General features: G+C 67.5%; 44 protein-coding genes and 2 pseudogenes (1 of these 46 cut by a window edge). 19 read left to right on the top strand and 27 right to left on the bottom strand.

The window, feature by feature from the left end; all coding sequences use genetic code 11:
- Positions 1-108 precede the first annotated feature (108 nt).
- From recD to XarjCFBP7645_RS22185, 5 genes and pseudogenes are all read right to left on the bottom strand, one after another.
- Entirely contained in the window at positions 109-2,268 is a 2,160-nt protein-coding gene (recD, locus tag XarjCFBP7645_RS06035; RefSeq protein WP_104536559.1) for an exodeoxyribonuclease V subunit alpha, read from the bottom strand.
- A gap of 353 nt (positions 2,269-2,621) precedes the next feature.
- On the bottom strand, positions 2,622-6,707 hold the full coding sequence (locus tag XarjCFBP7645_RS06045; RefSeq protein WP_104536561.1) for a UvrD-helicase domain-containing protein: 4,086 nt from the start codon (positions 6,705-6,707) through the stop codon (positions 2,622-2,624).
- Positions 6,704-10,108, bottom strand: coding sequence for an exodeoxyribonuclease V subunit gamma (gene recC / locus XarjCFBP7645_RS06050; RefSeq protein ID WP_104536766.1), 3,405 nt, complete (start codon positions 10,106-10,108; stop codon positions 6,704-6,706). The genes XarjCFBP7645_RS06045 and recC overlap by 4 nt, the downstream gene beginning before the upstream one ends.
- A 380-nt stretch (positions 10,109-10,488) precedes the next feature.
- Positions 10,489-13,296, bottom strand: coding sequence for a putative Ig domain-containing protein (locus tag XarjCFBP7645_RS22180; RefSeq protein WP_429001458.1), 2,808 nt, complete (start codon positions 13,294-13,296; stop codon positions 10,489-10,491).
- A gap of 21 nt (positions 13,297-13,317) precedes the next feature.
- A pseudogene (locus XarjCFBP7645_RS22185) lies at positions 13,318-15,733 on the bottom strand (beta strand repeat-containing protein); the annotation flags it as partial.
- Positions 15,734-16,069: 336 nt separating this feature from the next.
- Between XarjCFBP7645_RS22185 and XarjCFBP7645_RS06060 the strand changes: the two are divergent.
- From XarjCFBP7645_RS06060 to XarjCFBP7645_RS06075, 4 genes are all read left to right on the top strand, one after another.
- Positions 16,070-16,615, top strand: coding sequence for a phage tail protein (locus XarjCFBP7645_RS06060; RefSeq protein ID WP_104536562.1), 546 nt, complete (start codon positions 16,070-16,072; stop codon positions 16,613-16,615).
- Between the two features lie 65 nt (positions 16,616-16,680).
- Positions 16,681-17,208, top strand: a complete 528-nt coding sequence (locus XarjCFBP7645_RS06065; RefSeq protein WP_104536563.1) for a phage tail protein — start codon at positions 16,681-16,683, stop codon at positions 17,206-17,208.
- A gap of 60 nt (positions 17,209-17,268) precedes the next feature.
- Entirely contained in the window at positions 17,269-17,808 is a 540-nt protein-coding gene (locus XarjCFBP7645_RS06070; protein ID WP_104536564.1) for a phage tail protein, read from the top strand.
- 12 nt (positions 17,809-17,820) lie between these two features.
- Positions 17,821-18,399: a GNAT family N-acetyltransferase gene (locus tag XarjCFBP7645_RS06075; protein ID WP_104536565.1), complete on the top strand. Its 579-nt coding sequence runs from the start codon at positions 17,821-17,823 to the stop codon at positions 18,397-18,399.
- On the opposite strand, the gene XarjCFBP7645_RS06080 is transcribed toward XarjCFBP7645_RS06075, so the two are convergent.
- The gene (locus tag XarjCFBP7645_RS06080; protein ID WP_104536767.1) at positions 18,392-18,679 is read right to left on the bottom strand and encodes a DUF6916 family protein; all 288 of its coding nucleotides are present in this window, start codon (positions 18,677-18,679) and stop codon (positions 18,392-18,394) included. The two genes, XarjCFBP7645_RS06075 and XarjCFBP7645_RS06080, sit on opposite strands and share 8 nt — an antisense overlap.
- 235 nt (positions 18,680-18,914) lie before the next feature.
- Here XarjCFBP7645_RS06080 and XarjCFBP7645_RS06085 point away from each other — a divergent pair, with 235 nt between their 5' ends.
- The 6 genes from XarjCFBP7645_RS06085 to XarjCFBP7645_RS06110 are packed head-to-tail and all read left to right on the top strand — an operon-like array spanning position 18,915 to position 23,029.
- Positions 18,915-19,709 (top strand): ABC transporter ATP-binding protein, encoded by a 795-nt coding sequence (locus XarjCFBP7645_RS06085; RefSeq protein ID WP_104536566.1) that lies wholly within the window; start codon positions 18,915-18,917, stop codon positions 19,707-19,709.
- Positions 19,709-20,458: an MlaE family lipid ABC transporter permease subunit gene (locus XarjCFBP7645_RS06090; protein WP_104536567.1), complete on the top strand. Its 750-nt coding sequence runs from the start codon at positions 19,709-19,711 to the stop codon at positions 20,456-20,458. Before XarjCFBP7645_RS06085 ends, XarjCFBP7645_RS06090 begins: the two co-directional genes overlap by 1 nt.
- A gap of 11 nt (positions 20,459-20,469) precedes the next feature.
- Positions 20,470-21,015 (top strand): outer membrane lipid asymmetry maintenance protein MlaD, encoded by a 546-nt coding sequence (mlaD, locus tag XarjCFBP7645_RS06095; RefSeq protein WP_104536568.1) that lies wholly within the window; start codon positions 20,470-20,472, stop codon positions 21,013-21,015.
- Positions 21,012-21,674: an MlaC/ttg2D family ABC transporter substrate-binding protein gene (locus XarjCFBP7645_RS06100; RefSeq protein WP_104536569.1), complete on the top strand. Its 663-nt coding sequence runs from the start codon at positions 21,012-21,014 to the stop codon at positions 21,672-21,674. Before mlaD ends, XarjCFBP7645_RS06100 begins: the two co-directional genes overlap by 4 nt.
- Positions 21,664-21,963, top strand: coding sequence for an STAS domain-containing protein (locus XarjCFBP7645_RS06105; protein WP_181126190.1), 300 nt, complete (start codon positions 21,664-21,666; stop codon positions 21,961-21,963). The genes XarjCFBP7645_RS06100 and XarjCFBP7645_RS06105 overlap by 11 nt, the downstream gene beginning before the upstream one ends.
- Before the next feature lie 10 nt (positions 21,964-21,973).
- The gene (locus tag XarjCFBP7645_RS06110) at positions 21,974-23,029 is read left to right on the top strand and encodes an MlaA family lipoprotein (protein ID WP_104536571.1); all 1,056 of its coding nucleotides are present in this window, start codon (positions 21,974-21,976) and stop codon (positions 23,027-23,029) included.
- Positions 23,030-23,175: 146 nt separating this feature from the next.
- Here XarjCFBP7645_RS06110 and XarjCFBP7645_RS21895 read toward each other — a convergent pair whose 3' ends face one another.
- From XarjCFBP7645_RS21895 to rmuC, 5 genes are all read right to left on the bottom strand, one after another.
- The gene (locus XarjCFBP7645_RS21895; protein WP_258079505.1) at positions 23,176-23,388 is read right to left on the bottom strand and encodes a hypothetical protein; all 213 of its coding nucleotides are present in this window, start codon (positions 23,386-23,388) and stop codon (positions 23,176-23,178) included.
- A 21-nt stretch (positions 23,389-23,409) separates the two neighbouring features.
- Positions 23,410-23,547, bottom strand: a complete 138-nt coding sequence (locus tag XarjCFBP7645_RS21900; RefSeq protein ID WP_258079506.1) for a hypothetical protein — start codon at positions 23,545-23,547, stop codon at positions 23,410-23,412.
- A 30-nt stretch (positions 23,548-23,577) separates the two neighbouring features.
- Positions 23,578-24,123 carry a glutathione peroxidase gene (locus XarjCFBP7645_RS06120; protein ID WP_104536572.1) on the bottom strand — a complete coding sequence of 182 codons (546 nt, stop codon included), beginning with the start codon at positions 24,121-24,123 and terminating at the stop codon, positions 23,578-23,580.
- Positions 24,124-24,276: 153 nt separating this feature from the next.
- Complete coding sequence (locus tag XarjCFBP7645_RS06125; protein WP_104536573.1) at positions 24,277-24,657, bottom strand: hypothetical protein; 381 nt, start codon at positions 24,655-24,657, stop codon at positions 24,277-24,279.
- Positions 24,658-24,866: 209 nt separating this feature from the next.
- On the bottom strand, positions 24,867-26,450 hold the full coding sequence (gene rmuC / locus XarjCFBP7645_RS06130; protein WP_104536574.1) for a DNA recombination protein RmuC: 1,584 nt from the start codon (positions 26,448-26,450) through the stop codon (positions 24,867-24,869).
- Between the two features lie 245 nt (positions 26,451-26,695).
- Between rmuC and XarjCFBP7645_RS06135 the strand changes: the two genes are divergently transcribed.
- The 3 genes from XarjCFBP7645_RS06135 (at position 26,696) to XarjCFBP7645_RS06145 (ending at position 29,456) form a co-directional block, all read left to right on the top strand.
- The gene (locus XarjCFBP7645_RS06135) at positions 26,696-27,316 is read left to right on the top strand and encodes a glutathione S-transferase family protein (RefSeq protein ID WP_104536768.1); all 621 of its coding nucleotides are present in this window, start codon (positions 26,696-26,698) and stop codon (positions 27,314-27,316) included.
- 135 nt (positions 27,317-27,451) lie between these two features.
- Entirely contained in the window at positions 27,452-27,832 is a 381-nt protein-coding gene (locus XarjCFBP7645_RS06140) for a hypothetical protein (protein WP_047129789.1), read from the top strand.
- A gap of 208 nt (positions 27,833-28,040) precedes the next feature.
- Positions 28,041-29,456 carry an amino acid permease gene (locus tag XarjCFBP7645_RS06145; RefSeq protein WP_104536575.1) on the top strand — a complete coding sequence of 472 codons (1,416 nt, stop codon included), beginning with the start codon at positions 28,041-28,043 and terminating at the stop codon, positions 29,454-29,456.
- A gap of 397 nt (positions 29,457-29,853) precedes the next feature.
- Here the strand turns inward: XarjCFBP7645_RS06145 and XarjCFBP7645_RS06150 are convergent, their stop codons facing one another.
- From XarjCFBP7645_RS06150 to XarjCFBP7645_RS06210, 12 genes and pseudogenes are all read right to left on the bottom strand, one after another.
- The gene (locus XarjCFBP7645_RS06150; protein ID WP_104536576.1) at positions 29,854-32,331 is read right to left on the bottom strand and encodes a GH92 family glycosyl hydrolase; all 2,478 of its coding nucleotides are present in this window, start codon (positions 32,329-32,331) and stop codon (positions 29,854-29,856) included.
- 197 nt (positions 32,332-32,528) lie between these two features.
- Positions 32,529-32,930, bottom strand: a pseudogene (locus XarjCFBP7645_RS06155) (hypothetical protein); the annotation flags it as partial.
- A gap of 575 nt (positions 32,931-33,505) precedes the next feature.
- Positions 33,506-33,898, bottom strand: coding sequence for a DUF2628 domain-containing protein (locus XarjCFBP7645_RS06165; RefSeq protein WP_104536578.1), 393 nt, complete (start codon positions 33,896-33,898; stop codon positions 33,506-33,508).
- Positions 33,899-34,031: 133 nt separating this feature from the next.
- Positions 34,032-35,783: a sensor domain-containing diguanylate cyclase gene (locus XarjCFBP7645_RS06170; RefSeq protein WP_104536579.1), complete on the bottom strand. Its 1,752-nt coding sequence runs from the start codon at positions 35,781-35,783 to the stop codon at positions 34,032-34,034.
- A 201-nt stretch (positions 35,784-35,984) separates the two neighbouring features.
- Positions 35,985-37,154, bottom strand: coding sequence for a glycerate kinase (locus XarjCFBP7645_RS06175; protein ID WP_104536580.1), 1,170 nt, complete (start codon positions 37,152-37,154; stop codon positions 35,985-35,987).
- 25 nt (positions 37,155-37,179) lie between these two features.
- Complete coding sequence (locus XarjCFBP7645_RS06180; RefSeq protein WP_104536581.1) at positions 37,180-38,490, bottom strand: MFS transporter; 1,311 nt, start codon at positions 38,488-38,490, stop codon at positions 37,180-37,182.
- Between the two features lie 292 nt (positions 38,491-38,782).
- Positions 38,783-40,036, bottom strand: coding sequence for a dipeptidase (locus XarjCFBP7645_RS06185; protein WP_104536582.1), 1,254 nt, complete (start codon positions 40,034-40,036; stop codon positions 38,783-38,785).
- Between the two features lie 108 nt (positions 40,037-40,144).
- Positions 40,145-40,621 (bottom strand): hypothetical protein, encoded by a 477-nt coding sequence (locus tag XarjCFBP7645_RS06190; protein ID WP_104536583.1) that lies wholly within the window; start codon positions 40,619-40,621, stop codon positions 40,145-40,147.
- Positions 40,622-40,675: 54 nt separating this feature from the next.
- Positions 40,676-42,808 carry a penicillin acylase family protein gene (locus tag XarjCFBP7645_RS06195; RefSeq protein ID WP_258079507.1) on the bottom strand — a complete coding sequence of 711 codons (2,133 nt, stop codon included), beginning with the start codon at positions 42,806-42,808 and terminating at the stop codon, positions 40,676-40,678.
- 11 nt (positions 42,809-42,819) lie between these two features.
- The gene (locus tag XarjCFBP7645_RS06200) at positions 42,820-45,582 is read right to left on the bottom strand and encodes a TonB-dependent receptor (protein WP_181126192.1); all 2,763 of its coding nucleotides are present in this window, start codon (positions 45,580-45,582) and stop codon (positions 42,820-42,822) included.
- A 156-nt stretch (positions 45,583-45,738) separates the two neighbouring features.
- Entirely contained in the window at positions 45,739-46,707 is a 969-nt protein-coding gene (locus XarjCFBP7645_RS06205; RefSeq protein WP_104536586.1) for a FecR family protein, read from the bottom strand.
- A gap of 2 nt (positions 46,708-46,709) precedes the next feature.
- Positions 46,710-47,297 (bottom strand): RNA polymerase sigma factor, encoded by a 588-nt coding sequence (locus XarjCFBP7645_RS06210; RefSeq protein WP_039515484.1) that lies wholly within the window; start codon positions 47,295-47,297, stop codon positions 46,710-46,712.
- Positions 47,298-47,493: 196 nt separating this feature from the next.
- Between XarjCFBP7645_RS06210 and XarjCFBP7645_RS21635 the strand changes: the two genes are divergently transcribed.
- Both XarjCFBP7645_RS21635 and XarjCFBP7645_RS06215 read left to right on the top strand, forming a co-directional pair.
- Positions 47,494-47,760, top strand: coding sequence for a hypothetical protein (locus XarjCFBP7645_RS21635; protein WP_181126233.1), 267 nt, complete (start codon positions 47,494-47,496; stop codon positions 47,758-47,760).
- Positions 47,761-47,762: 2 nt separating this feature from the next.
- Positions 47,763-48,017: a hypothetical protein gene (locus XarjCFBP7645_RS06215; RefSeq protein ID WP_258079508.1), complete on the top strand. Its 255-nt coding sequence runs from the start codon at positions 47,763-47,765 to the stop codon at positions 48,015-48,017.
- A 225-nt stretch (positions 48,018-48,242) separates the two neighbouring features.
- Here the strand turns inward: XarjCFBP7645_RS06215 and XarjCFBP7645_RS06220 are convergent, their stop codons facing one another.
- Together XarjCFBP7645_RS06220 and XarjCFBP7645_RS06225 are read right to left on the bottom strand one after the other, a co-directional pair.
- Positions 48,243-48,560, bottom strand: a complete 318-nt coding sequence (locus XarjCFBP7645_RS06220; protein WP_104536588.1) for a hypothetical protein — start codon at positions 48,558-48,560, stop codon at positions 48,243-48,245.
- A 31-nt stretch (positions 48,561-48,591) separates the two neighbouring features.
- Positions 48,592-49,758, bottom strand: a complete 1,167-nt coding sequence (locus XarjCFBP7645_RS06225) for a class I SAM-dependent rRNA methyltransferase (RefSeq protein ID WP_104536589.1) — start codon at positions 49,756-49,758, stop codon at positions 48,592-48,594.
- 260 nt (positions 49,759-50,018) lie between these two features.
- On the opposite strand from XarjCFBP7645_RS06225, the gene XarjCFBP7645_RS06235 reads away from it, so the two are divergent.
- Entirely contained in the window at positions 50,019-50,975 is a 957-nt protein-coding gene (locus XarjCFBP7645_RS06235; RefSeq protein WP_104535370.1) for a TerC family protein, read from the top strand.
- Positions 50,976-51,320: 345 nt separating this feature from the next.
- The gene (locus XarjCFBP7645_RS06240) at positions 51,321-52,109 is read left to right on the top strand and encodes a rhomboid family intramembrane serine protease (protein WP_104536590.1); all 789 of its coding nucleotides are present in this window, start codon (positions 51,321-51,323) and stop codon (positions 52,107-52,109) included.
- 145 nt (positions 52,110-52,254) lie between these two features.
- Here XarjCFBP7645_RS06240 and XarjCFBP7645_RS06245 read toward each other — a convergent pair whose 3' ends face one another.
- Together XarjCFBP7645_RS06245 and XarjCFBP7645_RS06250 are read right to left on the bottom strand one after the other, a co-directional pair.
- Positions 52,255-53,349 (bottom strand): glycerophosphodiester phosphodiesterase, encoded by a 1,095-nt coding sequence (locus tag XarjCFBP7645_RS06245; protein WP_104536769.1) that lies wholly within the window; start codon positions 53,347-53,349, stop codon positions 52,255-52,257.
- A 216-nt stretch (positions 53,350-53,565) separates the two neighbouring features.
- Positions 53,566-55,866 carry a TonB-dependent receptor gene (locus tag XarjCFBP7645_RS06250; RefSeq protein ID WP_104536591.1) on the bottom strand — a complete coding sequence of 767 codons (2,301 nt, stop codon included), beginning with the start codon at positions 55,864-55,866 and terminating at the stop codon, positions 53,566-53,568.
- Positions 55,867-56,060: 194 nt separating this feature from the next.
- Here XarjCFBP7645_RS06250 and XarjCFBP7645_RS06255 point away from each other — a divergent pair, with 194 nt between their 5' ends.
- Positions 56,061-56,921, top strand: coding sequence for an acid phosphatase (locus XarjCFBP7645_RS06255; RefSeq protein ID WP_104536592.1), 861 nt, complete (start codon positions 56,061-56,063; stop codon positions 56,919-56,921).
- A 685-nt stretch (positions 56,922-57,606) separates the two neighbouring features.
- Positions 57,607-57,671, top strand: partial view of a TonB-dependent receptor gene (locus XarjCFBP7645_RS06260; RefSeq protein WP_104536593.1) — the 5' end (the start) only. The gene runs 2,980 nt beyond the window's last position; the window shows 65 of its 3,045 coding nt (coding positions 1-65); it begins with the start codon at positions 57,607-57,609; its stop codon lies off the right edge, out of view.

Genomic DNA, 57,671 nt, shown 5'->3' on the forward strand with positions numbered 1-57,671 from the left:
GCAAGCCGTCATGGCTGAGTGGTCAGTCAGGTTCCGTAGGCAGCAGTCATCCGAAGATTTCGGATAACTGACGCTTGCTGTCACTCCACTTTCGTTGAACACCCTTAATCAGAACAACGACCCCTGCACGGGCAACGCAGTGGATGGTTCTGTTGCTGGCTTGGCGGGTGCCGCCTGCTGCTGCGCCCCCAACCGCCACGCGAGACCCGAGATACGCGCGGCGTGCCGGGCGAGTGCGCTGCGGATGACCGCTTCGCTGCCGGCCAGGTGCAGGGCGCGGCGGGCGCGGGTGATGCCGGTGTAGAGCAGTTCGCGGCTGAGCACGCGGGCGTCGCGGGTGGGCAGTTGCAGCCAGACGGTGTCGAATTCGCTGCCCTGGGCCTTGTGCACGGTCATGGCGAAGGCGCTTTCGTGCGCGGGCAGTGCGGCGGGGTGGAAGCCGCGCACCTGGCCGTCGCCGTCGCCTTCGAACCAGGCGACCAACGGGCCTTGGGCCCAGCTGTCGGTGCCTGGGTCGCGGCGGCTGGCGGTGCCAACGGGCTGGCCTGGCCCTGAAGAGGCGCCTTCGTCGCTGCGCCCCGGAGAGGGGCTCGCGTCGCTTCGCAGGCAGATGCCGACGTCGCCGTTGAACAGGCCGTGGCGGTAGCTGTTTTCGGTGATCAGCAGCAGGCGGCCCTGGAACCAGGGCGAGGCGGCGCCGAGGCGGCGCGCGCCGGAGCCGGTTTCGGCCAGCAGTTGTTCAATACGGGCGTTGAGGCCGCGTGCGCCCTGCGGGCCGGCGCGCACGGCGGTGAGCAGGCGCAGGCGCGCGGCATCGCGCAGGGCGGCGGCCGGGTCTTGCGCGTCGGCCAGCGCGCGCCAGTGCGCGAGCAGTGCGTCGCGGCCCAGGGTGAGCGGGTCTTCGCCATCTTCGTGGAAGTGCACGCCGGCCAGCTCGCCGCTGCGCAGCAGGGCCAGGGCGGTGTCGGCGTCGCCGGCGCGCACGGCGTCGGCCAATGGGGCCAGTGCGAAGTCGTCCGCCTGCCGGTAGCCGCGCAGCAGGTGCACGCGGTGGCCGGCCAGGCCGCCGCCGTGGCTGGCGCCGGGCGTGGTGTCGCCGGGCGCGTTGCCGAGCAGCGCTTGCAGCGCCTGTGCGTCCTGCGGCTGCAGGGCGTCGCCGGGGCCGGCAGCCTGCAGGATGGCGGCGAGCACGTCGCCGGCTTCCACCGAGGGCAGCTGGTCGGCGTCGCCGAGCAGGATCAGCTGGGTGCCATCGGCCACGGCTTCGACCAGCTTGCACATCAGCGGCAGGTCGACCATGGAGGCTTCGTCGACGACGATCAGGTCCAACGGCAGCGGGTTGTCGGCGTTGTGGCGGAAGTGCGGGGAATCCGGGATGACGCCGAGCAGGCGATGCAGGGTGCTGGCGCCGCTGGGCAGGGCATCGGCCAGGGCCGGGTCGATGCCGTTGGCGATGGCGCGCGCGACTGCTAAGCGCAGGCTTTCGGCCATGCGCTCGGCGGCGCGGCCGGTGGGCGCGGCCAGGGCGATGCGCGGGGCCGGGGTGTTGGATGCGTGTGCCTGGGCGATGCGCAGCAGCAGCAGGCGGGCGATGGTGGTGGTCTTGCCGGTGCCGGGGCCGCCGGTGACCAGCAGCAGGGTGCGGCGCAGCGCCAGGGCGGCGGCCTGGGCCTGGCGGTCTGGGTGGTGGGATAGGGCCGGTGGGGCCGTACCTTCCTGGTCGACGGATGGCTCGGGCAGGCCCGTCCCCTCACCCGCCCTTCGGGCACCCTCTCCCGGGGGGAGAGGGGATGAGGCGGCTGCGTTCGGGAATAACTGCACGAACAGCGGTGCCAGCGTGGCGGCGTCGAAGGGCGGCGGCGACTGGGCGGCAATGCGTTGCAGGCCCAGCGCCAGGCGGCGTTCGTACTCGCGGTAGCGGCGCAGGTAGAGCAGACCGTGTTCCAGGACCAGCGGGCAGTCGGCGGCGGCGGGATCTTGCGGATTCGGTTGGTCGACCCAGCGCGAGGCGGCCAGGGTGCGTTGCCAATCGCCCGGGTCCGGGAGTGCGGGCGCTGGGCCCTCGCGCGCGTCCAGCAGCATGCCGGCGCGGCTGGGGTCCAGCCCTGCGTGGCCGCTGGTGACGGCCAGCGAGGCGAGTGCGGCGCCGGCCAACACCTGGGGGTCAGTGTCCGGGGCCAGGCGTTGCAGGCTCTGGGCGAAGGCCAGATCCAGCGGGCGCAGGGCGTCGGCCTTGATCAGGGCGTTGAAGAGGGTTGGGTGGTTCATGGGGTGGACGCCTCCTGAGCGCAGGCGCCCTCACCCCAACCTCCGCTGCGCGCCCCGGCCCGCGCGGCGTGGCGCAGACACTGCCAGGCACGCGCGCCAGTGTGCGCAAGCGGGGTCTGCCCGCCCCGAGAGGAGCGGGGCGTGTGCACAGCGCTGATCGGGCGTGCGGTCTGTTGGGTCATGGCTTGGATGCTTCGGCGGCGGACGTACCCTCACCCCAACCCCCGCTCCGCGCCCCAGCCCGCGCCAGCGGCGCGGGCGCTCCAAGGCACGCGCGCCAGTGGCGCGCAACCAGTGCCTTATCGCCCCGGGGGGAGCGGGGCTTTGGTGCGTCAGCGGTAAGGGGTTGTGCGCTAGCGGGCATCGGGCGTGCCTGGGTTGCTGGATGTCGGCTCCGGGGCGCTGCCGGCGAACAGGGCGTCCAGGGCTTGGACCAGCGCCGGGTCGAAGCGCCAGGCGTGGATGCCGGGTGCGGGCGTGGCGCGGTTGACGGCGTCGACGCCGGCGTCGGAGTCGAAACCCGAATCGGAGATGGAGCTGGCTCCATTGACGAGGTCGGAACCGGAGGCGGCGCTGGCGCTGGCGCCGTTGACGGAGTCGGAGTCGGAGTCGGAGTCGGAGTCGGAGTTGGAGTTGGAGTTGGAGTCGTAACCGGAGTCAAAACCGGAACCGAGGATGGAGCTGGAGTCGGCTGCGGGGTTGCGGGTGGCGTACAGGCCGCGGCAGAACAGGTAGCGCACGCCGCCGAAGTCGCGGGCGTAGTCGTAGCCATCGCCCAGGCGGAAACGCAGCCAGCGGTGCAGGGCGACGGTGTAGATCAGCGCCTGCAACTCGTACTCGCTGTGCGCCATGGCGCGGGCCAGGGCGTCGGCGTCGTAGCAGGGCAGGCGGTTGGATTTGTAGTCGAGCACGTACCAGCGGCCGTCCATGGTGTAGGTGAGGTCGATCAGGCCGGTCATCAGGCCTTCCAGCCGCTGGCGCATACCGAACGCCTGGCGGTCGCCGACCACGCCGAAGCGATGCAGCAGTGCGAGCAGTGCATCGACGCGGGTGGGCCGCATGGCGAAGTGGAATTCCATCTCGTTGCGGCGCTGCGGCGCGGGCACGGCGGCCAGGGTGGTGCCTTCGGGCAGGGCCACGGTGAGGGTGTGGCCGATCAGCGCGGTGAGCATGGCCAGGCCGTCGTCCCATTCCTTCTCGACGTAGCCGCCGCGTTGCAGCGCCTCGAGGATGGCGGCGGCCTGGCCCTCGGGTGCGGGCAGGCCGGGGCGCCAGGCCTGCCAGGCGGCGAAGTCGCAGCGCTCGAACACGTCGTGCATCACCACGCCGAAGCGGTTGCCGGCAAAGCGCGGGTCGAAGGTGTCGACTTCGGCGGCCACCGCAACGGCCTCGCTGCCGGAGGGCTCGTCGCTGCCGCCACTGCCGACCACCGTGGCGCTGGCCATTGGGTCGGTGGCGGCGCCGGCATCGGCATTGGCCAGTTGGGTGAAGCTGTAGACCCACCACTCCGGTGCGATATGCCGCTGCGGGGCGCGCGCGGGCGGCACCTGCGCCTCGACCGGCGGCGGCAGGCGCGGCAGGTTGGCCGGTGGCGTGGAGGTGTCCACCACCACTGCGCCCTCGCCGGCCGCGCCCTGCAGCGCGTCCAGCGCGCGCAGCATGCCAGACAGTGCGGTGCGCTCGTGCTGGTGGAACGGGCCGCTGGCGATCCACAGCGCGTGCTCGGCACGGGTCAGGCCGACGTAGAGCAGGCGTGCGTCTTCGGCGCGTTGTTCCTGCTTCCAGGCCGCTTCGGCGGCGCTCCAGGTTGGGTCGTCTTTATCAGTCTTCCAGTGCAGCTGGCGGCCAAGCTCCGGCGCATGCACCACGCAATGGCGGCCGGCGCCCTTGTCGCTGCGGCCGATGCCGATGTACGGCAGGAACACCAGCGGATATTCCAGGCCCTTGCTCTTGTGCAGGGTGACGATCTGCACGCGGCGTGCGTCCGACTCCAGCCGCAGTTGCTGGGCTTCGTCGTTGTCGTCGGCATTGGCGATGCGGCGCGACAACCAGTCGACCAGGCCATGCGGGCCGAGCGCGCGGGCGTCGGCCTCCTGCAGCAGTTCGGCCAGCTGCAGGTAGTTGGTGAGGCGGCGCTCGCCATCGACCAGGGCGAGCAGGCGTTGCCCGTGCGCGGCGCCCAGGTCGCCGATCAGGGCGAGCGGGCCACCGCGTTGCCAGCGCTCGCGCCAGTCCAGCGCCTGCTGCTGCCAGCGGCGGTGACGCTCGCCGTCGTGCGCGAGCGCGGCGATGGCGGCGGCGTCCGCGCCGATCAGCACGGTGGCCAGCGCGGCGCGCAGGCGGCTGTCGTCGCCCGGGTCGAGCAAGGCCTGCAGCAGGGCCAGCAGCTCCAGCGCCTCGTCGGTGGCGAACAGGCTCTGCTTGCCGGCCGCCACGGCGGGGATGCCCACCGCGCCCAGCGCCTGCTGCATGCGCGTGGCCTCGCCGTGGCTGCGTACCAGCACGGCGATATCGCCGGCCTGCACCGGGCGGCCAGTGACGGTGGCGGTGCCGTCGCGGCCACCGGCCAGCCAGCCGCGGATCGCCGCCGCGCAGGCGGCGGTGGCCAGCTCGCGGGCGCGGTTGGCGCTCCACGGTTTGGGCTTTCCTTTAATGGGCGGCGGCGGTTCCGGGGCGCGCCACAGCGTCAGCGCCGGGGCGGGGCCGCCATCGCGTTGCAGGTCGGCATCCGCCCGCTTGGTGCCGGGCCGCACCGGGTGGAAGGCGATGCCATCGGTGAGGAAGGCATCGCCGTAGCCGGCCTGCGCGTACAAGGCGTCGATGGCCGCCAGCACGCCCGGGCGCGAGCGGAAGTTGTGGCTCAGCGGCGGGGCGAGTTCGGCAGTGACGGCGGCGGCCAGATAGGTGCGCACGTCGCCGCCACGGAAGCCGTAGATGGCCTGCTTGGGGTCGCCGATCAGAAACAGCGCCGGCTCCAGGCCGGCCGCGCGTGCGCGCGGGCCTTCGCCGAACACGTTGGAGAAGATCGCCCACTGGCGGTCGTCGGTGTCCTGGAATTCGTCCACCAGCGCGATGGCGTATTGCCCGCGCAGCCGCGTGACCAGCGCCTGCGCCTGCGCGCCTTCCAGCGCGTGCGCGACACCATCGACCAGGTCGTCGTAGGTCTGCACGCGGCGCTGGCGCTTGAGCAGTGCCAGCCGTGCGATGGCATCGTCGCGCAGCGCGTGCAGCAGGTCGATGCGGCGACGTGTGCGCCATTCTTCGACACGGGCCAGCGCGGTGAGATAGCCGTCGATCGCGTGGCTCAGCGGCGAGGCCGGGGTGCGATCGACGAACTTCTTGTTGGTGCCGGCGGCCAGTTCAGCAGCGGTCAACTTGATCAGCTTGGCGTGCGGGGCGGTGGTGACCGATGGCGCGGCGGCGAAGCTGTCGAACCAATGCCACAGCGCTGCCAGCCACTCCGGTTTGTAGCTGACCTTGCTCAGCATGCCGCCGTCGATGGCAGCCATGAGAGTGTCGAAAAACGCGGTGCCGTGGGTCTGGAATGCCGCGGCCAATGCGGCGCTGGCGGCTTGCACCGCTTGCAGCAGCGCAACGGAATCGTCGTGTGTTGTGGCGGGCGCCGGCAGCAGCGTTGGATGGCGCACCAGCGCGCGCAGATCGCTGGCCAATGCCTCCGGGCCGCCCGACCACAGCGCGATCAGGTCTTCGGCCATTGCCGCATCGGCGGCGCGCTGGCGCCAGAGATCGGCGGCAACTTCGCCCAGCAGTTCGCGGTCGTTGGCGAGCAGTTCCGGTGCGGCGAAGGCCTGGCCGCTTTCCAGCGCATGCTCGCGCAGCACGCGCGCGCAGAAGCCGTGGATGGTGAACACGGCGGCCAGGTCGATTTCTTCCACCGCCTGCTGCAGGCGGCGGCGCAGGGCGGCGGGTGTTTCGGTGCCGGTGGCCAGGTGGGTGGCGAGGATGGCGCGCGTAAGCAGGACATCGGGCGCGTCCTGTAGGAGCGGCCCTGGCCGCGACGGGTCGTCGGCGAAGTCGGTCGCGGCCGGGGCCGCTCCTACGAGGGCGGTGGGTGTTTCGGTGCCAGGGGCCAGGTGCGTGGCGAGAAAGGCGTCTGGCGCGTCCTGTAGGAGCGGCCCTGGCCGCGACGGGTCGTTGGCGAGGTCGGTCGCGGCCCGGGCCGCTCCTACGGGGGCGTCGGGGACCAGGGTTGCGGCCAGCACCAGGCGCTCGCGGATGCGGCGGCGCAGTTCCTGGGTGGCGGCCTCGGTGAAGGTCACCGCCAGGATCTGTCCGATGCGCAGCCCGCGCTCCACCACCAGCCGGGTGAACAGCGTGGCCAGGGTGAAGGTCTTGCCGGTGCCGGCGCTGGCCTCGATCAGGCGTACGCCATGCAGCGGCAGGTGCAGATACGGGTCGGTGACCGGGCTGGCGCTCATTCGGCCTCTTCCTGCGCGCCGTGCCAGTGGCGCCAGCTCTCGATCAGACGCTCCGGATCCAGCGTCGCATCCGCATTGCCGTGCTCGAGCAGGCCGTACACGCGATGGCTGGTGGTGGCGAAATCGGCAAAGCGCTGCGCGTCGGCGAACGGGTCGCGGCCGCGGTTGACCAGGCGCAGTTCCGGGCTGTGCGATTCGCTCCAGCCGAAGCTGGATTGCCACTGCCCGGCGGCGTCCTTGATGGCCTTGTCCAGGTCGTTGCTGCGCGCGGCCTGGTGATACTTCCAGCTGCTGTAGGGCGCGAACGCCAGCGGCGTCTGCAAGCCCTGCCGATACACCTGCAGCAGGGCGGCCAACGCGCCCTGCGCCTGCGTTTGCGACAGCGGCTCGGCGTCGATGGGATGCGGGCCTAAACCGTCTTCGTCTTCGAAGAAGCGCACATACGGCGCGTGCTCGCCGGCGGCGCGCAGCAGCAGCCATTCCAGGCCGTGGCGGATCGCGCTGCGGCCGCTGAGCGCGCCGACCTGCACCCGCCCCACCCCGCTCGCATACCAGCCGGGCACGCGGCCGTGCACCTCGGTCTGGCCGATCTGCACCTGCAACCGGCGCGACTGCCCCGGCGCCTCCCCGCGCCAGTGCCGGAATGCCTCGGCATACGGGCGCAGTTGCGCCACCCGCTCGTCGAGCTGGCGGCGGCCCAGCGGCCCGGACGGCAGCAGCGCGCGCGCGCGCAGGCGCTCGTAGAGCCGCTCGGTGTCGCCGGCCAGCGCGGCGTCGAACACATGCTGCTGCAGGCCGTATTGCTCCAGCCCGCGCGTGGGCGCGAGCAGCGGTTCCAGATCGCTGTCTTCGCCGGCCGGATCGGGCAAGCGCATCCCCAGGCGGTGGCGCAGGAACTGCCCGGCCGGGTCGGCGAACAGGCGGCGCAGCGCATCGATCGAGACGCTGGTCGGCACTGCGATGTCATCGGCCGGCAACGCACCGGCCACCCACGGCGCCAGCGGCTGGCGCTGGCCGGTAAGGCTGTCCACCGCGGGGCGCCACTGCCGGCGATAACTGAAACGGCGCGGGTCGGCGCCGTGATCGCCCGGCGCACCGAAAGCGGCAGCGGCAAACGGCTGCAACGGGTGCTGCACCACCAGCGTGTCGATTGCCGCCGGGTCGGCGTGGTACTGCGCGGCACTGCCCAGCAGTTCGCTGACCAGCACCGACGGTTCGCGCGCGCTGCCATCGCGCGCATCGGCACCGAGATAGCTCAGGTAGAACACCTCCTGCGCGGAGGCGAACAACTGCAGGAACAGGAACCTGTCGTCCTCGCGGGTCGAACGGTCGCCGTGGCGGCGACGCTCGGTGCCCAACTCGACAGTGAGGCGATTGAGCCCGGCGGCCGGGTCGCGGCGCGGGAAGTCGCCATCGTTCATGCCGAGCAGGCAGATCGCGCGGAACGGCAGCAAGCGCATCGGCACCATGCGGCCGAAACTGATGCCGCCGGTGAGCAGCGGCGCACGCGTGTCCGACTCGCCCAGCACCGCGGCAAAATGCGCGCGCACCACCTCGGCCGGCACATCGCCTGCGTAGTCGGCGCGCACCGCATCGCGGGCGAACTGGTCGATCAAGCTACGCAGGCGGTCCAGCGCGCGCTGCGCACGCGGTGCCGAGGGCGCTTTTGGCATCAGCGCCTCCAGCAGGCCGAGCAGTCGCTCGCGCCACTGGACCGGCGTCATCGCCTCGGCCAACACGGACTGGTGGCGTTCGAGCACGCGCAGCAGCTTCAACAAGATATCCAGTGCGGCCAGCGCGCTACCTTCCAGCTGCGGCCATGGCGCCACGCCCTCGATATCGTCGTCGGCGCCGCTGGCATGGCCGAGCAGCAGCCGGTCCAGTGCGAAGCGCCAGGTGTAGGCGTCGTCGCCCGGTGCCTGATGCTGTCGCCGGTGCGCCGCATCCAGCCCCCAGCGCGCGCCGGCGGCATGCAGCCAGCCGCGTAGACGTTCCAGCCCGGCTTCGTCCAGGCCGGCGGCCTCGGCGATCGGCGCACTGGCGAGCAGGTCGAGGATCTCGTGCAGGCCGAAGCGTGCGATCGGCAGGCCGAGCAAGCTCAGGAACACTTCGGCCAGCGGCTCGCTGGCCAACGGGCTGGCGTCGGCCAGCGCGTACGGCAAGGCATCGTCGTTGCCGTGGCTGCCGAACACCGCATCCAGATACGGCACGTACGGGTCGATATTTGGCGACAGCACCGCGATCTCGCGCGGCTGCAGCGGTGGGTCGAAGCGCGCATCGTCGAGCAAGGCGCGCAGCTGGTCGTGCAGCACCTGCAGCTCGCGCAGACGGGTGTGGCAGGCGTGCACCTGCAGGCTGGGGTCGTGCAGATTCACCGCCGGCAACGCGGCAGGCACGCTGGGCGCGCGGCGATGGAACAGGTCGCTCTGCATGCGCCGCAGCAGGCTGTCGCCCAGGCCGCCGTCAGCCAGTGCGCGGCGGCCGGATTCCAGCGGATCGGCGTAGGCGGCGATCTCGGCCAGCGGGTGCACCACCTCGTAGTCGCCGACCAACGCCATGAAGTCGCGCCCGGCCGCGCCCCAGGCCTGCAGCAGCGGGTTCTCCTGCACCTGCTCGGCAAACAGCTGCACCGCACCGTCTTCGCGACGGCGCTGCCACAGGGTCTGCAGGTCGCCCCAGTAACCTTGCGTGGGAGTGGGCAGATAGAAATGCAGCGTGCCCACGCGCGCCTGCGTGGCCAGCACGCGCAGCACGTCGGGCGAGATATTCAAGATGGCGAAGGCGAACAGGCGCCTGGGCAGGCCCTGCGGCAGCGGACCGTCCGGGCGTGCGTAGCGGTCCAGATACTGGCCGATGCGGCGCGCGCGGTATTGCCGGCCGGCGGCGATGCTGCGCCACAGGCGCGCCTGCGGATCATCGGGGTCGGCGCCGCCTTCCCAGCGCAGCAACCAGTCGCGTCGCCAGGCCTGGTACTTCTCGAACACGTTGCCCAGCTCGCCGGCCAGCGCCCAGGGCTTGAGCGCATCGCCATCGGACAGATAACCGGCCAGGGGCGCCAACGCCGCATCGCTGCCCAGATCGGCCTGCAACGCGGCATACAGGCGCCACTGCGTGGTGGCCATGTCCAGATCGTCGTCGGCCGGGCCGAGATTGCATTCCAGCGCGCGCGCGACGAATTCGCCGGGAGTGAGGAATTCCAGATTGGCCGCCACCCCGTGCTCGGCCGCCAGCGTGGACTGCAACCAGCGCCGCATCGCCACCTGCGGAATCAGCACCACCTCCGGCTGCAGCAACGGCTGCTCCGGCACCGGCCGGCGCAGCTCCTGTGCGAGCAAGGCAGCCAGCGTATCCAGCGCATTGGAGGGATAGAGGCGGAAATCGGGCGCGGAAGTGGCGTGCATGCGTGCGTGCATTGTGCCGGATGCGGCCGTGCTGCGCTGTTGGCCCAGGGCCGGCGCGCAGCGAGTGGCGCCACTGTTCGGCCGTACTGGAATGGGCAGACGCGCGGCCGAACTCGGCGATCGACCGCCGACACGCTGCGGAGCTACTGCACCCGAACGCAGCAGGCGCGAGCGGATTGCGGGTTGCCTTTGATGCAGTACTGCCTGCGATGCCGTGCGGCCGCGGCGCTCGGCGATATCGCTGCAAGCCACCGTCGACCAACGCGCCTCCAGGCGCCGGCACCGCCATGCAATACCCCTGCGGCGGCATCACAAAAAGCGATGGGCCGGGATGTTCGCCCGGCCCATCGCATTGGCCTGATGCAGGACGCTGGAGACGATCAGTATTTCTTTTCCAGGTTGATCATCCAGGTCTGGTCGTTGTTGCTGTCGCCATCGGTGATGCCGCGGTATTCCAGCCGCGTCGACAGGCCCTGCTCGGTCAGCAACGCCGCGCCGATGCCGACCATCAGGCGGTTGCGATCGAACGCGCTCTGGCCTGCGCGGTAGAACGGCCCGCCGTTCAGATCGGCATAGCTCAGCGTGGCATCGCCGCGGCCCTGGAAGTCGCGCTGATATTCCACGCGCAACTGCGGGGTCAGCCGGCCCCAGGCCACTTCGCGGCGCCATTCCAGGCGCAGACCCAGGTTCCCGGTGGTGGTGGCCACGTCCATGTCGTCATAGCGCAGCGCGAACGGCGCCACGCCGTCTTCGACATAGCCATCCAGCGTGGCGCGCGCCACATCCACACGCGCATACGGGGTGATCTGCAGCTCGCCGCGTTGCAGGTCCGCACCGGTGGACAGCGAGGCGATCCACTGCTTGCCGTCGCGGCTGCCTTCGGCCATCGAGGCGTCGTCGGTGACATAGCGGCGCAGGTCGTAGGACAGCAGCTGGTAGCCGACCAGGGTGTCGAAGAAGAACGCCTTGCCCGGATGGAAGCTGGCATACAACGCCATGGTGTAGGCGGCGGCCTTGGAGTGGCTGCCGTTCCTGCCCACATCGCTGTCGTCGCGGCCCCACCCCAGGCCCGCACCGATCGCCAGCGACTGCGCCACCCGGTAATCGGCGCCCACGCTCAGGCCGTCGGTCTGGAAGTCCACCCCGTTGCTGTTGGACTGCTTGTCCAGGCTGCCCGAGCGGATCGCACCGCCCACCCACAGCCCCAGATCGCCCTGGCCCTGCGCAGCGCTGTTGCCGCTGCTGGCCACTGCCGGCGCATCGCGGAAGTCGTTGTCGGCCTCCTGCGTGTCCGGGCTGCAGGGCTGCGCACTGATGCCGCGGTCGGCCTGACGGCAATGCGAGGTCGGCTGGAAGCTCACCGCGTTGCTGAAGGTGCCGCCGCCGCGATGGGTGGCTTCCAGACGGCGCTGGAAGTTGTCGATCTGCGCCCGCGCAAAACGCCGCGTGGACTCGGACTGCGCATCGATCAGGCCACGCACTTCCGCATCCACGCTGGGGTCGCGACGCGGTGCGATGGTGAACACCACGTTGGCCGGCACCGAGGTGGCATACGCATTGGACAAGGTGAACTGCACCGTGGCCTGGCCGACAAAGGCCGGGTTGGGCGTAAAGGTCAGGGTGAAGGTGGGTCCGTCGACAACCGCCGCCGGCGATGGGCCGGACGCACGGGCCGCTGCCGAGGCACCGCCGACACGGGTGATGGTGGCGGTACCGGCCGACGCAGGCAGCACCGCGACCACGGCCGCCGCCACGAACGGCCCGCCAGTGGCATTGCGGGTCAGGTCGACCTGTTGCGCCTCGCCCGGCACTGCCGCAGCAGCGACCGACACCGCGACCGGCCGCGCATTGACCGCAATGGTCAACGTGGCCGCCGCCGAGGTGCCGCCGCTACCGGTGACCGTGTAGCTCACCACATCGGTGCCGACGAAACCGGCGGCCGGCGTGTAGACCAGCTCCAGCCCGTTGACCACGGCGGTGCCGTTCGTGGGCGCAGCGGCAATGGCGATCGCCGTGATGTTGCCGGTGTCGTTGGCGGTCACCGCCACCGTCACCGCAGCATCGCTCATGGTGGCCGCCACATCCGCCACCGCCACCGGCGCCGCATCGTTCACCGTGAAGCTGTAGGCCTGGGTGGCGCTGGCATTGCCGGCATCGGCCACCGCGATGGTGAAGGCCGAGGTGCCCTGCGTCGTCGGCGTGCCCGACAGCGTGCCGTCGCTGGCCAGCGTCAGGCCGGCCGGCAGCGTGCCGCTGGCGATGCTGTAGCGATAGGGCGCAATGCCGCCACTGGCCGTGAGCACCTGGTTGTACGCGCTGCCGCGCACCGCCGGTGGCAGGGTCGGTTGCGCCAGCACCAGCGTCGCCGCTGCAATGGTGACCGCATAGCGCTGGCTGGCCTGGGCGGCGGGGCTGGGCGTGCTGTCGGTCGCGGTCAGGGTGAAGTTGAACGTGCCGGACAAGGTCGGCGTGCCGCTGAGCCCGCCGGTCGCAGCGTCGAGCACAACGCCATTGGGTAATGCGCCTGCTGTCAGTGCGTAGCTGTAAGGCGCTGTGCCGCCGGCGGCCGGGGCAATCGTCGCCGCATACGCCTGCCCGGCCGTGCCTGCCGGCAAGGTGCTGGCCGGCAGCACCAGGTTCGGGCCGGCCACCGTCAGTGCATAGGCCTGCGCAGCGGTGAAGGCGTTCGCGTCGGTCGCGGTCACGGTGACGTTGAAGCTGCCTTCCACCGTGGCGGTGCCCGACAGCGTGCCGTTGCTGGCCAGCGTGATGCCGGCCGGCAACGTGCCGCTGGCGAGCGTGTAGGTGTACGGGGCGGTGCCGCCGCTGGCGCTCAGCACCTGGCTGTAGGCCGTGCCACGCGTGGCGGCCGGCAGCGCGGTGGGCGCGATCACGACCACAGGTGCAGCGATGGTCAGCGTGTAGCTGCGGCTGGCCTGCGCCGCCGGGCTTGGCGTGCTGTCGGACACGGTCAGGGTGAAGTTGAACGTGCCCGCCACGGTCGGCGTGCCGCTGAGGGCGCCGGTCGCCGCATCCACGACCACACCCGCCGGCAGGACGCCGCCGGTCAATGCGTAGCTGTAGGGCGCAGTGCCGCCGGTGGCCGGCGTGATCGCCGCGGAGTACCCCTGCCCGGCCGTGCCTGCCGGCAAGGTGCTGGCCGGCAGCGCCAGGTTCGGGCCGGCCACGGTCAGTGCATAGGCCTGATTGCCGGTGAAGCTGCCCGCATCGGTCGCGGTCACGGTGAAGTTGAAGCTGCCTTCCACCGTGGCGGTGCCCGACAGCGTGCCGTTGCTGGCCAGGGTGATACCGGCCGGCAACGTGCCGCTGGCGAGCGCGTAGGTGTACGGCGCGGTGCCGCCGCTGGCGCTCAGCACCTGGCTGTAGGCCGTGCCGCGCGTGGCGGCCGGCAGCGTGGACGGCGCGACCACGATCGGCGGCGCGGCGATGGTCAACGTGTAGCCGCGCGTGGCCTGCGACGGCGTGCCTGTGGTGCTGTCGGTGGCGGTCACGCTGAAGGTGAAGCTGCCCACGCTGCCGGGGGTGCCGGTCAGGGCGCCGCTGCTGCCGTTGAGCGTGATGCCCGCCGGCAGGGCACCGGCGGTGACGGCGTAGGTGTAAGGCGTAACGCCGCCGGTCGCCGGATTGAGCGCGCTCGAATAGGCCTGGCCTGCGGTGCCGGCCGGCAGGTTGGTCGCCGGCAAGGTCGTCGTCGCCACGGCCACGGTCAGCGTGTAGGCACGGTTGCCGCTGGTGGGGCTACCGCCGCTATCGGTGGCGGTCGCGGTGAAATTGAAGCTGCCACTGGCGGTGGGCGTGCCGGACAGCACGCCGGCAGCGCTCAGGGTCAACCCGGCCGGCAACGCACCGGCGGTGATGGCAAAGGTGTACGGCGCGGTGCCGCCGCTGGCGCTCAGGGTCTGGCTGTAGGCGCTGCCCGCGGTCGCCGCCGGCAGCGATGCCGGCCCAACCGTCACCACCACGTCGTCGTTGACGATGGTGCCGGTGCCGGTGGCGCGCGCGATGCTCGCGTTGCTGGCGCCGGACAGGCCGACGCTGAAGGTCTCGTTGGATTCGACCGCAGTGTCGCCATTGACGGTGATCGCCACGCCCTGCGCGGTGACGCCCGGCGCGAAGGTCAGCGTACCGGAGCGGGCGACGTAGTCGCTGCCGGCGGTGGCGGTGCCATCGGCGGTGGCGTAATTGACCGACACGGTCTGGCCGCTGGCCATACTCAGGCTCACCGTGAAGGTGGCCGTGGTGGTGCCGCTGTTGCCTTCGTTGACGCTGACGTCGTCGATCGACAGTGCAGGCAGCGCATCGTCGTTGACGATCGTGCCCTGGCCCTGGCTGTCGCCCACGCTCGCCCCGGTGACGTTGCTGACGTTGACGAAGAAGGTCTCGTCGGGCTCGCTGAGCGTGTCGCCGTTGATCAGTACGGTGAAGGTGGCGCTGCTGCTGCCGGCGGGGATGGTCTGCCCGGTCAGGCTGGAGGCAACGTAGTCCACACCGGCGGTGGCGGTGCCATCGGCGGTGGCGATATCGAAGCTGACGCCGCCGGTGGCGGCCGGCTGGTTGAGTGAGACGGTGAAGGTGGCATTGGTGGTGCCGGCATTGCCCTCGTTCACCGAGACGTCGTTGATCGACAGCGTCGGCTGGTCGTCGTTGAGGATGGTGCCGGTGGCGCTGTTGGGCGAACCCACGTTGTAGCCGGTGCCGCTCGCAAGGGTCAGCACCACGGTCTCGTCCGGTTCGATGGTGGCATCGGCGGTGGGATTGATGGTGATGGTGCCGCTGGTCTGGCCGGCGGCGATCACCAGCGGCGAACTCACAGCCGCGTAATCAGTGCCCGAGGTCGCCGTGCCGCCAACGCTGAAGACAACCGACACCGCGCTCGACGCGGCCTGGTCGAGCGTGACGGTGTAGATCAGATTGGCCGCACCGTCCTCGGCCACGCTGGACGGAGACACGGCGATCGATGCGGTCGGAAAGTCGTCATTGACGATGGTGGCGGTGGCGCTGGACGGACTGCCGATGCCATAGCCGCTGCCGCTGGCCACGCTGATCACGACCGTCTCGTCGGCCTCTACAGTGGTGTCGGCGACCGGGGTGACGGCAAAGCTGGCCGAGGTGGCGTTGGCGGGTACCACGATGCTGGTCGGCGCGCCCGTGTAGTCGGTGCCGCTGGTGGCCGTGCCGCTGCTGCTGAGGTTGACCGTGGTGGCCGAGCTGCTGGTCTGGCTCAGGGTCACCGTGTAGGTAAATGACGCGCCGCTGTCTTCGTTGCGGCTGGAAGGACTCACCGCGATGCTGGCCGACAGCGCCGGGGTAATGGTGATGTTGACGGTGATGGTGTCGCCGTCTTCGTCTGCCAGCGGAAAGGAGTCGCTGGTGGCCGAATCGCCATTGTGCGTATTAGGTGACGGTCTGCGTGCCTGACCCGCTCTGCGAACTGATCACGATCGTGCCGTGCGCCGGTTGTACGCCGTCCCAGCCGATGCCGAAATTGTTCGGGCCGTCGCAGTTGGTCACGTCGATGACCACAGAGCCGCCCTGAACCACGGTCGCATTCAACGTCGGGCAATACGGCGACGTCGCTGCCATGGCCCAGGCCGGTAACAGCATTGCCACCGCGAGCACCACCAACGTGATGGCAAGACGGATCAGGCCACCGGTGGCGTCCGTTACAGAATTCCGCTGCTTGATCACAATCCGCACCCCTGGAGAGCGCCCCCCGGCGCCGGCACGATCCTCGTGCCTGAAGGCAATGCCGCCCTAGAGGGTCTCCCCTTCGGCATTGCGAGCGTATTTGAACAGGAACTGACTGCAGAATAAAGAACGAAAAATTAATACTTCATTCCAGTTCTGAATGATCGAGGCTTGCCGAATCCGGGCCCGACGAGTATCTGTACGGCAGCCCCGACGCGCGGTCGGTGTTGCACTCACGGGAAGGAAATCCGCATGAGCGAGTTTTTTGTCGGCCAGATCATGATGACCGGTTTCGTTTTCGCTCCAAAGTATTTCGCGCAGTGCAACGGCCAGCTACTGCCGGTCAACCAGAACCAGGCGCTCTTCAGCCTGCTTGGCACCCGCTTCGGTGGCAATGGCAGCACCAACTTCGCGTTGCCGGACATGCGCGGGCGTACCCCGATCGGATTCGCGCCGTCGGCCGACCCGAATTGGCAACCCGCGCCCCCGGCGCTGGGCCAGAGCGGCGGCGCCGAGAATGTCTCACTGCTGCCCAGCAATCTGCCAACACACAACCACCTGCTGGAATCCACAGCCACCGCGGGCAACAACCGCAATCCCGCCGGCCGCAGCTTTGCAAACAACGCAAGCGTCACCGGCCCTGCCACGGCGCTGTATGCGGCGCCGGGTGCGTTGGTGGCAATGAACCAGGCGACGGTAGGCAATGCGGGCGGCAGCCAGCCGCATCCGAACCTGCAGCCATACACCACGCTCAATTTCTGCATTGCGCTGTCCGGCATCTTTCCCTCGCGTAGCTAGTTCGCCGGCACTTCTACACGCTGCCTGCCGATGACGGCGCGGCATCACAGACCAGGAAGGACACCATGGCCACTCCATTCATCGGCGAGATCCGCATGTTCGGCTTCGGCCGCACCCCGCAGGGCTGGCAGGCCTGCGATGGCAGCCTGCTATCGATCTCCGAGTACGAGACCCTGTACGTACTGATCGGCACGCTCTATGGCGGCGACGGGCAGAACACATTCGCAGTGCCCGACCTGCGCGGCCGCGTGCCGCTCCACCAAGGCCAGGGACCGGGGCTGAGCAACTACGTCATCGCCCAGCGCGCAGGCACCGAAGCGGTGACTTTGAGCGAAATGCAGATGCCGGCGCACACGCACACGCTGGTCGCCACCACGGCCGCTGCGACGGCGACCGCGCCGTCCGGACTATTGCCCGCCGCGGTCAGTGGCGACGTGTTCTATGTGACCGACACCACTGGCGCCACTGCGGTGCCGATGGCCACGCAATCGACCACGTTTAGCGGCGGCGGCCAGGCGCACGACAACACCATGCCCACGTTGACGGTGCAGTACTGCATCGCCACCACCGGCATCTTCCCGCAACAGGCCTGATCCCATGCGCCGCGACGGAATCGCTGCGGCACGCATTCGCCCCATCGAAGGAATCCGCTCATGACCGAACCCTACATCGGCGAAATCCAGCTGTTCGGCTTCGATTTCAATCCCGTCGGCTGGGCGCTGTGCAACGGCGCAACATTGCCGATTACGCAGAACACCGTGCTGTACTCGCTGCTGGGTGTTGCCTATGGCGGCAACGGCTCCAGTACGTTCCAGTTGCCCAACTTCTGCGCGCGCGCCGGCTGCGAGCAAGGCCTGGGTGGCGGATTGAGCAACCGGCAGCGTGGCAACACGTTCGGCACTGCCGGGGTGAGCCTGCTGAGCTCGCAGATCCCATCGCACCAGCACAGCATCAGCGCGTTCTCGCAATCGGATCAGACCAAGAAGAGCGGCACGCCCGCCAATGGTGCAGCGCTGTCGTCGCTGGGCAGCACCACCGCACGTCCATTTGCCACCGTGCAGCAGCCCGAGACGCAATTCTCGCCGACGGCATTGCTGCCGACCGGCAATGGGCTGGCGCATGAAAACCAGCAGCCCTATCTTGCGGTGAACTTCTGCATCGCCCTGTCCGGAGATTACCCGGCATTCGGCTGAGGCGAGAAGGGCATGTCCGCCGCCGTCGGCTTTCCCGCGCTGCCCTTTCCGCAACGGCATGCGCCCATCGCACAACCGCCGGTCCTGCACGCGCGCGGCGTCCGGCTACGCGCAGCGAACGCTGCCGACCTGCCATGGCTGCGCGATCTGTATGCGTGCACCCGCAGCGCTGAACTGGCGGCAGCGCCATGGCCGGACGCGACCAAACGCACATTTGTCGACCAACAGTTTGCGCTGCAGCACGCGCACTACCTGACCCACTTTGCCGATGCAGACTTCCTGGTCGTGGAAACCGCGCAGGCGCCGCTGGGCAGGTTCTACCTACAGCGCGCCACGCCGCAGCACGTGCTGGTCGATATCAGCCTGCTGCCGGCCTGGCGCGGCCAGGGCATCGGCACTGCGTTGGTGGCGCATGCGCAGACGTTGGCGCGTGCAGCCGGGTGTCCATTATCGCTGCATGTGCTGCATACCAATCTTGCGGCGCGGCGCCTGTATCAGCGTCTGGGATTTATTGCCGGCGAGTCCAGCGACATGCATCTTGCGATGCAGTGGCGTTGTGCCGAATCCGCAGCTGCGGATGAGTTCAGTTGAAAACCGCCTGATACAGAAAACCATCGCGCTCACGCGCCACTGGCACCAGAAACACTCCAACTTCGCCCAGCCGCGTGTGCCGCAGCTGATAGATCTGTTGCGGAAACAGAAATGCCGAGCTGTTGCGGAACAACAGCGAAAACGGCGCGCGATGTACCGCGTGCGTGGTGGGCAGCGCGCGCGCCTCGACCAGCACGAATGGAACCTCGCCTTCGTTCAATGCGGCCGAGAACGTGTCGTTGACGCTGCCTGCAAAGTGCTCCAGGGTCAGTAAGTCCATTTTGTGCTCATGGTCGGCAGGGAATCCGATCATCCACATAGGGCATACCTGCCACAACACCCATGCGTTCGAAGATTGCGTTGCGTCATGCATGAGACGGCTTGTTGCACACGTATCAGCCGTACTGCGTCTGCTGCAGTACAGGCGTCATGCGACAATACTGCACGCGCCGGTTCGGTTATGTTCAGCCGTGTGACGGTTACTCTATCGCGTTGGAATTCTGTTAAAGGCTTCGATGACGGCGTCCGCATCCCCTGTCGTGCAGTTGTCCGGTGTCCGCATCGATCGCGGCGGTCGCACGATCCTGCGCGACGTCTCGCTTGAGGTGCCACGCGGCAGCATCACGGCCGTGCTCGGTCCTTCCGGTAGCGGCAAGTCCACCTTGCTGGCCGCGCTGACCGGCGAGCTGCGTCCGGTCGCCGGCACGGTCACCCTGTTCGGCGAGGAAATTCCGCATGGCAACCGTGCATTGCTGGAGATGCGTCGCAATGTCGGCGTACTGCTGCAGGGCAATGGCCTGCTGACCGACCTGAGCGTGGCCGACAATGTCGCGCTGCCGCTACGTACGCATACGCGCCTGCCGGCGCCGGTGCTGCAGCGCCTGGTACAGATGAAGCTGCATGCGGTGGGCCTGCTCGCTGCCGCCGATGCTTGGCCGCGCGAGTTGTCCGGCGGCATGGCGCGGCGTGTGGCGTTGGCGCGTGCGCTGGCACTGGACCCGCCGCTGATGATCTACGACGAACCGTTGACCGGGCTGGACCCGATCGCTTCGGGCGTGATCATGAGCCTGATCCAGCGCCTCAACGACAGCCTTGGTCTGACCAGCATCATCGTCAGTCACCATGTGCACGAAACCCTGCCGATCAGCGACCAGGCGGTGGTGATCGCCAATGGCGGCATCGTGTTCGCCGGCACGCCCGAGCAATTGCAGGACAGCACCGATCCGCTGGTGCAGCAGTTCCTGCATGGCCAGCCGGATGGCCCGATCGCCTTCGATGCGGCGCCGCGGCGCGACCGGAGTGCTGCCTGATGGGCATGGTCGAGTCGATCCGCGCCTTCGGCCGCGCCGGGCTGTTCTCGCTGACCGTGCTGCGCGGCTCGGTGCCCACGCGCGACTTCATCGCCGAGCTGGTGCGCGAGATCTACAAGGTCGGCGCGCGCTCACTGCCGATCATCGCCGTTGGCGGTGCCTTCGTCGGCCTGGTGCTGACCCTGCAGGGCTACCGCACGCTGACCACCTACGGTGCGTCGGATGCGCTGTCCACCTTGCTGGGACTGTCGCTGTACCGCGAGCTGGCACCGGTGCTGACCGCGCTGTTGTTCATTGGCCGCGCCGGCAGTTCGATCGCGGCCGAGCTTGGCTTGATGCGCGCCACCGACCAGATCAAGGCGCTGGAGCTGATGGCCATCGACCCGGTCGCCAAGGCGGTGGCACCGCGCTTCTGGGCGGCGGTGCTGACGGTGCCGTTGCTGACCGGCGTGTTCTGCTCGCTGGCCATCACCGGCGGCTACTTCGAGGCCGTACACGTGTTGGGCATCGACAACGGCACATTCTGGTCGGGGTTGAGCAACAGCGTGGACTTCTGGGACGACTTCGGTGTGGCGATGCTCAAGTCGGCGATCTTCGGCGGCACGGCCGCATTGGTCGCCGCCTACGTGGGCTTCCACGCCGAGCCGACCATCGAGGGCACCTCGATCGCCACTACCCGTGCGGTGGTGAACGCCTCGCTGCTGGTGCTGATGTTCAACTTCGTCCTTTCTGCAATGTTGTTTAGGTGAGTGGAATAACTATGGCCATGCGTGGACCACGACTCGAATTCGCCGTCGGCGCCTTTCTGCTGCTGACCCTGGCCTCGCTGCTGGTGCTGGCGGTGGCTTCGACCAACCAGCGCTGGGGCTTCGGGTCCAGCCAGTACACCTTGACCGCGCGCTTCAGCCAGATCGGCCAGCTGCGTGCGCAGGCGCCGGTGAAGATCGGCGGCGTCACCATCGGCAAGGTGTCCGACATCAGCCTGGACCCGACCAAGTTCGACTCGGTGGTCACCCTATCGCTGGACAACAAGTACAAGGATCTGCCCGCCGACACCTCGGCCGGGATCTTCACCAGCGGCCTGCTGGGCGAGAGCTATATCGGGCTGCAGCCGGGCGGCGACCCGCAGACGCTCAAGCCGGGCGAAGAAATCGGCTTCACCCAGCCGGCGGTGGATCTGCTGCAGCTGGTCGGCAAGTACATGTTCAGTGGTGGCGGTGGTGGCAGCAACGCCCCGGCCGCCACCGACGGCCAGGCCCCCGCGCCGGCTCAGACCGCTTCTCCCTCTACGGAATCACACCAATGAAAACCACCCTGCTTTCCGCCATCCTGGCCTCGACCCTGCTGGTGTGCGCACCGGCCACCGTGCTGGCCCAGCCGGCCGCCGCCAGCACGCCCGCGCAGGGCGCTGCCACCAAGACCGTCATCGACAGCAGCACCCGCATCCTGGGCACGCTGGATCAGCGCCGCGCCGAGTTCCGCAGCAACCCGGCCGCCCTGCGTCAGTACATCAACGGCGAATTGAACAAGGCCTTCGACCGCGACTACTCGGCCCGCCTGGTGCTGGGCGTCAACGGCCGTGGTGCTTCCGATGCGGACGTCAAGCTGTTCGCCGATGCGCTGGCCGACAACCTAATGCAGCGTTACGGCACCGCGTTGCTGAACTTCGAAGGCAAGCCGACCTTCCGTGCCAAGTCCGAGAGCCCGTTGCCGGGCAACCGCGGCGTCAAGGTGTCCACCGACCTGCTGCGCGCCGGCAATGACCCGACCCCGGTCGATTACATGATGCGTAACGTCGGTGGCCAGTGGAAGATCTTCGATGTGATGATCGAAGGCATCTCCTACGTGCAGACCTTCAAGACCCAGTTCGACGGTCCGCTGCGCGAGAAGGGCATCGCCAAGGTTGCCGCAGAGTTGCGTAGCGGCAATCTGCAGGTCGGTGCGGCACCGGCCAATGGCAAGTAACAGCTCCATGCAACGCAAGGGCGAGACGCTGGTCCTCACCGGCGTGCTCGACCGCGACGCGGTCACTGCGGCATGGCCGCAGGCGATCGCACAGCTGGACGGCATTCGCACGCTGGACCTGTCGGGTGTACAACGCCTGGACAGCGCTGGCGTTGCGATGCTGGCCGAACTGGCTGCGCGTCTGCGTAGCACCGCAGCCAGCCCTGTCACGGTGGTGGGAGAAGCGTCCGGTCTGGAAGAATTGCGTGCCGCCTACCGTTTGTCCCCTACTTTCGATTTCCAGGCCTGAGTGCCACCCCATGACCCAGCTTCGCCCCCTTTCCTTGTTGGCCTGCCTGCTGCTTGGCGCCTGCGCCGGCCAAGCTCCGAAGTCCGCGCCGCCGGTGGCCGCTGCCGAGACCGTCCCGGATGCGACCCCAGCGCCGGTGCGCGACGATGCCGGCGTGACCGCACAGCCGGCCGCCGCCGGCTTTGCCGCACCCGACGCCGTGCCGGCCACCGCAGCGGCGTCCACCGACCAGACCAGGGCCGATGCTAGCGCCGGTACGCCCGGTGCACCTACCTCGGCCGAGGACGACTTCGCTGCGCTCTACGGCCCCACCACCCCGCAGGCCGGCGCCAACGGTGCACCGGTACAGCCCGGTGACGCGTCGTCCTATGATCCGTGGGAGCGCTATAACCGCGGCATGCACCGCTTCAACCTGGCAGTGGACCGCGGCGTGGCGCGTCCGTTGGCCACCGGCTACACCAAGGTCGTGCCGCGTCCGGCCCGCCTGGGCGTGACCAACTTCTTCGACAATCTGGGCACGCCGCTGACCATGGTCAATCAGCTGCTGCAGGGCCACCCGGTGTATGCGGTGCAGTCGCTGGGCCGCTTCGTGATGAATTCCACGCTGGGCGTGGCCGGCCTGTTCGATCCGGCCTCGGCAGCGGGCATTCCGCGCCGTAGCGAAGACTTCGGCCAGACCCTGGGTGTGTGGGGCTGGCGCAATTCGCGCTACTTCGAGCTGCCGTTGTTCGGCCCACGCACCGTGCGCGATACCTTCGGGCTGGGCGGCGACATTCCGCTCTCGCCGTTGCGCCAGGTCGACGACAGCGGTGCGCGCTTCGCCCTGCAGGGTTTGCAGCTGGTGGATACGCGCGCGCAACTGATGTCGCTGGATTCGCTGCGCGACCAGGCACCGGACGAATACGCGCTGACCCGCGATGCGTGGATGCAACGCCGCAACTACCAGATCGTGCGCGATCTGCGCAGCCATCGCGAAAAGAACAACGAGCTGCCCGACTACCTGCGCGAAGACAAGGACAGCACCGTTCCGGTGGATGCGATGCCGATCCCGCAGTGGATTCGTTGATCGGTCGAGCTTGCGGTTTGGAGTCAGTACGAAAAGCCCGGGAGCGATCCCGGGCTTTTTTGTGCGCCGGTCTTTTACGGCCCTGCCGGCAATGTCTCGCGGAGAAAGCTCTGAAGAAAAAAACCGATCCACGCCACCGGCCTGGATCACGTTGGTCGTTGTAGGTCAGCCGCGACATACGCTGCCAGAATCGCCTGCTGAAGATCCGTCGGCAGCTTCGCATAGTCGTCAGCACGGTCCTGGAACTTGTCCAGAAGTGCAGTGGACAAATCAAAACCGTCCGCCACCGCAGCGATCACCAGTAGCGTGCACATCGCAAACTCACGGACATGGCCTGACACAAGGGTGTGGGCGCCCAACTCGACAACCTCGTACGGATATCAATCCTCACCCGGCTCGAACCGACCACCGCGCGCAACCACGGCTGCGAGCGCCAGTGAATGCCGCTCTACGTCCTGACCATAATCGCGCTGGGCAATGAAGCGCAATTCGTCAGGCGTTAGCGAATGCAGCAGCACGGGTAACGTTGGCGTGTACTCCGCCACGCACTACGCAGCCAGCGCCGCATCCACCGCTGCACGCAGGCGCGCATCGTCTGCTGGCACGTCGGGGGCGAAGCGGTCGATGACATGGCCGTCGCGGCCGATCAGGAATTTCTCGAAGTTCCACAGCACGCCCGGTGCCGGGTTGGGTGCGATGCCGTAGCCGGCCAGTTTTTCGCGCATCGGGCCGTCGCCGGTGGCCTGCGGGCGGGCGCTGGTCAACTGCTGATACAGCGGATGGGTTTCGGCGCCGGTGACGGCGATCTTGGAAAACATCGGAAAGCTCACGTCATAGGTGAGCTGGCAGAACTGCGCGATCTCCGCCTCGCTGCCGGGCTCCTGTCCCTTGAAGTCGTTGGCCGGAAAGCCCAGCACTTCCAGTCCCTGTGCCTGCTTGTCGCGATACAGCGCTTGCAGGCCTTCGTACTGCGGGGTCAGCCCGCATTTGGAGGCGACATTGACCACCAGCAACACCTTGCCGCGATAGTCGGCCAGCGTGGCGGGCGCACCGTCGATGCGCGCCACGGGGATGTCGTAAAGCGTCTGGCTCATCGGTGCGTCCTGGACAGGTGGAGCCGAGAGCATAAACCGCCAGGGTGGAGCGAGCGATGCCGCTGGCTCACGCTGCCGGCAGATGTCTGCAGCGACGCGCACGGGCCGATCGGCTGACCGGCCAGTGCAAGCGCTTGGCCATATTCGAAGCCCTCAATCGATGCACAACGCGGCCTGGCCCATGCCGCCGACCACTTCCTGGCGGCAGCCGAAGCGGTCGCTGTCGCGCTGGCAGGTGCCGGAGGTCGCGGTGCCGGTCGGCACGATACTGGTGGCCAGGCAATCGCCGCTGCAGTCGGCGTTGTCGCTGCAGGTCTTGCCGGCGTCGGCATACGGCACCACGCAACGCACCGTCTGCATGCGGCCGACAGGACGCAGTTGCCCGCCCTTTGCCGTGCAGTCGGCAGCGTCGGCGGAGACGGCGCGCGGTGGCTGCGGAGCGCTTGCCGCAGCGCCCGACCTGGCCGCCGGGGTATTGCTGCATGCGGTCAGCAGCAGCGCGCAGAGCACTGCGTGGATCGATCGGGTCGCCATCGGGGAAAACCTCTTCTTGAACCAGGTGACGCAAGCATCGCGGCGGCGATGTCTGCGTGGCGTGCTCGCCATCGGGCGCAAGAAGGGCACGCCGGAGACCTGCGTTCGTAGGAGCGCACCCGGGCGCGATGAGGCGTTATCGGTAATGCCCGGTCGCGCCCGGGTGCGCTCCTACGTCATGGCTTGTGGCATCGCCTGACGCAGCCGGATCACTCCTGCTCGTCGTTGCTGTCGTCTTCGCTGCTGCTTCCGGTGTCGTCGCTGCCGGCATCGTCCAGCAGCGCCTGGGAGTGTTCGCTGGCCAGGGTTTCCACGCCACGCAGGCGGCGTTCGATGGTGCGGGTCTTGCGGCTGGCTTCGCCCAGGCTCTTGCCGACCGTGCTGATCTGGCGCTCGGCCTTTTCGAGAATGCCGGCGAATTTGCCGAACTCGCTCTTCACCGCGCCCAGCACCTGCCAGACCTCGCTGGAGCGCTTTTCGATCGCCAGCGTGCGGAAGCCCATCTGCAGGCTGTTGAGCAGGGCGGTGAACGTGGTCGGGCCGGCCAGCACCACGCGATGTTCGCGCTGCAGCAGGTCGACCAGGCCGGCGCGACGGATCACTTCGGCGTACAGGCCCTCGGTGGGCAGAAACATCACCGCGAAGTCGGTGGTCTGCGGCGGGCACACGTACTTGTCGCTGATCGACTTGGCCTGGATGCGGATGGCGCGTTCCAGCTGCGCGGTCGAAGTCTTGATCGCGTCCAGCTCGCCCTTTTCCTGCGCATCGATCAGGCGCTCGTAGTCCTCGCGCGGGAACTTGGCATCGACCGGTAGCCACACCACGGTGTCGTCGCCACGCCCCGGCAAGCGGATCGCAAAATCCACCGCTTCGGCGCTGTCGGGCCTGACCCGCACGCTGCGCGCGTACTGCTCCATCGTCAGCGTCTGCTCGAGGATGTTCTCCAGCTGCACCTCGCCCCAGCCGCCGCGGTCCTTGACGTTGGTCAGCACGCGCTTGAGATCGCCCACGCCGGTGGCCAGCTGCTGCATTTCGCCCAGGCCGCGCTGCACCTGCTCCAGGCGCTCGGAAACCAGCTTGAAAGAGGCATCCAGGCGCGTGTTGAGCGTGGTCTGCAGCTTTTCGTCGACGGTGGCGCGCATCAATTCGAGCTTGCTGGCGTTGTCGTTCTGCAGGTTAGCCAGCTGTTGTTCCAGCGTGGCGCGCATCTCGCCGATGCGCAGCTCGTTGCGTTGGGTGAGTTCGGTCAGACGTTGGCCCAAGGCCTCGGTGAAGCGCTGCTGCGACTGTCCGGCCTCTTGCCGGCCCTTGCGGGAATCTTCGGCCAGCGCGTCGCGTAGGGCGGCCATATGGGTGTCGGTGCGTGCGATCAGCTCGGTCAGTTGCAGGCCGAACACCTGGATGCGGGTTTCCTGCTGCTGGCCGAAGCCGTCGAGCTGGGTGCGCAATTCGGTCAGCCGCAGCGTCAGCAGTTCGCCGGTGCGTTGTTGCGCAAGGCCACTTTCTTCGCGGGCCTTGCGGGCGTCTTCGCCGAGTGCGTCGCGCAACAGGTCCAGGCGCTGATCGGTGCGCGTGGACAGCTCGGTGAGATTGCGCGCGAAGGTTTCCAGGCGCCCATCCTGTTGCCGCGCCAGGCCTTCGAGTTGCTCGCGCAGTTCGCCGCGGCCGTCGCGTTGCTCGGCGCGCAGCGCCAGCTCCAGGCCGCTGGTGGAAGGACGTCGCAGCAGCGCGATCAGCTGCAGCACCAGGACTGCGACGAGCAGTCCGAGAAGGATCAGGGATTGGGATGACATGTGCGCAGTGTAGCCGGGCCGGTCGCAGGGGCTGCGTCAGTGACTTGCCGGCCGGAGGTGTCGGCGCGGCTGCAGGGCGCAGCGTACGGCCGGTTGGCGCGCACTGCGTCCGATGCAGATGGGCGACCCCTGCGATGTGCCTGGCGGAGGTGCGAAGCGGCCTGGCATCGCGCCGAGGTCTGGGCTGCTGCGCAGATGCAGGCATGCGCGCTAAGGTGAGCGACCTGCCCAAGCCGTTGCCGACCGTGCTCGAACTTTACGGAAAACCGACCTCCATCAATGTGCGCAAGGTGCTGTGGCTGTGCGAGGAACTGGCGCTGGACTACACGCTGCACACCTATGGCAGTGGGTTTGCATCGGTGGACACGCCGGCGTTCCGCGCGCTCAACCCCAATGCGCTGGTGCCGGTGATCCGCGATGGCGATCTGGTGCTGCGGGAGTCGAACACGATCTGCCGATATCTGGCCGCACATGCGGGTCGCACCGACCTGTTGCCGACGGCTCCCGCCGCACGTGCGCTGGTCGAGCAATGGATGGATTGGCAGGCCACCGAGCTCAACACCGCCTGGCGGTACGCGTTCATGGCCACGGTGCGTGGCAGCGCGGCGCATGCCGATGCGCAGGCGATTGCGGCGAGCGTGCGCGAGTGGAATCGGCACATGACCATCCTCGAGGCACAGCTGCAACGCGGCGGCCCGTTCGTGCTCGGCGCGGATTTCACCCTGGCCGATATCGTGCTGGGGCTATCGACGCAGCGCTGGTTCGCCAGCCCGATCGCGCGGCCGGCGTTGCCGGCGGTGGCGGCGTATCACGCACACTTGAAGACGCGTGCCGGGTTTCAACGTCATGGCTGCAACGCGCCGTAGACGCTGCGTGCGGCGCCGGCGTGCAGCGAACGAGACAGCGCAGTGGTGATGGATTTGCAGACTGCTCGGACCACATTGACCTCAACGTGACCTGCGCATGGCTAGGGTGAGGCTTCGTTCCTGCCAGGCCAGCTGATGACCACCGCCACCAACCAAACCCGTCTGTTCGCGCTGGGCCTGTTCGCGTTTCTGGGCAGCTTTGCGGCGATCGTGTGGTACCTGATGCGGCCGTACGGTACGGCGTATTTCTTCCCGGTGCACTTTTTGATCGGGGCAGCCTTGCCATTCGGGTTCTATGCGATCGGCGGCACGCGGCTGTGGTTCTGGATCGGGATCGGGGTCACCGCACTGGTGCTGCTGTGGTTCAACTTCTGGGGGCATGACGCCAACGGTGCGGCGCCACGCCTACTCGACTGGACCCACTTTGCCGCTGGTGCGGTGGGTCTGATTGGCGCATGGGCGGTGCAGTTGGTCTATCGCAATGTGCGCCCACCGCATCGCCCGTCTGTTGAGTGAGCGGGGATTGGGATTGCGGATTCATGAAAGCCGGGATGTCGGTGGCGGTCATTCCGCGCCAAGCACCGGCGAGGTGCGGTGCGCGCCCAGTAAGGCGGTGGGCGTGCGTGCACTGACACGCCTACGCCGACGCATGACCTTGGACCGATAGCTTTGCTGCGGCGCGTTGGGCGACACTCGGGAATTCTTTGATTCCCGCGAGGTCCGCATGTCGTCTTGGCTCAGGCGCAAATCCATCGATCAGGTCACCGTGCACGAGGCCGGCCGGCAACTGGTCCGCAGCCTGAGTTGGCCGCACCTGATCGCGCTGGGTATCGGCGCAATCGTCGGCACCGGCATCTACACGTTGATCGGCGTAGGCGCGGACAAGGCCGGCCCGGCGGTGCTGCTGTCGTTCGTGGCCGCCGGCATTGTATGCGCCTGCGCGGCGCTGGCGTATGCGGAGATGGCCACGATGATGCCGGCCGCCGGCAGCGCCTACACCTACAGCTACACCGCACTCGGCGAGAGCATTGCCTGGGTGGTGGGCTGGAGCCTGGTGCTGGAATACTCGCTGGTGGTCAGTACGGTGGCGGTGGGCTGGTCCGGCTACTTCGTCGGCTTCCTGCAGTGGCTGGGGGTCAACCTGCCGCATGCCCTGGTGGCCGGGCCGCATGCCGGCGGCATCGTCAACCTGCCGGCGGTGGTGATCACCTTCCTGGTGGCCGGCATGCTGATGGCCGGCACCAAGGAAAGCGCCACGCTCAATGCGGTGCTGGTGGTACTGAAGATCGTGGCGCTGGGCGTGTTTGTGGCGATCGCCCTGCCGGCCTTCGACAGCGCCAACCTGCAGCCGTTCATGCCGTATGGCTTCCCCAAGACCGCAGGCCCGGATGGCGTGGAGCGCGGGGTGATGGCGGCGGCGGCGATCATCTTCTTCGCGTTCTATGGCTTCGATGCGATCTCCACCGCAGCCGAAGAGACCAAGAACCCCGGCCGCGATCTGTCGATCGGCATCGTCGGTTCGATGATCGGCTGCACGCTGATCTATGTGCTGGTGGCGTTGTCGGCGGTGGGCGCGATGAGCTTCACCGTGTTCGGCAAGAGCCCCGAGCCGCTGGCGCTGATCATGCGCGAACTCGGCCACGGCAAGGCGGCGTTGGTGATCGGCGCGGTGGCGATCATCGCGCTGCCGACGGTGCTGCTGGCATTCCTGTACGGGCAGAGCCGCATCTTCTTCGTGATGTCGCGCGATGGCCTGTTGCCGCGCGGTTTGTCCAAGGTCAACGCACGCACCGGTACGCCGGTGGCGATCACGTTGTTTACGGCCGTGTTGGTGGCCGCGTTGGCCGGCGTGGCGCGGCTGGATGAAATTGCCGCCTTGGCCAATGCCGGGACGTTGGCGGCGTTCACCGCGGTGGCGGCGTGCCTGCTGGTGCTGCGCGTGCGCGAACCGACGCGTGCGCGCTCCTTCCGTACGCCGCTGGCGTGGGTGGTGGGTCCGGTGGCGATCCTGGGCTGCCTGTACCTGTTCTGGAGCCTGCCGAGCACCACGCAGGGCTGGTTCCTGGTGTGGAACGTGCTGGGTGTGGTGGTGTATGTGGCGTATGGGCGGCGGAATAGCCGGTTGGGGAAGGTCGGTTGAGGTGGCTTCCTTCTTCCACCGGTAGAAGGCGCCCGCAGGGCGGATGAGGGGCGCCTCGGATATCCACCAATGACCAGCGATGACGCACGCGCCGCCACGCGCCTTCAGGGTTGAATCGTTGATGGGAAAGTCTTGGCGGTAGCCGTCCTGTGCTGCACGGCTGCTTGCGGATGCGCGCTGATCACTCCCTTCTTCCGCCCGAAGGGCCGGACGAGGGTACGGGCGAAGCCTGGTGTTATCCAACTTGGTCAGGGGCTTCGCTCCGTACTCTCACCCCAACCCCCGGCCCGCGCCAGCGGCGCCCTTATCGCCCCGCAGGAGAGGGGCTTGAGCACGTGCGCCGGCAGCGTTAGCCCTTTCCCTCGCACTCCCCCGCAACCAGGAGAGGAGCTTTCGCTCAACGCGCGGTTGCAGGCGTGGCGCAGAACGAGGTCGGGAGTGCGTCTGGTTGGGTGCCCCAGCCCTGGGTCGGCGCCTGCCTGGTCAGCGCGAACGACAGCGTGCCGCCCTGCTGCAACTGGGCCCAATCCAGGAACACCTGCCGCTGCGGCGCGCCGTTCAGATGCACGCTGTCCACGTATTGCAGCGCGCGGCCATCGGCGCCGGGGGCGTCGATGCGCAGGCGCTTGCCGTTGCCCAGGTTTAGCGTCACCCGCTTGAAGCGCGGGGCGTGCAGCAGGAACTGTCCGCTGCCCGGTACCGCCGGATACAGGCCCAGGGCGCTGAACAGGTACCAGGCCGACATCGTGCCGAGGTCGTCGTTGCCGGTGACGCCGTTGGGCGCGTTGGTGAACAGCTGCTGCGCAGCGCGCACCACGGTGGCGGTCTTCCACGGCTGGCCGATCAACGTATACATCCACGGTGCGTGCAGATCTGGTTCGTTGTTGGGGTTGTAGCGGTACTGGTTGTAATAGCTGTACGGGCCGACCACCCAGTGCGTGCGCGCGGCGTTGAGCGGGTCCTTCAGCAGGTCGTCGTAGGCGAAGAAGGCATCCAGGCGTTTGCCGGCCTGCTCGCTGCCGTGCATGGCCTGCAGCATGCCGGGAATGTCCTGCTGCACCAGCCACTGGTATTGCCAGGCGGTGCCTTCGTGGAAGCCGTGCTGCGAGCGCGGGCTGTAGCGATCGTCCGAGGGTGCGTACCAGCTGCCATCTTCCAGCCGGGGCCGTGGAAACCCGCTGAAGCCGGTATCGGTATCGCGCACGTTGGCGTCCCAGACGCTGCGCCAGTTGCCGCCGCGTTTGCGTAGCAACGCGCTGTCGTCGGGGTGGCCTAGCGCTTGCGCCATCTGCGCCAACGCGCAGTCGGCCAGCGCGTACTCCAGCGTGGCCGAGCCGCCGTGGTGCGGGTCCACGTCCATGCCCTTGGACGGGAACGCGCGGTCGTACTGCACGAAGCCGTTGGCCAGATAGCTGGCGTTGCCGGAGCGGCCGGCGTGGCGCGAGTTGATCGGCGGTTGCTCGAAGGCGTTCTGGCGCAGCGCTGCGTACGCCTGCGCCTGGTTGTCCTGCAGCGCGCCGAAGCGCCACAGGTCGACCAGGAACGGGGTCACCGGATCGCCGGTCATGATGTTGGTATCGAAGTTGGCATAGCCCCAGCGCGGCAGCCAGCCGCCTTGCTGATGGATCGCCAGCAGCGAGCGGCCGATGTCGCGCGCGCGCGTCGGCTGCAGCAACGCCAGCAGCTGGTTCTGCGAGCGATAGGTGTCCCACAGCGAGAAATACTCGTAATAGGTCCAGCCATCGGCGCGGTGGATCGCATCGTCGAAGCCGCGATAGCGGCCATCGACATCGCTGCCGGTCAGCGGCTGCAGCAGGGCGTGATACAGCGCGGTGTAGGCCACGCTGCGGTCGTCGGCGCTGGCGCCATCCAGCTGCAGGCTGGCCAGCTCCTTGCGCCACGCCTGCTGCGCGCGTTGGCGCATCTGCTCCAGGCCCAGCAGCTTGCCGCCGAGCATGCCGTCGGCGCGCAGGTTGTTGCGTGCACCTTCGGCATCCACGTGCGAGATGGCGCTGACCACGGTCACTGCGCGCGCGTTCTTGTTGTTGCCCAGCGGGAAACTGAGCCAGGCGCCATTGGGCTTGAGTTCGCCGCCCATGCCGTGGCGCGCATCGGGCACGCCGCCGTCTTCGCCCCACACGCCGTGCGCGGTGAACGGGCGGTCGAATTCCAGCCGGAACCAGGTGGTGTATTCGTGGCCGCCACAGAAACTGCGCGTGGTCAGTTTGCCTTCGACCACGCGGTCGCCGACCACCTGCAACTGGCTGCCGATCACCACGTGGCGGTCGTTGGCCTGGCCCAGATTGACCAGCACATGGCCGGTGTCGGCGCCGGGAGCGAAGGTGTAACGCTCGGCCGCGGCGCGGGTGAGCGCGGTGGCTTCGGCGTCGATGCCGCCGTAGTCGGTCAGCCGCACCTTGTAGTAGCCGGCCTGGCCGACTTCGCCGTCATGGGTGTAGCGGGCGGCGTAGCGCTTCTGGTCGAAGGCCTTGGCGTCGCCGGTGTCGAAGTCGCCGCCAGGGCCGATGCGGCCGGTGACCGGCAGCACCGAGACCTGCCCGCCCTGCTCCCAGCAGCCGGCCCCGGACAGGAATGAATGGCCGAAGCCGCGGATGCTGGGGTCGTCGTAGCGCCAGCCGGCGTAGTGCGCGCCGATCGGGCTGACCTGGACCAGGCCGAACGGCGCCGAGGCACCGGGGAAGGTGTTGCCGTCGTCCTTGCTGCCGATGAAGGTGTTGACCTGCGCCGGGTCCTGCGCGGCCAGCGGCGCGGACACCGCCATGCCGAGCAGGCACAGGCCGGCGGCAGCGCGGCGCCAGAACGGCAGCGCAGCGCCGCGGAAGACGGAACGGTCGAACGAAACTGCGCAGAGCATGCAAGACACCTCGGGGGAGCGGGCGACCGAAGCCGCAGGTGGAGGATCCCTGCCGAGCGCTGCACCACGCAGCGTTCGGCTTACAACGACCGCGTTTGAACGAGCGGCGGCCCGAGACCGGCCGGCACTCGCGTGCAGTGCCGGCGCCCGCACGGCCACCCGCTGCCGTCTGACGATCTCACCGGGCGTTGGTCGCCTCAGAAATCGAACACGTATTCTGCCGCGATCTCGCGCCCCACCGGACTGAACAGGCGGCTGTTGTAGAACTCGTAATCGAGCTTGTATGGATCCTTGTGGTTGTAGCCGGTGCTGTTGAAGACGTTGTTGACGTAGAGGTTGAGCTTCATCGCCGGAGTGATGCGATAGCCGAGATTGACGTTCCAGGTGATCGCCGGGCCGACGCGGCCGAAGTATTTGCGGGTGCTCTGGCCGAAGGTGGGGCTGGCCGGATCGGTGTCGGTGCAGTTGGCGCGGTCGTCGGGCACGCCGCCATCGGCAAACGGCACGCAACCGCCTGGGTTGTCGAGCCGGTCCAGGCCCCAGTGCGAGCGCACGCCGGGCACCGCGCCGACACGGTCGCCGTAGACGGTGGCGTTCCAAGCGTCGTCGAGGACGATGGTACGACGGAAAGACTTCGTCTTTTCAAACACTTGCGGGGGAATGGGGTACTTGGATCGATCTAAATTCGGTACCGTCGTGTGTCATGGGTTGGCAAAGATTAAGCATTCTCGCCCACCTGCTGCACACCGCGGTGCAGCAAAGTGTGCGGCGTCTGGCAGTTTTTCCGATGCTTAGGTGTTTTGAATCAATCTGTTGCGACTGCTCGGGTACTGCGTTTCCGGCGCGTGTCAGCTACGCTGACGGATGAGCCGGCTTGGGGTCCGATTGGGCTGCGTTGCGCGCGGTCGGTTGAGAGAGCTGCGCTTGGGCGTGTTGCGTATCGGTGGGCCGGACCCGCACCCCAACACCCGCTCCGCGCCCCGGCCCGCGCTAGCAGCGCGGGCGCTCCCAGGCACGCGCGCCAGTGGCGCGCACGCTGCGCCTTATCGCCCCGGGGGGAGAGGGGCCTGGTCCCCGGGGCTTGGTTCGCCCATAAAAAAGCCCGGTCAGTGACCGGGCTTGGCGACGCTGGCATGGCGGCGGGAGGGGCCGACGCGCCGGTGACGCAGTTGCTTCAGATCCAGCGCATGCCTTCGAACGGGTTCCAGCTGGTGCTGCCCTTCGCCTTGTCCAGGTAATAGGCGTAGTTGGCGATCATGCCGGTCAACAACGACAACGGCAGCCACAGCACGTTCTGAAACGCGGCGGGCAGGAACGAGGCCACGATGCTGACCACGATGCTGATGCCGATCAGGCTCAACGCCTTGCGCCACAGGCCGATGATGAAGAAATAGATGACGCCGAAGAAGAAGGCATAGAAGTTCATGCCGACCTTGACCTTCTCGCCAAAACTCAAGGTCTTCAGTGCGTTCTTGTAACTGGGGTCTTTGGGGCCACCGTGACGGTCGAAGAAATCGAAACGGAACTGCCACTTGGGACTGAGCTGGGTGCGATCGAAGGTGTCCATTCCAAACCATGTAGTTGAAAACGGTTACATGATAGGCGATCGCGTATTCATCGGCACGTTCGCGGGCGCCGGCAAGACGTAAGGGTCAGCCGCCGATCAGCTTCGGCAGTGGCTGCCTGCAGGACGCAGCACGTTATTCGCGCCCGTCGCTGACGCTGGTGCCGCGGCGCGCCCGGCGCAGCGCATACAGCGAGCGGTCGGCGCGATCGACCACCGCCGCCAGCGCCTCGCCGTCGTTGCGCAGGGCGGTGCCCAGGGTGAACTGGATCGGCGCGTCGTCGGTGGCGGCCATGTAGTGGCGCGCCAATGCCGCCAGCTGCGGCTGGGTGGGTTGATGCAGCAGCACCAGGAACTCGTCGCCACCCAGACGGACCAGCCGGTCCTGGGTGCGCAGCGGTTGATTGAGGAACCAGGCCATCTGCACCAGTACCTCGTCGCCGCGCTGGTGGCCATGGGTGTCGTTGACCAGTTTGAACTTGTCCAGATCCACCACGATGCAGCCCCAGCGCACGCTGGGGTCGCGCTTGTCGAGCTCGTCCAGGAAGCGGCGGTTGTAGCAGTTGGTGAGCGGGTCGGTGAACGACCATTCCAGCAGCTGTTTCTCCTGCTGGTACTGGTTGGTGATGTCCTGGGCGTGCGCCAGTACGATGGTGGCGTCGGACTCCACGTCCAGCACGTTGCTGTACTGCCAGTGGCGCAGGCTGCCGTCGCTGGCGACCAGCTCGATCACCCCGGCGTCCTGACCGTCGAGCACCATGCGCGACAGATAGCCCTGCAGGGCGGCATGCCGCTCGGGGCGGACGAATTCCAACAACGAGCGGCCTTCCACACCGTCCACGCTGCGGCCCAACGAGCGCGCGGCGGCCGGATTGACGCTGATCAGGCGGCCATCCATGTCGTGGGTGCAGATCAGGCCCAGGCTGTATTGGAACATGTTGCGGAACTTGCGCTCGCTGGCGGCCAGCGCATCCACCGCACGATGGCGGTCGGTGACGTCCTGGATCGCGCCGATCAGGCGGGTGCGTCCGTCCACATGCTCCATCGAGCCGGTGGCGTGCACCCATAGCTGCCGGCCGGTGGCGCTGACCAGCGGCAGTTCCAGATCCCAGGGCGTGCCATCGTGCACGCAGGCCTCGACCGCCTCGGTGATCACCGCGCGCGCATCGAGCGGATAGAAGCCGATTCCCTCGGCCAGGGTCGGCCGGTAGCCCGCCGGCAGATCGTGCAGGCGGCAGGTCTGGTCCGACCAGGTCAGGGTGCCGCTGGCGACGTCCACTTCCCAGCCGCCGACGCCGGCAACCCGGCCGGTGCGTTCCAGGAACGCCTCGCTCTCGCGCAGGCGTTGCTGCAGTTGCGCATTGGCGTCTTCGCGCTCCAGCATCAGCCGGCGCTGCTCCAGGCCTTCGGCGGCAACCCTGGCCAGGTGCTGCAAGGCGGCCAGTTGCGCCGGCTCCAGCGCGCGCGGGCGCTGGTCGATCACGCAGACGGTGCCCATGCGCAACCCGTCGGACAACACGATCGGCGCGCCGGCGTAGTAACGGATCCCCGGCGCCTCGGTGACCAGCGTATTGTCGCAAAAGCGCGGATCGGCCGGCGCATCGCGTACTTCCATCACCGCATCGTTCTGGATGGCGTGGGCGCAGAATGCGAGTTCGCGTGGACTTTCGCCGGCGTCGGGCAAGCCGATATTGGCCTTGCACCATTGACGATGCTCATCCACCAACGACACCAGCGCGATCGGCGTGCCCGCGATCGCCTGCGCGGCGGCCGCCAGCGCATCGAAGAACGGCTCGGTATCGGTATCGACGACCTGCAACAGCGCCAGACGCGACAGCCGCTCGGTCTCACGGGAGGTGGATGACACAAAGGCGTCGCAGTGGCTCAATGGAATGCTCGCTTGTTCGCCGGGCAATCTGCTCAGTCTAGCGGACCGGACATACCTGCTAACGCAGCGTTGCGTGCGCCATCGCACAGAAGATACGCTGTGCGCGGCCCGCGCGCCACGTGGCGACCGCATGGGCACGGCATGGGCACGGCATGGGCACGGCATGGGCACGGCCTGCGCGAGGCATCCCGCGCGCTGCCGTCAGCGCATGTCTGCACTCGCAGGCAGCTGCGCCAAGCCCTGGCCCACCTGCAGCGCGGCGGCCACATTGCGCGCAGCGATGCGCACGTTGCTGGCGGCGTCGGCCAGTGCCTGCTCCACCGTGCAGGCGCGATGCACCACCGCAAACATCGCGTCGATGCCATGGCCATGCAGCAGCGCGGCGCCGTTGCCCAGGCAACCGGCGATGGCGAGCACCGGCTTGCCGTGCCGCTGCGCCACGCGCGCCACGCCCACCGGGGTCTTGCCGTGCAGGCTCTGGCCGTCCAGACGGCCTTCGCCGGTGATGACCAGATCGGCCTGGGCGACCAACGCATCCAGCCCGAGCGCCTGCGCCACGATCTCCACGCCGGGCCGCAACTGCGCGCCCAGGTACGCCACCAGCGCCGCGCCCAGGCCGCCGGCCGCGCCGCCGCCGGGCAGGTCGTGCAGGCGCACACCCAGGTCGCGTTGCAGCACATCGGCGTAGTGCTGCAGGTTGCTGTCGAGCTGGCGCACCATGCCGGGGGTGGCGCCCTTCTGCGGGCCGAACACCGCCGAGGCGCCGGTCGGGCCGATCAGCGGGTTGTCCACGTCGCAGGCCACTTCGAACTGGCAGTCCTGCAGCCGCACGTCCAGGCCCTGCGTGTCGATGCGGGCCAGCGTCGCCAGCGCGCCGCCGCCAGGGCCGATCGACTCGCCCTGCGCATCCAGCAGCCGCACGCCCAGGGCCTGCGCCAGACCGGCGCCGCCGTCGTTGGTGGCGCTGCCGCCGATGCCGATGACGAAGCGCCGCGCGCCGGCATCCAGCGCGGCCAGGATCAACTCGCCCACGCCCGCAGTGCTGGTGCGCAGCGGCGCGCGCTCGGCCGGCGGCACCAGCGCCAGGCCGCTGGCGGCGGCCATTTCGATCACCGCGGTGCGGCCGTCGCCGGTCAGGCCGAAGAATGCCTGCACCGGGATGCCGAGCGGGCCGCTGACCGTGCAGTCGATCACCCGCCCGTCGGTGGCCGCCACCAGCGCGTCGACCGTGCCTTCGCCGCCATCGGCCACCGGCACCTTGCGGTACTGCCAGTCGGGGAACACCTCGCGGAAGCCGGCCTCGATCTGGGTGGCCACCTCCAGCGCAGACAGGCTTTCCTTGTAGGAATCGGGCGCGATGACGATCTTCATGGGCACACTCGCTGGGACGGATGCATCACTGGTTCACCGCGCGTGCCGGCACCCGCAGCACCAGCGCGGCGCCCAGCAGCATGGCCCCGGCCAGCACGTACAGCGCCAGCTCGGTGCTGTGGGTGGCGTCCTTGATCCAGCCCACCAGGTACGGGCTGACGAAGCCGGCGACCTGGCCGGTGGAGTTGATCAGCGCCAGCCCACCGGCCGCAGCGGCGGCAGTGAGGAAGCCGTTGGTCAGCGGCCAGAACAGCGGCAAGCCACTGACCGCGCCCATCGTGGCCAGGGTCATGCCGAACAGGGCCAGGCCCAGGTTGTCGGTGACGCTGGCGGCGATGCACAGCCCGGCCGCCCCCATCAGCAGCGGCATCACCAGATGCCAGCGGCGCTCGCGGCGGCGGTCGGCCGAGCGGCCCATCAGCACCATGAACACCGCCGCGGCCAGGTACGGAATGGCGCTCATCAGGCCGATCCGCATGGGGTCGGTGACGCCGCTGCCCTGGATGATCGAGGGCAGCCAGAAGTTGATCGCATACACCCCGCTCTGGATGCAAAAGTACACCGTGCCCAGCATCCACACCGCCGGGTTGCGCAGCACCGCGCCCAGCGAGCTGGAGGCACCGGCCGGCTTGCCGGCTTCGTCGGCGGCCAGCGCGCGGGTCAATGCCTGCTTCTCCTGCGTGTCCAGCCAGCTCGCCTGCTGCACGCCATCGCTGAGCAGGAACCACACCCCGATGCCCAGCAACACCGTGGGCAGGCCCTGCAGCAGGAACATCCATTGCCAGCCGGCCAGGCCACCCTGCCCGGCCGAAAAATGGCCGAGGATCCAGCCCGACAACGGCCCGCCCAGCACGCCGGAGATCGGGATGGCCGACATGAAGACGGTCATGACCCGGCCGTGCTGGGCGCGCGGAAACCAGCGCGTCAGGTACAGCACGATGCCGGGGAAGAAGCCGGCCTCGGCCGCGCCGGTGAGCAGGCGCAGGGTGTAGAAACCGGCCGGGGTGCGCACGAACATCAGGCAGGTCGACAGCAGGCCCCAGCTGACCATCATGATCGCCACCCAGCGGCGCGCGCCGATGCGCTGCAGGATCAGGTTGCTCGGCACCCCGCAGGCCAGATAGCCGATGAAGAAGATGCCCGCGCCCAGCCCGTACACGGTTTCGCTCATGCCCAGATCGCCCAGCATCTGCAGCTTGGCGAAGCCGACATTGACCCGGTCCAGGTAATTGAACAGGTAACAGACGAACAGGAACGGGATCAGCCGCCACAGGATCTTGCGGTAGGTCGGGGCCATGCCGTCGGGGGGCGGCAGGGGCCGGGAGGCTTGGGTCATCGCACGCTCCAGCAGTCGGTGGGCCCACCGGCGCACAGTGCCCTGGCACTGGCACCGCACAGGGGTCGGCGCATTCTAGTTGGCGCTTGTTCCAGGAAGCATCGTCAGCCTGCTGCCTGGCTGTGGGCAGGTAAACGCCAGTTTTTGTGCAAATGCCCAAATCCACATTTACTCCAGCCCTGCACCAACAACCAAGCCAGCTCCCCACCGCCAGGCGCTATGCAGGACCAGCCCCGCACGACAGACCGCCTCGGCTTTGCGAATCCCGAATCCCGACTGCCCAATTCCAGCACTACCTCCCTACTCCCGATTCCCCACTCCCCACCGCATACGCCTGCGCCTGCCCCATCACCCGCAGCAGATTGCCGCCCCAGATGCCGGCGATCTGCTGTTCGGTGTAACCCTTGCGCAGCAGCCAGGCGGTGATGCGCGGCAGGTCGGAGACATCTTCCAGGCCGACCACGCCACCGCCGCCGTCCCAGTCCATGCCGATGCCGACGTGCTCGGGCCCGACCACCTTGAGCACATGCTCCAGATGGGCGAAGAAATCCTCCTCGGTGGCGCGCTTGATCGGGTAACGCGCATCCAGGTCCTTGAGCGCGGCGCTCAGGGCCGTGCCGTCGGCGATCTTGATGTGCTCCCAGCCGCCGTATTGCTCGGTCAGCGCCTTCTCGGCGGCCTTGCGCTCGGGGCTGGCGCCGCTGTCGACCAGATAGCCGCCGTAGGAATTCACCTGAATCACCCCGCCGTGCCGGGCCAGCACCTTCAGCCGCGCGTCGTCGATATTGCGCGGATGGTCGAAGACCGCACGCGCGCCACTGTGCGAGAGCACGATCGGCACCGGCGACAATGCGATCAGCTGGTCGAACACCGCATCGGAGGCATGCGATTGATCGATCACGATGCCCAGCGCCTGCGCCTGTTGCACCAGTTGCCGGCCGGCCGGGCTCAGGCCCTTCCACTCCGGGCCCTTGGGGTCGGTGGCCGAGTCGGCGAACTCGTTGTTGAGAAAATGCACGGTGCTCATCAGGCGCAGGCCTTGCGCGTAATAGAAGCGCAGCAGGGTGGGGTCGGCCACCAGCGGGCTGGCGTTTTCCATGCTGATGTACACCACGCGCTTGCCATCGGCCTTGATGCGCGCGGCATCGGCGGGCGTGCTGGCGAAGGCGAAGCGCTGCGGTTGCGCGGCCACCAGCGTGTGGATCTTCAACAGCCGCTGCAGGCCGGCATCGCGATCGTCCAGGTGCGCGGCCGCACTGCGATTGCCCTGCCCGGTATAGACCGCCCAGAAGCCCCCATCCAGCGCGCCTTCGACCATGCGCGGGTAATCCACCTGCGACAGCCGGTTGCCGGCATGCGCCTGCAACACGTCGAAGTCGGGGCGCTCCAGGTTGGCCGGCGTGTCCAGATGCGAGTCCAGCGTGACCAGCCGCTGTTGCAGCGCCGTGGCGCGCGCCAGCTCGGCCTTGGAAAACTCCAGCGCGTGGCCGGATGCGGCCACGGCCAGACTGAGCAGGATGGCGGTGCACAGGCGATGCAGGGTCATGGCAGCTCGCAGAAGAATGGGGGATGCATCGATCATAGCCGCGCTTGCCTCAGCCGCTGCACGATCCGGGGATGTCGCGTGCGTGATCCACTGACCACGCGCCAGCACTCACTTGCGTTCGAAGAACTCGTGATACGCCTTGGATTTGCCTTCCGGCGACTTGCCCACGCCATTGCGGATCAGCGTCTTGCCGTCTGCAGAGAACGTCCAGAACTCGCCGACGATCACGTCGTCGTCCTTCATCTTGAGGATCTGGTAGGTGTCGGCGCCGGTCTTGCTCACCGCGATCTGGTTGAAGCGCGCCTGCTCGTCGAGCGGGCTGGGCTTGCCATCCAGCGTGGTGACGTAATCGACATTGTACGGTGCCTGCGGCCGGGTGGTGTTGATGGAGTGGTATTCGATGCGGTTGTCGGAGAACTGCACGTTGATGGTCAGCCGCATGCCCTTGGGAAACTTGCCGTCGCTCCAGTTGGATTTGGATTCCACCAACGTCCAGGCGCCGTCGTGCGGATCGGCAGCGAATGCGGTGGAGGTAGCAGTTAACGCCGAAACGGCGAACAAGACGGTGGTCAGGAAGGTGCGCATGGGCGATGTCCTTGGATGCAGGGATGTGCTGTGGGTGATGTCGAGATGGCGACGTCAAAAGTCGGTGCGCGATTCCAGGTGCTGCTCGACCTGCGCGCGTGTTGTCCACAAGGTGCGGAACTCGCCTTTGGACAGCAATGGCAGCTGGTCGCTGATGTGCGCCGAGCCAGGTTGGCTGGCATTGCCGTAGCTCATCAGGCCCTTGGCCTTGATGGGCGTGGAAAACTCCACCAGCGAGACCCAGGTTTCGCCGTGCTGCGGCAGGCGTTGGCCATCGGCATTGGGCGGGTTCCAGGTGATCACGTCGAACGCGCCGAGATTGCCGAAGCCGCCGCGGCCAGGCACATCCACATCGCCCAGGTGGAAGCGCGACACCTCGCCGTACGGCCGGTCGATGGCGCCATAGGCCTGCCTGGTAATGGCAACGGCCTGCTTGAGTTGACGCAGCGCCAGCGCCGGGTCCTTCAGGCCGCTGGGCGTGGTCAGCGCAGCGTCCAGCGACCACGGCGTGGCATAGCCGGCCTGCGAGAGATAGCGCGCATCGCCGGTGAACAAGCGCGCCCATTGCTCGAACAACAACGCGCCGCGACTGTCGGCTTCGAAGTGGCGGTCCCAGGCCTTAAGCACGTTGACGGCGGCGAGAATATCCGGATCGGTGCTGTCTGCGGCGGCAGCGTACAGCTGTGGCAATGTGCGATCGGCCGCCAGCGCCTGCGCGGTACGCTTGAGCGCAACCAGCTGGTCGAAGTCGATGCTGTCGTGCTCGGCCAGCATCTTCACCGAGTTCTGCGCGCGCAGTGACATTGGTCCCAATGGCGCGACATAGGCCGGAAATGCACTGGGGTCCAGCACCCGCGGCCAGCTCGCCAGCCACGGCGGGTCGTTGGTGTTCTGCACGAAACCGCCGGCCGGGTTGATCACCTTGGGCAGCTCGTCGTAGCTGTGTACCTCGCGCCACAACGTGGCCGCGGTATCGCCCGGTACCAGCCCGCTCCAGTATTTCAGATCGCCCTGCGCATGCCTGGGCAGGATGCCGTTGTCCAGGAACAGCACGTTGCCGGCGTTGTCGGCGTAGACGATGTTGAACATCGGCACCTGCAGTTGCTTGAGCGCGCGCTGGAACTGGGCAAAATTTTGCGCCTTGCCCATGTCCCAGTACTGCTTGAGCATGTCGGGGCGATCCAGGCCGGCCACACGCAGCGCCACGGTGCTGCCGTCGTAACGTTCGAACACCGGGCCGTGCACCGACTGCCGCAGCTGCAAGGTCTGTTCTTTCAGCGCGCCATCGGCCTGGCGGATCTTCAGCGTTCTGGTTTCCCGCTTGAACGGCAGCAGCTTGCCGTCCAGCAGATAGCCATCGCCCGACAACGTCAGTTTGTAGGTGGTCTGGCCCAGCAGCGTGTTCACCGTATTGGTGAAACCCAGTTGCTTGTTGAAGCCGAAGCGCAGGATCGGCAGGCCCACCTGGGTGGCGCCGTAGAGATCGACACCGGGGCCGTTGAGATGCGCTTCGTAATAGGTGAAAAAGCCGCTGCCCCAGGGCAGATGCGGGTTGGCCAGCAGCATGGCGTGGCCGTCGCGGGTCTTACTCGGCATCAGCGCCCAGGCGTTGGAACCATCGCGGGCCTGGCCGTCCTTGGGCGGCTCGCCCAGCACCTTGGCCGGCGAGGCGATGTAGACGTAATTCATCAGCCGGTGCGCGTGCGCCACCACGTCCACGCCGGTGATCGGCAGCACCGCCTTGACCTCTGCATCCAGGGCCTGCGGGTGTGCGGCCGCGTAGTCGTTGATGCCTTGCGCGAATGCGTCCAGGTCGGCACGAAAGCCCGGGGCCTGTTGTCGGTACCACTGCTGCGCGCGTGGGTAGACATCGTTGCTGGCCAGCCAGCGATCCTGTTCGGCGTACTGCTCGCCCCAGTATTCGGCGGCGCGGCCGCGTGCTTCGCCATAGAGATGCAGCAGCAGATTGCCGTGGCTGTGGGTCTGCGCCCAGCCGAAGCCGTAGAAGGTGCCGGCTTCGGTCCTGGCATAGATATGCGGCACGCCGTAGCGGTCCCACAGGATTTCGCCGCTGTCCTTGCCGGCGCCGGCCAGCGCCGCCAGCGGGGCGCAGAACAATGCGATCAACAGCCCTGCGCAGAGGGAAGCGCTGCGCGCATGCGCCCGCATCGAAGAAAGTCGCGGCACTGGATCACTCCTCAAAAGGTGTAGGTCAACTTGGTGTAATAGGACCCGCCGGTGAAGCCGTACGGCACGCTGGTGACGTAGAAACCGCTGCCGGTGCTGGCGACCGCGCCGATGTTCTTCGGGTATTGGTTAAACAGGTTGTTGGCACCCAGCGTCCAGGTGATGCGCTCGGACAGTGCGTAGGACGCTTCCAGATCGGTGATCCATTTGGCCGGCACGTGTTCGTCGTTGGCCGGGTTGTTCTCCAGCACATCGAAACTGCCGAAGCGGTTGACACGCACGTTGAGCGCGAAGTCGCCGAGCACCCAGTTGCCGCCCAGCAACACCTTGCTGCGCGGGGTACGCGACAAATAGCCGCGCGAGGCGCGGTCGAACAGTTCGTAGCCGGCGCCCAGCGAGTCCAACGCGGCCGGGTTGTCGGCGATGCGGGTGATCTCGGTGGTGTTGTAGTTGTAGCCCAGGTTCCAGTTGATCCGGCCCCAGTCGCCGGCCTCCATGCGCCAGGTGGCCACTACGTCCACGCCTTCGGTGCGGGTGTCGATGGCGTTGGTGAAGTACTGCGCGCTGTCGACCCCGGACACGCCGGCGCGGGTCAGCAGGTCGGTGACCGCCGCACCGGTGATGTAGCCGGTCATGCCGATGCGATCGTCCAGATCGATGCGGTAGGCATCCACGGTGAGGCTGAGCGCGCGCGAGGGGTTGTAGGTGAAGCCGATGCTGGCGTTGGTGGATTCCTCCGGCTTCAGCGGCTCGGCGCCCAGTGCCAGCGCGGCGGGGGAATCCACCGGCAGCGTCTTGGCCAGGAACAGCTCGCGATCGCCGTTGTCCAGCGTGCGCCAGCTGCTGTTGGTGGCCGCATACAAGGCCTGCGCCAGGGCGGGCGCGCGGAAGCCGGTGCTGACCGCGCCACGCAGCGCCAAGCTGGGCGTCATGGCCCAGCGCGCGGTGAACTTGCCCACCGCGGTGTCGCCGGCCGAATCGTCGAAGCGCTCGTAGCGCCCGGCCAGGCCCAGCGACACGCTGTCGGCCACGTCCCAGGTCAGGTCGACATAGGCCGCGCCGCTGTTGCGATCCAGGCTGCCGGCCTCGTCGGGCTGGAAGGTGATCGCGCCCTGCGCGCCGGGCGGCGGCGCCTGCCCGGCGCGCGGATGGCTAGCCGGAAACACGTAGTCGCCGGCCGCATACGCCGCCTGCTCGCCGGCCTGGATCTGGTATTTTTCGTAGCGGTACTGTGCCCCCAGCGATACCTGCAGCGGGCGCTCGGCCAGTTGCAGGCCACGGGTGATGTCCAGGCTGGTGGTCCAGTCGGTGGAGGTCAGCTGGCCGAGATAGAACGCGGTGGGGCTGGTCGGCCCCAGGCTGGCGTTGAGCGTGTGCAGGCCGTCGCGTTCTGAGGCGTTGCGGCCGTAGCTGGTGGCCAGGTCCCAGTCCCACTGGCCCCACAGGCCCTTGATGCCGGCAGTGAACTCGTAATCGGTTTCGTCGATGCGCAGGCGCGGGCTGTAACCGTCCGGATAGATCTCCTGCAGGGTGTTGTTGGCGTTGGGATTGCGGAACGACCATTCCAGGTCGCTCAGGCGGCGGCTGTAGGTCGCATAGGAATAACCGCGCAACTCGCCACCCAGGCCGAGTTCGGCGTTGTAGGACAGGTTGGCGCCCTTCTGCCAGGGCTGGCCGAAGTTGCGTGTGATCAGGCGGTCGGCGGTGGCCTCGCGCGGGTCCGGCTGGCCGTTGACCGGGTAGTACAGCCGGTAATCGTCGGCCACCGGCACTGCGCGATTGGAGGTTTGCTGATACCTGGCGTCGGCGGCCAGATAGACGAAGCCGTCGCTGCCCAGTGCCAGGCCCTTGCCGATGCTGGCGCTGCTGCTGTCGCCATCGGCGCGGTCGATGTTCTGGCCCCACAGCAGGTCGGCCTTGCCGCCATCGGCGTCGGATTTGAGGAGGATGTTGATGACGCCGGCGATCGCATCGGAACCGTATTGTGCGGCGGCGCCATCGCGCAGCACCTCGATGTGGTCCACCGCCGAGACCGGGACCAGGCTCATGTCCACCGGCACCGAGCCGCGCCCGACGATGCCGGCGATGTTGATGCTGGCGGTGCGATGACGGCGCTTGCCGTTGACCAGCACCAGGGTGTGATCCGGATTGAGCCCGCGCAGCCCGCCGGTGGCGATCACATACGAGGTGCCATTGCCGGATTTGGCCGGTGCATTGAACGACGGCACCAGATCGTTGAGCGCCGCCAGCAGGCCCGGGCGACCGGTCTTTTCCAGTTCCGCCGCGCCGATCACATCGATCGGGGTGGGACTTTCGGTGACGGTGCGCTGCACGCCGCGCGCGCCGGTGACCACCACCGCATCCAGATTGCCGACGGCGGCATCTGCGGGCGGCGTGGACGCTGCCGGCGTGGCTGCGGGTGCGTCCACTTGTGCGTAGCCCACACCCGGGTGGCCGTGCAACGCGGCCGTCAGCGGCTGCGCCGAGGCCAGCGTGATGCGCTCGCCGTCGTCTTCGACCACGCTCAATCCGGTGCCGGCCAGCAACTGCCGCAACGCCACGCGCGATTCCAGCGTGCCCTGCACGGCCGGCGTGCGTACCTGTTGCAGATATTCGCCCGGTGCCACGATCTGCACGCCGGCCTGCCGGGCAAACTCCGGCAACGCCACCACCGCATTGCTCTCGGGGAGCGAGAAGGTGCGCCCCTGCGCTGACGCTGCCACGGCATGTCCCGCTGCCATCATCGCCACGGCCGTGCCGATGGCCTTGCTCAAACGCCTGCTTGCTGCCTGCATCACTGCTCTCCGCTGGCGCGCGTGCGCCGCTGTCCGGTCGTTGTCACCATTGCTGTGTGGCCCCCTGTCTATTGGATGCGTGGCCGTCGCTTTTCCGCCATCGACATCGCTGGTGGTGACGTGCAGTGGGGCACATCACTGCGCGAGTGCGCCGCGCAGGTGTATGCCGCCACGGGTGTGTTCGATCTGCAGGCCCATGCTCAGCGCGACGGAGCGTGCAAAGCCTTCCGGATCGTTGGCCGAGTACAGGCCGACCACGGTGCGCCGCGCCACCGCGGGGTCGTCGATCAGGATGCGGATGTCGTTGTAGCGGGCGAATTCGGCTGCGGCCTGCGCCAAGGTGTCGCCGTCGAAGGCGATCATGCCCTCGCGCCAGACCAGCAGCTGCTGCACGCGCCGTGCTGGCAGCGGTTGCACCTGCACCGCCCGCGTCGGGCTGACCATGGCCAGCATGTTGGCTGTCACCCGCTGCGGTGCGCGCTGTTCGGCTTCCACGTCGACGGTACCTTCGCGCACGACCACCTTGACCGCATCGTCCTGCCGCCGGCGCACGCTGAAACTGGTGCCAACCGCGCGCACTTCCGCGCCGGCCGCCATCACCACGAACGGGCGGTGACGGTCCTTGGCCACGTCGAACAAGGCCTCGCCGCGCAGCAACTGGACCTGGCGACGGGCGGCGCTGAACTCCACCACCACCTCCGAGCCGGAGTTCAGCGTGACCGCCGAGCCGTCTGCCAACGGCAGGCGCAACACCTCGCCGATGCGGGTGAGGTGATGGCCGCTGGCGGGCACGCCGTTGTCGGGCACGGCCTGCTGCACTGCCAGCATGCCGGTGGCCGCAGCGACCACACAGGCGGCCAGTGCGGCCAGCCACCTGCCGCGTCGATGCGTGCGCCGCGAACGCGTCGTTTCCGCGCCAAAGCGCTGCCCCAAGGCACGCGCGCGGTCGAAATGCAGGTGCACCGCGTGCGCACGTGCATAGGCGCCGCGATGGCGCACGTCTTCGGCCAGCCAGCGGTCGCGCTGCATGCGCTCGGCCGGCGTCAGCCGGTCGCCGTCTTCGCGGCCCACCCAGGCGGCGGCAATGTCGTCGATGCTGCGCATGCTCAGCTGCCGCGCTGCGGATCGGCCAGGCGCGTGGCCGGCGCGGCCTGGCCGGCGGCCGATGCGGGTGCGGGGGTGCGGCCCATCCGCGCCATCAGCAGCCGCAATCCCTTCACGATGTGTTTTTCCACGGTGTTCTCGCTGATTCCGAGCCGCGCGGCGATCTCGCGCTGCGACAGGCCGTCGACCTTGCGCAGCAGAAACACCTGGCGGCATTTGTCCGGCAGTGCCGCCAGCGCTTCGCCGATGCGGCGCAGCTCCTGACCGGCAATGGCGTGGCGCTCGGGTGAACGCTCGTCCTGTGTGATGTCCAGGCGCTCGATTTCCGCCACGCTCTCGATCGAAACAATTCTGGCGCGGCGCACCTGCTGCAGCAGCACCGACTGCGCGGCGGTGAACAGATAGGCGCGCGGATTGGCGATATGGCCCACCTCGCCCAACCCGGCCAGGATGGCGTAGGTCTCCTGGATGACATCGTCGCAATCGACGTTGCCGGGGGCGTGCTTGCGCAGCCAGCGCCGCAGCGCCGGCTCGTGCGGCAGGACCTGCGTCGCCAGCCAGGCGGCGCGCTGGGAATCGATGGCCGGCATCTAGGACGCGGCCGCTGACGTGCCCGCACGTCGAAGTGAGCAAGTCATTGCGTTCTCCGGGGGATTCGAGCGAATGACCTGCTCTTGAAATCACGATGCGTCAGCGACGCAACTCCGCCATGCCATCTGACGGGTGGTTCGCTGCGATGGCACTACCCGCGCAGCGCGCGCTGCACGTCACCAGCGTGGGCAGCGATTGGTTGCTTTCGCCGACCAGGCCGATCACATCGCGACATCGATCGCGATCGATGCGGATGTTTCCAGCCTGGTGACCGCCGCCGTGCAGATCGCGCCGGACATCGACAATGCCCGGTCAGATGCGACCAACGAAATGGCCGTTGGCAATGACCTGACTGCTTTGGGTTATGCAGGTGCGCCATGCACCAGAGCGCGCTGCCACGCGAATGGCCACGCCACGGTGATGGGCGGCCCGTGCAGGGCAATGCGGTACCTGGCGGTCTGAACGTGTGGCATCCGGGCACGACGATGGGCGCCAATGCGCAAGCGGGGTCCGTCTTCATGGGGCCGGGCGGCTTCGGTACGGGCAACAGTGCCGGCACCACGCAGGTGCGTGGCGATATCGAATTGCGCGAAGGCACCCCGCCTACCCAATGCGTGTTCTACGGCTACGCCGATGGCGCGACGATGCGCCATCCCAAGTGCGGTGCCGACCTGCGCCAGGCCGTGCCGGAGATCACCGCGCGCCCGGCGGCTTGGTGATCGGTTGCCGCTGCAGCTGCAACTCACCGCAGGTCATCGCCTGATGTGACCGATATGCGCAGGCCGGGTATGGCCTGCGACACGCGGTATGTCGCGCGGCTGGCAGAAGCGATCGGATGTTCGCAATGGGCTGCACACAGCGCGCAGCATGCAAGCGATTTGATCTGGCCTGCGCGCAATACCACTGCGCGCCCGATCGGCGCGCAGTGGTATTGCGCGTCGTGTTCAGTCGCCCAGTTCGTCCAGGCGCGCGCGCACGCTCTCGACATCGACGTGCTCGCGCACATGCAGCCACTGCCGCGCCCATACCGAGCGCAGCACGATCCACGCACCGAGCACGCCCAGGCAGGTCGAGCCCAGCGCCAGCAGCAACGGATGCAACGGCGAGCCGCTGCCGGTCTGGAACAGATACATGAAGGCGCCGGCGAACAGCAGCCACACGCCGAACACCGGCCAGTTGCTGGCCAGCAGACTGGCATGGGGCCGCTCGATCTCGCCCAGCAACCGGGTCAGCGCCTTGCGTTCCTCATCGTCCGGTGTCATCGACTGGCCGCTCCACGGGGTGATCGCCGCGCTAGACCACGCGGCAGAAAACAGCCTTCAGATAGCGCGATTCCTGCACGTGCGCCATGAACGGATGGTCCGGACCGGCACCGGCCACCTTCAGGATCTGGATGGTGCGCCCGGAGAAATACGAGGCGCGCCGCAGCATGTCCAGAAATTCCTGCTCGGCCACCAGCCCGGTGCACGAGAAGGTGGCGAACAGGCCACCGGGCTTGACCACGCCCAGCGCCAGCTTGTTCATGTCCAGGTACTTCTTCAGCGCCGGAATCACCTGCTCGCGGTCGCGGGTCATCTTGGCCGGGTCCAGGATCACCACATCGAACTGCTCGCCGCGGTTGGCCGCATCGCGCAGCCAGGGGAAGATGTCGGCCTGCACGAACTTGGGCCGCACGTTGTTGAGCTTGGCGTTGCCCTTGGCGATGGCGATCACGTCCTCGTCGATGTCCACCCCCAGCACCTCGGACGCACCGCGCGCGGCCGCATACACCGCAAAGCCGCCGGTATTGCAGCACAGGTCCAGCACGCTCTTGCCTTGGACCTGTTCGCTCAGCCACTGGCGGTTCTCGCGCTGGTCGGCGAAGAAGCCGGTCTTGTGCGCACCGGCCGGATCGGCGCGGAACTTGATGCCGTATTCGGTGATCACCGACGCGTCGGTGGTGGTGTTGCCGTGGAAGTCGAAGCTTTCCTGCTTTTGCACGTGCTCGTCGGCAAAGCTGTGGAAGCGGCAGCCCGGGAACTGCTCGCGCAGCGCCTCGTAGATCCATTCGCGGTGGCGGAACATGCCGGCGGCGAAGAACTCCACCACCACCAGGTCGCCGTAGCGGTCCACCACCAGGCCGGACAGGCCGTCGCCTTCGCTGTGCACCACGCGCCAGGCATCGGACACCGCGTCGAGCTTGAGCCAGTCGCGGCGCAGACTCACTGCCGCGGCGATCTTGCGCGAGAACCAGCCCGCATCCACCGGCACCGCCTGGTCGGTCTCCAGGATGCGCACGGCGATGCGCGAGTGGCCGTTGTAGAAGCCGCGGCCGACCCACTCCCCGTCCACGCCGACCACATCGACGATGGTGCCGGGTTTGGGCTTGGCGGCGGGCTTTTCCACCAGCTTCTGGAAGATCCACGGGTGGCTGGAGCGCCACGCATTCTTGAGTCGGACGACGGGGACTGGAATATTCATCCGCCCATTGTATCCGGCTGGATTGACGTGCCTGCCCCGGGCACGCAGAATCGGGCACAGAAGGGGAGTAGCTCCCAGCGTTGTCGCCGTCATGACGAGTCCTGCCAGCCAGGCTCCGGTGCAACGGCAACCGGCCCGGCCGGTTGTGAGCGAGACCTTCGCCGCGCAGGCGAAGGTCCGTCACCCGGAATCCACGATTTCCGTGTCACAAGGCCTCAGCCTACCGGCTGTCCAGGTCGTTTCACTTTCGGGATTCTTGTATGCAAACCATTGGCAATGTCTGGTTATGGGGCGGCTTCGCGATCGTGGTGATCGTGGCGCTGTTGGTCGATCTGGTGCTGATGCGCCATGGCGGTGCCCACAAGGTCACCTTCAAGGAAGCCACCTGGTGGAGCATCGGCTGGGTGCTGCTGGCGCTGGCCTTCAACGCGGGCCTGTGGTGGTACCTGCAAGGCAGCATGGGCGATGCGGCGGCCGATCGCATCGGGCTGGAGTTCCTGACCGGCTACCTGGTCGAGAAATCGCTGGCGGTCGACAACATCTTCGTGTTCCTGATGGTGATGACCTACTTCGGCGTACCCGAGGAGCAGCGCCAGCGCGTGCTGATCATCGGCGTGCTGGGCGCGATCGTGCTGCGCGCGATCATGATCTTCGCCGGCTCGGTGCTGCTGACCAAGTTCCATTGGCTGCTGTACGTATTCGGTGCGTTCCTGCTGCTGACCGGCATCAAGATGTGGTTTTCCGCCGGCAAGGAGCCGGATCTGGAAGCCAACCCGGTGCTGCGCTGGATGCGTGGGCACCTGCGCCTGAGCCCGCAATATGACGGCCATGCGCTGAGCGTGATCAAGGACGGCAAGCGCTGGTTCACCCCGTTGTTCGTGGTGCTGATCCTGATTGCGGTGATCGATGTGATCTTCGCGGTGGACAGCATTCCGGCGATCTTCGCGATCACCACCGACCCGTTCATCGTGCTGACCTCCAACGTGTTCGCGGTGCTGGGCCTGCGCGCGATGTTCTTCCTGCTGGCCGGCATGGCCGACCGCTTCCACCTGCTGCCGTATGGCCTGGCGGTGATCCTGGTGTTCATCGGCACCAAGATGATGATCATCGATCTGTACAAGATCCCGGTGCTGGTCTCGCTGGCGGCGGTAATCGTGATCCTGGTCTTCACCATCGTGCTGAGCCTGCTGCGGCCGCCCAAGCCGGCTCGGCACTGAGGGACTGGGAATCGGGAATCGGGATTCGGGAACAGCAGCGCCGCGTGCGCTGCTCGCATCCATGCGCACCGACCAACGCGAGGGGTCCTTGCGCTCACCGTCGTAGGCGCTTACGCGGCATGGATGCCGCGTAAGCGCCTACGACGTGTTTGCGGCGTGTCCCGCGATAGTGGGCGGGCAAGGGCCCTGCAGCCAATCGGTGTCGCGCCTCAGCCACCTGCGTGATGCCACGCGAGCCGCTGCGCCAATCACCGGTGGCGGAACTGGATTATCCCGTCGCCGGGCCTGCTTATCCCGCGTTCGGCGGGCTTGTAAAAAAACCCGCGCGACGCCATCCGTGAAGGCATGACACCGCATCCTGTTGCCGCCGCCGACGCCACCTTGCAAGATCGCCTGGATCGTTCCCGGGTCTTGCGTGCCTTCAACTTCAGCCTGGCCGCGGTGCTGCTGCTGGTGGCGGTGTTCACCGCCCAGGGCATGTTCGACTGGCGCGCCTGGGCAGTGGCGCCGCTACAGGCCGACGGCCTGCTCGGCATCCTCACCGCACCGCTGCTGCACGGCTCGCTCGCGCATCTGGGCGCCAACGCCGCCGCCTTGTTGATCCTGGGCACGCTGGCCGGCAGCGTGTATCCGCGTGCCACCGCCCTGGCGCTGCCGTTGCTGTGGCTGGGCGCGGGGCTGGGCGCGTGGTTGCTGGGCGAGCCCGGCAGCCGGCATCTGGGCGCCAGCGGCGTCACCCACGGGCTGATGTTCCTGGTGTTCGTGCTGGGCCTGCTGCGCCGCGACCGCCCGGCGATTGCCACCAGCATGATCGCCTTCCTGTTCTACGGCGGCATGGTGCTGACCATCCTGCCGCACGAGGCCGGCGTGTCATGGCAATCGCATCTGGGCGGTGCGGTGGCCGGCCTGATCGCCGCGCTGCTGCTGCGCCTGCGCGACCCGCAACAGGCCAGGCCGCGCTACAGCTGGGAAGACGAGGACGAAGACGCCGCCTGGGAAATCAGCAACGCCGAACGCGACGTGCTGGAACCGCCGCCGCCACGCCAGGTGCCGGTGCTGTGGCAACGCCAGGAAGACGGCTCGCACGACGTGGTGCTGCACTTCCCGCCGCGCGAGCGGCCACCGGGGGCGTAGCGCCCTATTCGTAGGAGCGTGCCTGCGCGCGATGAGGCGTTATCGATACGCCTCATCGCGCGCAGGCACGCTCCTACAACGGCCGATCGCAAGGGGCGCGCCATTGCCAGCGTCGTTACAGAGCGCTTGGCAGCCGGCATCGGCGCTACTTGCGCTCGCTCAACGCACGCCGCGCCAGGCCCGGATCGTCGGCAAAGAACGCATCGATACCGGCATCCAGATAGGCCTTCAACTCGGCCAATGCACCGGCCTCGTTACGCTCGGTCACCGCAGCACTGCTGCGGTTGTTGGCGGACAGGAAATAATTTTCCGGGCGGAAGGTATACGGCTGCACCTGCAATCCTGCCGCATGCGCGTCGTGCACCAGGCGGGTCGGCGTGCCCAGGCGTTGCTGCGCATCCAGCGGAATGATGCTGCGGATGTCCGGGCCGATCGCATCGGCATAGCCGGCAACCTGTTTCAGCCCCTCGGGCGTGATCATTTGACCGTAGGTACGCGGCGCGTTGCCCACGCCCGCATCGGGCAGCGCCATCTGCGCGCCGCCGAGCAACTGCAGCAGGCGGATGTTGCTGCTGCGCCCGATCTTGCCGCGCAAATAACGCAGGTTGCCGGTCTCGAACGACTGGATCACCACCGGCGCGGTCTGCGTGTAGGCATGCGCACGCAGGCTCGCCAGCACCTTGTCTTCCATCGCCAGATGCAGCCGGCTGAAATAGCTCGGGTGCTTGATCTCCGGAATCAGCCCGATGCTGCGCCCGGTTGCCGCCGATTCGGCTGCGACAAAATCGATGATCTCGTCGAAGGTGACGATCTGAAACTGCCCGTCCCAACGCGTGCCGCGCAACTGCGGCAGACGCTCGCGCGCGCGCAAGGTCTTCAATTCGGCCAGGCTAAAATCTTCGGTGAACCAGCCTTCCATCGCCTGGCCATCGATGGTCTTGCGGGTCCTGCGCGCGGCGAACTCCGGGTGGCTGTCCACATCGGTGGTGCCGCCGATCTCGTTTTCGTGGCGCGCCACCAGCACGCCATCCTTGGTGGACACCAGATCCGGCTCGACAAAATCGGCGCCATCGACGATCGCCTTGGCATACGAGGCCAAGGTATGTTCCGGGCGCAATGCGCTGGCGCCACGGTGCGCAAAGATCTGCACCGTCTTCGCCAATGGCGCCTGTGCCAACACCGGTCCGCTCATGCCGACCATCATCGCTCCCAACACCAACGCACGGTGGAACTGCATCATGCCGTTCTCCAACCAAAAAGCAGCCATAAAAACGCGGCCTCATCGCCAGGCGAGCTTGTCCGATGAGCGAGGCACATCATCCGCGCCGCCCGACAATCACTCGCCAGGTCTTGCCAACCACTCTAAAACCATCCACGTCGATCGCCACCGGAAATCACTAAGCAGCCACCAGACCCGCTGTTACCAATCCCCAATCCCCACTCCCCAATCCCTAACTCAGAACTTCGCATCCAAGGTCAAGAACACCTGCCGCGGCGCGCTGGCATGGAACGCCAGCTGACGGCCATTCGGATCGCTGTTGGCGAAGGCGGTAAGGTTGGACGCATAGCGCTTGTCGGTGAGGTTGGTCACGTTGAGCGAGAGCTTGAGCCCCTGCAGCACGCCGGCCTGGCCGAAGTCGTACCCGGCGCCCGCATCGAACGAGGTGTAGCCGCCGAAGCCCTGGTCGTTGGTGTAGGTGTAGTAGCGCTGGCCGGTGTACTTGCCGCGCAGGTTGACGTTCCAGTTGGCGTAGGTGAAGGCAATTTCGCTGGCGAACATGCGCTTGGGCGTATCGACGGTGGTCTTGCCGGCAGTCGGAATGATGGCGCCGTTCTGCACGTAGTTGTCGTCGTAGGTCGAGCGGTTGATCGAGGCCGAGTTGTACCACTGCAGGTAGCTGGTCGGCTTCCAGATCACGGTCAGTTCGCCGCCGCGGCTGCTCACCGAGCCCACGTTGAAGAAGCGCGTGGTGCACGCCGGCGTGGTGCCCTGCTGGATGCTGGCGCAGGGATTGAGCGAGAGCAGGCGGTTGTCGAAAGTCACGTCGTAGCCGACCAGCGAGGCTTCGAAATGGTCGCGCACGAAGCGGTAACCGGCCTCCACGGTGCGCGACTTCTCCGGCTCCAGCGCGCCGACGCTGGCATCGAACGAGGCCTGGGTCACCAGCAACGGACCACCGGCGCCACCGCCCTGGAATGCAGCGATGTTTTCCGCGTACGAGGCGAACACTTCCTGCCCTTCGGCCAGACGATAGCCCAGACCGACCTGCGGCAGCACCGACTCGCTGGCCTTGATCGAGCCGGTCGCCACCGGCGCTTCCACCGCCAGCCCCGGCGTTTCACGCGCGGTCATTTCGGTGCTCGGGCTCTTGATGCCCAGATCCACGCTCAGGCGCTCGTCGAGGAACTTGAGGTTGCCCTGCACGTAGAACTGCCGCGTGGTGATGATGTAGTTCTGCGAGAACAGCCGGCGATCGGGATCCTGCAGGAACTTATCGTCGTTGACCGGCCCGTCGATCCAGTAGAAATTGCGCTCCACATCGTGGTGATTGCGCTCGTACCACAGCCCGGCTTCGAGGTGATGCGGGCCCAGGTTCCATCCGAGCGAAGCGATGCCGCCGGTGCGGTTGATCCAGTAATTGGTGCTGCGGATGGAGATCGGCAGTGCCTGCGGCGTGCCCGGATTGGACGCTTGCCCCGGCGACCACCAATGGCCCTGACCCTTGTTTTCGTGGTGATAGACCTGGGTGTGCAGGTTGATCGCATCGTTGGGCTGGAAGTCGCCGGCCACATAGAACAGATCGTCGTCGCGCAACGCGCGGCTCTGGTAATAGGCATCGTCGACATTGTCCACGCCGCCGCTGAAACCGCAGCGCGCCGCATTGCGCGTGGCCGGTGCGCAGTACGCCGCGGCCAACGCACGGTTCCAGTCCGGTGCGTACAGGTTCCAGTCCCAGCCCAGGCCACGCGCCATGCCGCTCTTGGACAGATAGGAATAATCGGCCTGCGAGGTCCGCGAAGTGTCGGCGAATGCGGTCAGCTTGCCGCCGTCGAACTGGTACACGCCCTTGGCATTGAACTGCCGCGTGGTGGTCGGCGAGCCCGGACGCGCCCACATGTCGGCTTCGGCATTGATACCGGACAGAGACGCCGAAAAACCGTTGTAGTCGCCGGTGTCCACGCGCAGGAAGGTGCGGCGATTGGCATCGGAGCCCACCGTCTGCGACAGCTGCCCGCCGAACACGCTGGACGGGTCGGCCGAGTAATACTGGATGGTGCCGCCCAGATTGCTGGTGGACGCGGTGCCCAGTGCGCCGATGCCCGAGGCCAGCTCCACGCCGCCGAAGTTTTCCGCGATCAGGGCGCGGCTGATATTGAGGCCGTTGTAGTTGCCGTAGGCGTTGTCACCCAGCGGCAGGCCGTCGAGCGTATAGCCCAGGCGCGTGCCGTTGAAGCCGCGCAGGCTGATCGTCTGCGACTCCTCGTTGGCACCGAAGGCATCGTTGGATTGCACGTTGACGCCCGGCATGCGGTTGAGCAGTTTCTGGATGCTGGTGCCCGGCGGCAACACCGGAATGTCCTGCTGGGTGATGCGCTGCACCTGACGCGTTTCGCCCTGGCCGATCACCGAGACCGCGTCGAGTTGCTGCACGGTCGTGCCGGTGTCGGCAGTCAGCTCGGGATCGGCGGCGTGGGCGGCCGGCGACAGCACGAGCGCGGTAAGGACGGCGGCACTTAACAGATGGGTCTTGGGCATGAGCGGCAGGGGAACGAGTCAAAAGATGACGGCAAGCGTGCGACAGCTGTCTTGCGTCGATGCGACCGGGGCATGACAGTGCTGCGACAGCAGCTGCGCATTGCGCGCCGCAGCTGCGTTGCGCTGGCATGCAGATGTCATCTGCGCGTCGTAATCTGCGCACTCATCCATCCGTGTTGTCCGAGGGTTGCTCCATGTCCGATCGCATTGCGCGCGCTTGTTCCCGGACGCTGACCAGCGTCGCCATCGCGATGTTGGCAGTGGGATGCGGCAGTGCAGGCGCGCGCGACAAGGTGGCCCCGGCAGGCTCGGTGATCGCCACCGATGCACACGGCTACCTGGAAAAAGCACAGGTGCCCGACAGCCTGCGCCTGGTACCGCCGCCGCCGCAGGACGGCAGCGCCGCGCTCGCCAACGATCAAGCCATCGCCACCTCCATGCTCGCTCTGCGCAATACACCGCGCTGGGACCTGGCCAGGCAAGACGCTGCACTGACTTTCCCGGCGGCCGCCAATCACTTCAGTTGCGCGCTCGGCATCCAGATCGACCAGGCGCACACCCCGCACCTGCTGCGCCTGCTCGAACGCAGCATGCGCGACGCCAGCACCAGCACCAGCGCAGCCAAGGCCCGTTACCAGCGGCCACGCCCGTTCATGCGCAACGATCAGCCGATGTGCACGCCCGACGACGACGCGGCGCTGCGCAAGAACGGCTCCTACCCCTCCGGCCACACCGCCATCGGCTGGAGCTGGGCACTGATTCTGGCCGAGCTGGCCCCCGCACAACGCGACGCCCTGCTCGCCCGCGGCCGCGCCTTCGGCGACAGCCGCCTGGTCTGCAACGTGCACTGGCAGAGCGATGTCCTGCAGGGCCGCATCATGGGCGCCGCCACCGTCGCCGCCCTGCACGACAACCCCGAGTTCCAGAAGGATCTAGCCGCTGCACGCCGCGAGATCGACAAGGCACGTGCAAAGCAACCTGCCACTACCGCTGCATCGCCAGCATGCGATGCCGAGAACGCGGCATTGCAGACGGTGTTGCCGGGTGTGATGTAGCAGCAGGACGGCTCCGCCTCCGGGCTGTTGCTGACCTCGCGCAGTACAGAGAGTGTCGGACGTGCATCCGCGCTCTGTTGTCCAGCTTCACCGGATTTTTGTCTGATCCCGGATGCATGTCGTTCCACCGACACAGACTGGCCGCAGGCGCAACAGCCAAATCAACCACGCGCTGATCGAGACCACTTGGCCTCGCTCATTCTGCGCGCACGCCGCCGACCGCTTGCACGAGTTCCGCAGGATCAATGCAGCACATCGCTGCCGACCGGGATCCGGCGTAGCGCTGGCACGTTCACGGCAATCGCCGTCTCACTGCCGCCCGCACTGTTAAGACCCTTCGCAACTTAGCTGCGCCTCGCTGATCGGTCAGCTCATGACTATTGGGAGAGCGAGTACCTGTTGTCTATACAGACTCGGGACGCGGACGACACCCGTATTCAACAGGGCCAGCAGCCGCTACACGAAACGGATCAGCAAGTCCTGGTCCGTAAGCCCTGTTTCACTAAAAAGTTCCCGAGAAATGACACAGCCGTAAATCTTGGGTTAATCTTCAGACACCCTTCAGGAAGGTGACGAGCTGGGCTGGTCGGCGTCCTTTGAAGGGGCTCCCCCCTCAACTGCGGCAATGCAGTTGGGTTCTACGGTTTGCAGTCGTTGTGGCGGTACTTCATCAGGAGAGAGAGGAATGACACGTCCAGGGGTTCGTAGGTCTTTGTCGAAGAACATCGCACGCAGTGCCTTGAGCATTGC

The organism is Xanthomonas arboricola (genome assembly GCF_002940665.1).
Taxonomy (GTDB): domain Bacteria; phylum Pseudomonadota; class Gammaproteobacteria; order Xanthomonadales; family Xanthomonadaceae; genus Xanthomonas; species Xanthomonas arboricola_B.

Excerpts from the sequence above, each read along its gene's own strand:
- XarjCFBP7645_RS06120 (WP_104536572.1), bottom strand. The coding sequence starts at position 24,123 with ATGAGCCAGACGCTTTACGACATCCCCGTGGCGCGCATCGACGGTGCG.
- recD (WP_104536559.1), bottom strand. The coding sequence starts at position 2,268 with ATGAACCACCCAACCCTCTTCAACGCCCTGATCAAGGCCGACGCCCTG.
- XarjCFBP7645_RS06085 (WP_104536566.1), top strand. The coding sequence starts at position 18,915 with ATGACGGCGTCCGCATCCCCTGTCGTGCAGTTGTCCGGTGTCCGCATC.
- XarjCFBP7645_RS06125 (WP_104536573.1), bottom strand. The coding sequence starts at position 24,657 with ATGGCGACCCGATCGATCCACGCAGTGCTCTGCGCGCTGCTGCTGACC.
- XarjCFBP7645_RS06065 (WP_104536563.1), top strand. The coding sequence starts at position 16,681 with ATGGCCACTCCATTCATCGGCGAGATCCGCATGTTCGGCTTCGGCCGC.
- XarjCFBP7645_RS06245 (WP_104536769.1), bottom strand. The coding sequence starts at position 53,349 with ATGATGCAGTTCCACCGTGCGTTGGTGTTGGGAGCGATGATGGTCGGC.
- XarjCFBP7645_RS06150 (WP_104536576.1), bottom strand. The coding sequence starts at position 32,331 with ATGCTCTGCGCAGTTTCGTTCGACCGTTCCGTCTTCCGCGGCGCTGCG.
- XarjCFBP7645_RS06110 (WP_104536571.1), top strand. The coding sequence starts at position 21,974 with ATGACCCAGCTTCGCCCCCTTTCCTTGTTGGCCTGCCTGCTGCTTGGC.
- XarjCFBP7645_RS06175 (WP_104536580.1), bottom strand. The coding sequence starts at position 37,154 with ATGAAGATCGTCATCGCGCCCGATTCCTACAAGGAAAGCCTGTCTGCG.
- XarjCFBP7645_RS06250 (WP_104536591.1), bottom strand. The coding sequence starts at position 55,866 with ATGCCCAAGACCCATCTGTTAAGTGCCGCCGTCCTTACCGCGCTCGTG.
- XarjCFBP7645_RS06180 (WP_104536581.1), bottom strand. The coding sequence starts at position 38,490 with ATGACCCAAGCCTCCCGGCCCCTGCCGCCCCCCGACGGCATGGCCCCG.
- XarjCFBP7645_RS06185 (WP_104536582.1), bottom strand. The coding sequence starts at position 40,036 with ATGACCCTGCATCGCCTGTGCACCGCCATCCTGCTCAGTCTGGCCGTG.
- XarjCFBP7645_RS06090 (WP_104536567.1), top strand. The coding sequence starts at position 19,709 with ATGGGCATGGTCGAGTCGATCCGCGCCTTCGGCCGCGCCGGGCTGTTC.
- XarjCFBP7645_RS06255 (WP_104536592.1), top strand. The coding sequence starts at position 56,061 with ATGTCCGATCGCATTGCGCGCGCTTGTTCCCGGACGCTGACCAGCGTC.
- XarjCFBP7645_RS06220 (WP_104536588.1), bottom strand. The coding sequence starts at position 48,560 with ATGACACCGGACGATGAGGAACGCAAGGCGCTGACCCGGTTGCTGGGC.
- XarjCFBP7645_RS06060 (WP_104536562.1), top strand. The coding sequence starts at position 16,070 with ATGAGCGAGTTTTTTGTCGGCCAGATCATGATGACCGGTTTCGTTTTC.
- rmuC (WP_104536574.1), bottom strand. The coding sequence starts at position 26,450 with ATGTCATCCCAATCCCTGATCCTTCTCGGACTGCTCGTCGCAGTCCTG.
- XarjCFBP7645_RS06235 (WP_104535370.1), top strand. The coding sequence starts at position 50,019 with ATGCAAACCATTGGCAATGTCTGGTTATGGGGCGGCTTCGCGATCGTG.
- XarjCFBP7645_RS06190 (WP_104536583.1), bottom strand. The coding sequence starts at position 40,621 with ATGCGCACCTTCCTGACCACCGTCTTGTTCGCCGTTTCGGCGTTAACT.
- XarjCFBP7645_RS06225 (WP_104536589.1), bottom strand. The coding sequence starts at position 49,758 with ATGAATATTCCAGTCCCCGTCGTCCGACTCAAGAATGCGTGGCGCTCC.
- XarjCFBP7645_RS06210 (WP_039515484.1), bottom strand. The coding sequence starts at position 47,297 with ATGCCGGCCATCGATTCCCAGCGCGCCGCCTGGCTGGCGACGCAGGTC.
- XarjCFBP7645_RS06080 (WP_104536767.1), bottom strand. The coding sequence starts at position 18,679 with ATGGACTTACTGACCCTGGAGCACTTTGCAGGCAGCGTCAACGACACG.
- mlaD (WP_104536568.1), top strand. The coding sequence starts at position 20,470 with ATGGCCATGCGTGGACCACGACTCGAATTCGCCGTCGGCGCCTTTCTG.
- XarjCFBP7645_RS06240 (WP_104536590.1), top strand. The coding sequence starts at position 51,321 with ATGACACCGCATCCTGTTGCCGCCGCCGACGCCACCTTGCAAGATCGC.
- XarjCFBP7645_RS06075 (WP_104536565.1), top strand. The coding sequence starts at position 17,821 with ATGTCCGCCGCCGTCGGCTTTCCCGCGCTGCCCTTTCCGCAACGGCAT.
- XarjCFBP7645_RS06140 (WP_047129789.1), top strand. The coding sequence starts at position 27,452 with ATGACCACCGCCACCAACCAAACCCGTCTGTTCGCGCTGGGCCTGTTC.
- XarjCFBP7645_RS06105 (WP_181126190.1), top strand. The coding sequence starts at position 21,664 with ATGGCAAGTAACAGCTCCATGCAACGCAAGGGCGAGACGCTGGTCCTC.
- recC (WP_104536766.1), bottom strand. The coding sequence starts at position 10,108 with ATGCACGCCACTTCCGCGCCCGATTTCCGCCTCTATCCCTCCAATGCG.
- XarjCFBP7645_RS06045 (WP_104536561.1), bottom strand. The coding sequence starts at position 6,707 with ATGAGCGCCAGCCCGGTCACCGACCCGTATCTGCACCTGCCGCTGCAT.
- XarjCFBP7645_RS06165 (WP_104536578.1), bottom strand. The coding sequence starts at position 33,898 with ATGGACACCTTCGATCGCACCCAGCTCAGTCCCAAGTGGCAGTTCCGT.
- XarjCFBP7645_RS06145 (WP_104536575.1), top strand. The coding sequence starts at position 28,041 with ATGTCGTCTTGGCTCAGGCGCAAATCCATCGATCAGGTCACCGTGCAC.
- XarjCFBP7645_RS06100 (WP_104536569.1), top strand. The coding sequence starts at position 21,012 with ATGAAAACCACCCTGCTTTCCGCCATCCTGGCCTCGACCCTGCTGGTG.
- XarjCFBP7645_RS06205 (WP_104536586.1), bottom strand. The coding sequence starts at position 46,707 with ATGCGCAGCATCGACGACATTGCCGCCGCCTGGGTGGGCCGCGAAGAC.
- XarjCFBP7645_RS06070 (WP_104536564.1), top strand. The coding sequence starts at position 17,269 with ATGACCGAACCCTACATCGGCGAAATCCAGCTGTTCGGCTTCGATTTC.